Raw genomic sequence first — 55,167 nt, 5'->3', positions numbered from 1 at the left:
GAAGCCGTCGGCAATCTTGGTCTGCACGCCGTGCATTTCGGCACAGTAATCGGCGACATCCTTACCAGCTTTTGCAGCGGCCAATTCGGCGGGAGTGCCGTGTTCGTCAGTGGCGCAGAGGAACAGCACTTCGTTGCCGCGCGCACGCATGTAGCGGGCGAACAGATCGGCTGGCAGCTGGCTGCCAACAAGGTTGCCGAGGTGTTTGATGCCGTTGATATACGGCAAGGCCGAGGTGATCAGATGGCGCGCCATGTGGGTGTCCCTTAACTGTTTCAAACCCCATTAGCCCAAAGATAAGTCCAGTTCCACAGGCGAATTTCCACGTCGGTATTGCGTCTGTATTGCGGCTGTATCGCGGAGGTGCAAATTTGAGGTCTATTTGTCGTCTTTTTGGGGTGTTTCTTCGGTTCGGTTGGGCTTCTCACGCTGACGCTTTGTGATGCGACCGACGGTGAAAGACGTACGCGGTGCGTAGACATATCGCGTGCGGCGCTCGGCAGTGGGCCGTGCCAACATACGGGTCAGGCCAAAGACAATCAGAAGCGCATGTCCTGCGGCAATCATGATGAAGAGGGCGGAGGGACCAAACCGCTCGATTAGACCAGAAGCAAAAAGCGGGGTGCCAATGGCGCCCACGGCAAAGAAGAACATCAGTGCGGCGGAGAGTTCGACCCGTTCCTCAGACGTGGCAAAATCATTCGCGTGGGCGGCAGAGACCGAATAGATCGGGAAAGAGGTGAAGCCAAAGAAGGTTGCATTGAGCATAATCATGGCCGTGCTGCTGGCGCCCATGGTGACAGTGGTGGCGCAGGACAACACCGCAGCGGCAGACAGCCAGATCAGCACCCAACGACGGTCAAATTTGTCGGCCAGCCAACCGACGGGATATTGGGCAATGGCGCCGCCCAGAACAAAGGCTGCAAGGAACCATGCAATTTGTCCAATTTGCAGCCCCACTTCGGTGCCGTAAACAGGTCCAACCATGCGGAAAGAGGCGGAGCTCAGCGCGGCGACAATCACGCCGGCAACCGCCAGTGGGGAGCGTTCATACGCCAGTTTCGGGCGCAGGCGCGGGGCTTTGGGGGTTTTGGGTTGTGGAGATGTTGTCAGCGTGATGGGCAAAAGCGCGGCGCAGCAGATCAGAGCAAGCAGGTTGTAAGACACATAAGAGGCTGGCTCCAAAACACTGATCACCAGTTGCGCACCAAGAGAGGCGACCATGTCGACCACGCGGTAGGTGCCCATGGCGCGGCCTCTGTTTTCGTTGGTGACTTTGGATTGCAGCCACGCCTCGACCACGGTGAAACAGCCCGCCACGCAGAGGCCGGAGGCCACGCGCATGAGTGCCCAGGCGTAGGGATCCACGACAATGAAGTGACCGAGAAGACCGATAGCCCCCATCGCGGTGAAGGTGGCAAAGGCGCGGGAGTGGCCGACGCTGCCCATCAAACGCGGTGACCACCAACAGCCGATGAAGAACCCCAGAAAATGCGCCGAGCCCAAGAGGCCAATCTGTTCTGTGGTGAAATTCAGCGCGATGCCGGACAGCGCATCCAGAGGCCCCACGCCGCCGGAGCTGAGTTGCAAAAGGATGACCGAGAGGAACAGGGCCGAGAAGGTGATGATCATGCGCATGGGGGCAGCATGGCGGTTTGCGACGCGATGACTAGAGGGAATTCGACTTGGACGTGTCGTTTTTGCGCGTGACTATCGCAAAATGCGTGCCGCCAAAGAGGGGCTGATCCTATTGATGCCGCGCAGCAGACGGGCTTTGCCAATCCAGGTTTCTGATTTCTGATCAACAAGCCCACGTAGGATTTGTGTGGCCACTTTGTCCGGGCTGTCTTTGCCGGTGCCGCGCCCGGCGGTCATGGGGGTGTCCACCAGTGCGGGCAGAACTTCGTTCACCAGCAGCTGCGGAATGGCATCGGCACATTGATAGCGCAGAGCGCGCAAGTAGTGGCGCAGGCCTGCTTTGGTGGCGCAGTAAGTGGGGGCGTCACGTTTGGGGGCAAGGGCCAGTGACGAGGTGATGGCGGAGACAAAGGGTTTGGGGTGCTGTGCCAGAGTGGGGAGCAGGGCGCTGGTCAGATGGATTGGAGCTTGCAGGTTGAGGGCCAGTTCCAGCTCGGATTGGCGTGGATGTTTGGTGAGGCCTTCAGGGATGTTTTGGGCAAACTGCACGCCCGCTGCGTGGATGATGCCGGAGACATGGTAGCCTTGAATTTGTGCCAGCAGGGCGTCACGTCCCTCGGCATTGGAGAGATCCGCCTGAATTTTCTTCAGTGCTTCCGGTGAGGCACCTGTCAGACGGTCCAAAGCTTGCGCGCTGCGGCCCGTGGCGATGACCAATGCCCCGGCCTCTGTGAGGGCGCGGGTGAGCGCGCGGCCAATGCCGCCGGTGGCGCCAGTGATCAGAATACTGTGGTGGGCGAAGTGTGGCATAGGTAAGCCTTGTGTTGCTGCGTGTTTCAGTCAATATGTGAGTTATTGCTCACGTTTTGGACTCGCTTTGCTATGCCTGTGAAGATTTCTGTGCAACCTCCTGCAAAACCACGCAAAAAGCCGCGTCAGGCGCGTGCGCAAGCAACAGTGGATGCCATCACGCAAGCCTCGGCTCACATTCTGGTGGCGCAGGGCTTTGAAGGGTTTAACACCAATGCGGTGGCGGAGCGGGCGGGTGTGTCCGTGGGATCGCTCTATCAGTATTTCCCCAACAAGGAATCGATCGTTGCGGAGATGGTGCGGGCTAAGCGGGCGCGGCTGTTGAGCGGGTTGCAAGCGGCGGAGGTGGTGCATCAGGAGGAAGAGTTGCCGGAGGCTTTGGCAGCTTTGGTGGCGGCGACCATTGCACATCAGAAGGGTTGGCCGCAGTTGTCGCAAGCTTTGGATCGCGCGGCGGCTTTGGTGCCGTTGTCGGAAGAGGGCGCGGCCCTGACGGCGGCAATTTTGGACGTGTTGCAGCGGGTGTTGCGGCGGCATGCGGTGACAGATGTGGAGGTGGCGGCGCTGGATCTGTTGTCGCTGTGTCGTGGTATGATTGATGGTGCTTTGCTGCGTGGGGAGACTGATACAGCCGCGTTGCAGGCACGGGTGATGCGGGCGGCGTCAGGCTATCTCGGCATCGCTGCCGCGTGAGGTCAGCTTGGGAGCATGGGGCAACCCGGTGAGTTGCCAGCTTTGTGGGGGCGCGTTGCGGGCGCGCAGGCGGGTGAGGGACCAGGCGTCTGTGTTGGCGCGGTGATCCTGCGCCATGTGCCAGCGGCTTTCGATGCCTTGCGCGCCACCTTCGCCGGGGGTCAGGATCAATCCCAGAGGGGCCATGCCGCTGGCCTTTGCGCCGGTTTCGGCGGCCAGATGCAGACGGCGCACGGGGGTAAGTGCAGGCGGGCCGGGCAGGTCGGCCACCACCAGAGGCACGGTGCCGGCGCGCAGAACCTCTTCCATGGTCCAGAGCACTTCTTCCGGACGACGGGGGCTGACAAAGGTCACACTGCCAGGGTTGAGAAAAGGCGCCATGCCCGCCGGATGGAGCGGGGCGGCGCCCCAATCCGGGGCAATCCAGAACAGCGGGCCTTTGGCCTGATGTGCCAGCCACAAAGCAAAGCTGTACCGCGCCGGGCCGCAGGCTTCGTGTAGGCGTGCCAAGATCAGCGCCACCTCGGGCAAGGGAGAAAGGGCATCTGCCGGGCGGGACGGTGCGCGTTTGAGGAGGTGGGTGGCCATGATGGCAATGTAGCATGTTCCGCTTTCGTTCTCAATATAGCACGTGCTTTACGGCGGGGTAAAAATCCGTCACCGTCGTTGCAAACAGGGAGATGACAATGGCTGGACATGGCTATGAAGGTGGGCGGCTGGATTTGCCGTTTGTGGGAATTTCAACCTTTGGAAAGCGGGCTTATCAGCCGGATTGGGAGGCGATCGAGGCTGATGTGGCCGTGATGGGTGCCCCTTATGATTTTGGCACGCAATGGCGCAGTGGGGCGCGGTTTGGGCCGCGAGCGGTGCGCGAGGCCTCAACCTTGTTCAGCTTTGGCCATGCTGGCGCATATGATCATGAGGATGACGCCACCTATCTGCCGGGCTCGGTTCGGATTGTGGACATTGGAGACGCGGATATCGTGCATACCGACACGATGAAAAGTCATGCCAATATCGAGGCTGGGGTACGGGCGATGCTGAAGGCGGGGGCTTTGCCGGTCACCATTGGCGGCGATCATTCGATCAACATCCCTTGTATCAATGCGTTTGATGACCAGGGGCCCATCCACATTTTACAGATCGACGCGCATCTGGATTTTGTGGATGAGCGCCACGGAGTGCGCTTTGGTCATGGCAACCCAATGCGAAGGGCAGCGGAAAAGGACTATGTCACCGGTCTCACGCAGGTGGGCATTCGCAATGTCAGCTCCACCGCCAAAGAGGGCTACGCAGATGCGCGGGTGATGGGCAGCGACATCCTCAGCGTGCGGCAAGCGCGCAAGCTTGGGGCAGAGGCGTTGATCAATCGTATTCCCGAAGGGGCACGGGTTTATGTAACCGTGGACATTGACGCCTTTTGCCCGTCCATTGCGCCCGGCACCGGCACGCCCAGTCATGGTGGCTTTCTCTATTATGACGTGCTGGAGATGATGCAGGCGTTATCAATGCGCCATGATGTGGTCGGCATTGATCTGGTTGAAGTGGCGCCGGACTATGATCCCACAGGCTCCACGGCAATTCTGGCGGCGCAGCTGTTGCTCAACACATTGGGGTTCATTTTCCACGCCCGCGGCACGCGCTAATCCACTACATTCATATTCCCTAAATATCTCGGGGGTGAATTGGCGCACCCAAGCGGGGAGCTGGCCCCCGTGACCCCGCTTGCGATCAACGCCATACGCCCTAAGTTAAGCGCAAACAGTTGTGACAGGATGATCTTCCATGAAAATGAACCCTTTGGGCCAAACGGGCATCGAGGTGTCCGAGTTTTGCCTTGGCACCATGACCTTTGGCACACAAACCGACGTGGTCGCGGCACATCAGCAGATTGATATGTCGCTAGAGGCGGGCATCAACTTTGTTGATGCGGCGGAGATGTATCCGGTGAACCCGATCAGCCCGGAAACCCAGGGACGCACCGAGGAAATCATCGGCACCTGGTTTGCCAAGACCGAGCGACGCAGCGATATGATCCTGGCAACCAAACACTCCGGTGCGGGTTTGGCACATGTTCGGGACGGGGCGATGATTTCGGCCAAGACCATTCCGGAAGCAATCGAAGGCTCGCTCAAGCGGCTTCAGACCGACTACATCGATCTGTATCAGTTCCACTGGCCCAACCGTGGGTCTTACATGTTCCGTCAAAACTGGGACTATGATCCATCAGGCCAAAACAAACAGAACACGCTGGCACATATGGAAGAGGCACTTGAGGCCTTACAAAACGAGGTCGACAAGGGGCGTATCCGTGCATTTGGCCTGTCCAATGAAAGCACCTGGGGGACGGCACAGTGGTTGCGCATGTCCGAGGAAAAAGGCGGACCACGGGTGGCGTCGATACAGAATGAATACTCGCTACTCTGTCGCATGGGCGATACTGATCTGGCGGAGCTTTGTGTAAATGAGCATGTGGGATGGCTGGCATTTTCGCCGTTGGCCACTGGGCTGCTGACTGGGAAGTATCAAGGTGGGGCAACGCCAGATGGGTCCCGTAAGGTGATCAATGGCGATCTGGGCGGACGGGTGAGCCCACGGGTGTTTGACGCGGTTCAAGCCTATCTCGACATCGCAGCGAAACATGGTTTGGACCCGGTACATATGGCAATGGCTTTCACAGTGCAGCGGCCATTTATGTGCTCGTCGATCTTTGGGGCCACAACCGTCGAGCAACTCAAGCACATTTTGGCAGGCGCTGATTTGCGGCTGAGCGCAGAAGTGCTTAAAGACATCAGCGACGCGCACCGCGCGCATCCGATGCCGTATTAACTCCGTCAGGACAAACATGACCACGCAAGATACTTCGGACCTCCCAGAGGTTCTGGCCACCATCACCGCTTCCCCAATGCGCCGCCTGTTTGGCCTCGCAACCCTGTTTGTCTTGGGCGGGGTGTTGATCTACGTCGCTCTGACCACCGCGCCAGCTCTGCATTGGCGGGTGTTTCTGCTGGTCTTTGGCGGGTTGGTGCTTTGGTTGGCAGATGCCACCCGTCGGGCGACGGAGCACCGTATCGAGCTTACTCATCAGGGTATTCGCAGCACGTCAGGTGAGATGATTGTGCCGTTGAACAATATTGCCGCGATCAAAGTTGGCATGTTTGATCTCAAACCCTCCAACGGCTTTACCGTACACCTAAAAAAACCCCGGTTGCGCAAGTGGCAACCGGGGCTTTGGTGGGCGTTTGGCCGACGGGTGGGCATTGGCGGCGTAACACCCGGATCTGAGGCCAAATCCATGGCCCAGATCATTGAAGCACTGCTGGCGGAACGGAGCCAAACCGAGGGGTAAAAGCTCCGCGCCGCAACAGCGCCGTCTTAGCTGTTGCTCCAGGCCAATTGTGGCGCAAAGCGCGGGCGGGTGAACACAAATGTGTCGATATCCATGTTCAGCGCGCTTTCTTCACCGTAGGGGCGTTGACCGTTCCAGCCTGCCAGAATTGGCGGCGCGTATTGAGCCGACGTTTCCACAACGATCAGACTTTCACCGTCCACCAGAACTGGCAACTTGCCCTTCATCGCTTCGAACTCTGACGCGGTGATACCGCTGCCACTGCCGTTGCTGCGAGACCAAGACAGTTCATAGTCGCCGGAAACAGGGCTCCAAAACACGTGGCTCACGGTGAGCTTGTGTTCGCTTCGAACTGTGGAGATTTCCTCTAGTACGGCGTGTATACCATTTAGGTACTCCGCGTTTACGGCGGTGGTTTCGCGCGACAACATGTCGGAAACGGCAAAGGCGGCTTTCTCCGTGGTCGACTTTGCGCGGTAGGCGTCAAAGATGTTCATCATGACAAACAGACAAAACAGCAGGGTCGGGAAAATGATCGCAGATTCGACTGCGACAGAGCCCGAGGCGTCCTTGCGGAACGTCGCAAGCGATTTGCGTAGGTTCAATACAGACATGGATCAACGAGGCTCCTGAACAAAGGTGTTTTCAACAACCAAGGCGTACTCACCCTCGCTGTTGCGGACGGCGACCGGCACAAACAAGGCGCCGGGGAAGATGGCCCGAACCGAGGCACAGGCCCGTAGGAACATCATTTCATTGGCTGCGCCATCGTCAAAGCGCACAACCGGATCAACAGTTGCGTTGTCCTCGTGCAGGGTGCCACAGGTGCTGGCCTCTGGCACTTCAGTCCAATTGCGAGGGTCGCGTTGGAACATCTGCAGAGACAGATTGTTGGTGCAGTCTGGAATGACACTGGCCTGATCGCAAATTTGCTGAACCAGTTCATCATGCGACGGCGTATGGCCTGTGGAGAGGCGAATGTCGCGCACCGCCACATCAAGTGACCTTTCCAGATAAGCGTAACGCAAGGACATCAGGCCAAGTTCGGCGGACGCCAGGAAAACGCTTAGGTAGAAGGGCACCATGATGACAAAGTCAACCGTGACAGCGCCGTCTTCCTTGCGCAGGATTGAGCGGGCTTTTTTGAGAACCGAATGGATCATTGGATCAACCTCAGCTGACGGATGGATGTTGCGATGGCGGCAAAGGCATCCCGGATTTCGAGACCTTGCACATCGAAGTAGTGGCTGTCGGAACTTGCGCAGTCTTTAAGAACAACGCGCGCTGCGTCAGGTGCTTCGAAACCAATTGCGTAGACAATGACGCCTTGTTCTTTGGCGGCCTCACAAACGCTGCGGGTGCGGGCGTCTTTGGTGCCGTAGCCTACATCGTCGACCACAGGGTAATACCATTCGTTCCGTGCAGCGCTTTCGCCCATAAGTGGACCGTAGATATTATCCGCCACGTATTTCGGTGTCGTGTAAGCCCACAGGTCTGCATAAGACAGAACTTTGGCTTCGCCTGGTTCGTTCACCGTCACGGTTTTTTTGATCTTGTAGTACCGCTTGCAGCTGCCGTTGCGACGGTAAGACCGACACACGTCCGAGTTCACAGTTTCTGTGGTCTCGTAGCTGCCTTCGCCATAGGCGTGGTCTTTGTATTTGTACTGCGACGGCCAGAAGTAAATCGGCTCATTGTAGATGCCGTCATTGTCGTCGTCCCATTCGTCTTCGCCGAGATAGATCGAATAGAAGTCCTCTTGCGCGTTGTACCAAACGTTAGAGTCATCGTAGCGGTAGTTTTCGGTCACAAAGTGCTGACGCGTGTTTTGACCATCCGACATCAGGACCACAATTTTCAGAGATTCATTGCTGCCGTAGTCATATGGACGGCCCTCAAACACATTGGAGATGGTGCCTGTGTCTCCATCGGTGCTGTCGATCATGCTGGAGACCACCGGTTGAAATGACGGATCAAGCAGGGCGGTACCCCATTTCATGCCGGTGTCGATGGAGGTGTTGCCTTTGGCAAAAAAGCTGTCGATGTAGGTTTTCAGCGCCTGTGTGTCATTCTGCATCAGCGCCAATTCACGAGAGCTCTCTTGTCGGCAATCGATGTAGCTATCGTTGACCACAGAATTGTTGGAGCGATTGTCGTACTCGCTGCTGCTCCAAGTAAAGTGAAGCGTGCGATCGTAGGTTTGAGTTGGGGAGATAGAGTTGGTGTTGTAATCTGCGGCATCAAAATTCAGGCAATTGGCAACCGGGTTTTCGCCCTGGGTTTGCAGCGCAGCCATAACTTCGTCAGGGGTCGACACCTGCGCAGAGTAGGGGACAATCGAGATCGACATGGTGTCGTCCTCGGTGGTGTCGTCCATTGTTTGCACAAACTCTTTCGCAGCAACCTTCAGATTGCTCAAGCGACTATTGTTGCCCATTGAGCCGGACACGTCGAGCACCATTGAAATTTCGATATTGCCGATGCGCTCTTCTGCGGTGCCGCTTGCGCCAATTGTCAGGCTGGTGCGCGCGGGTAGCCTGGCTTCCAGTTCCTGAACTTCTGCGCTGGTGTAAATCCCGCTGGAAGGTTGTTCCGGGCTTTCGCGCAGTGTTTTGAGGTCGCGGCCAACCGTGCTGTAAACGAGATTGGATTCAATCTCAGCGGTCGCGCTGACGCTGCGATGATTGAGCGATTGCGACACCGTTACTTCGTTGAGAGTGTGGGCGACCCCGGCTTTGTCAAAGTAATCCGCAACAACGGTTTCCGCGGGGCGCGTTTGGTCCAGATCCGCGGCGGCCAAAATGGCGCGATCCAAAGTGTGCTGCAGCTGTGTGCGCCGCATTTCTGCAAGCATGATGTCGGCGCCAATGCCGCCAATCATGATCATCATAATGATGAGAAAAACGCTAAAGCCGACCATGACACCGTCTTCTTCCTTGCGGAAGCGGTGTGTGCCCAACCGCCAAAGGGCCTTTGGCAGGGGCGTAACAGGTGGCCTTTTCGGTGCCTGAAACTGTTTCATTTTACATACCTCTCTGCGACACACCCGACATGGGACTCCCCGTCTCCAGACGGTCTGCGTCGCAAATTCTTATTTCAATGGATTGGGGCGTAATTGGGGCGAAAGCTGGCAGTTCGTTAGGCGATGATTAAGATTTTTGTCAATTATTGCAGGTGGTTGGATACAGTTGTTGTGGATTGAGGGCTTCTGTTTCCAAGATGGAGACAGAGACAAGTCATGGTGTTGCGAATTTTCAACTGTTATCTTTGCGGCTGTTATGACCTTACTCATACCTAAGTCGGTAAATGTGGCAGTGAGTCGCAGTGTGTTGCTTGTCGGGAGGATAATGATGAGCGCTATTAAAGAACCGAGTTTTCGGGAAAGTGTTGACCTAATGTTCAATCGCGCGGTTGCGCTGATGGACTTGCCACCGGGCTTGGAAGAGAAAATTCGCGTGTGTAACGCGACCTATACCGTGCGATTTGGCGTGCGCTTGCGGGGGCAGATTCAAACGTTCACGGGCTATCGGTCTGTGCACTCTGAGCACATGGAGCCCGTAAAAGGTGGTATCCGTTTCGCCCCGAGTGTGAATCAGAACGAAGTTGAGGCGCTGGCTGCGCTGATGACATACAAATGTGCGCTTGTGGAAGCGCCGTTTGGGGGGTCCAAAGGCGGGCTGTGCATTGATCCACGTAAATACGACGAACATGAGTTGGAACGCATCACGCGCAGGTTTGCTTATGAGCTGGCCAAGCGTGACCTGATCCATCCTTCGCAAAACGTGCCGGCGCCTGATATGGGCACCGGGGAGCGTGAGATGGCCTGGATTGCAGACCAATATGCGCGCATGAACACCACAGATATTAACGCGCGCGCCTGTGTCACCGGCAAACCGCTCAACGCGGGGGGGATTTCTGGCCGCGTCGAAGCGACCGGCCGTGGCGTGCAATATGCGCTGCAGGAGTTTTTTCGGGATGAGCGCGGTGTTGCAAAAGCTGGCTTGGACGGCACGCTTGATGGTAAGCGCGTCATTGTGCAGGGTCTCGGCAATGTGGGGTTTCACGCTGCTAAGTTCCTGTCGGATGAAGATGGGTCCAAGATTGTTGGTGTCATTGAGCGCGATGGTGCGCTGTACAATGAAGACGGCATTGATGTTGACGCGGTGCAGCAGTGGTTGGCCAAACACGGTGGTGTGTCCGGGTACCCAGATGCAACCTACACCCGCGAAGGCGGCAAAGTGTTGGAAGAAGCCTGTGACATCCTCATTCCGGCGGCGCTGGAAGGGGTGATCAACATGGAGAATGCCGCGCGCATTCAGGCCCCGTTGATCATTGAAGCTGCGAACGGTCCGGTGACCGCTGGGGCGGACGACATCCTGCGCAAAAAAGGCACCGTGATCATTCCGGACATGTATGCCAATGCCGGTGGTGTGACCGTGTCCTACTTTGAGTGGGTCAAAAACCTGAGCCACATCCGCTTTGGTCGGATGCAGCGTCGCCAAGAAGAGGCGCGTCACCAGTTGGTGGTGGATGAGCTTGAGCAGATCAGTCAGGCGCTGGGCAATCAGTATAGTTTGACCGACAGATTTAAGCAGAAGTACCTGCGCGGTGCGGATGAACTGGAGCTTGTGCGCTCTGGCCTTGATGACACCATGCGCATTGCCTATCAATCTATGCGAGATGTATGGCACGACCGTGCCGATGTAGAGGATTTGCGTACAGCGGCCTACCTCGTGTCGATTGACAAAGTGGCAGCCAGCTATCGCGCAAAAGGACTTTGATGGTTGATTTGGCAATCAGCTGCCGATGTGGGCAGTTTGGTGCAAAACTAAAAAATGTGAGCCCGAAAACGGGCTCACATGTACAATGCTACTGTAAAGATTGTCAGGCTGGCGCAAAGGCGCTGGGTGCGGAAGAGACGCTTTTGCCGCGTGGCGGCTCTGACATCTATCAGACCATTCCCGCGAATTTGGAACTTACCAAAGGGCAGGAGCATCTGGCTTGCCTGCGTTTGTCCCCGAAGGGGCTTATGCGGTGGTACGCAAGCTGTTGTGACACGCCGGTGTTCAACACGCTTGGGGGCACGAAGCTGGCGTTTATTGGTGTGTCGGTTCCAGCCATGCAAGGCGACGGGGTTGGCAAGGCTATTGGTAAGGTGATTGCGGTGGTACATACCAAAGACGCGCCGTTTGGCACGGAACCGCTTAAAGACTATGGTTTCAACAAAGCTGGTTTTAACGTGCTGGCGCGCCACTTCGGAGCGTTGATGCGTGGACAAGTGAAAGACAATCCCTTGTTCAAGGGGGGCGAACCTGTGGTGGAACCGCGTGTGTTAAGTAAGGCAGAGCGCAAAGCCGCGACGCCTTAGCAGGGGCCTTATCGAGCTTCATTCCTTGTTTCCCAGAGCCTGATTGCAATTGAGCGTTTAGCGACGCATTCTGTCGCTAAGCGACCATCCTCACGCGTGATTTCTGCGCCTGATGTCAGGAGGTCGTGTCGAATTTGATGACACGCCTTAGAGGGCATTCAGAGGGCAAAGAGATGCGGTTTTCCGGCCTCAAGGTTTTGGCAGAAGGACTGACCGGCAACAAAGGCTGGGCCGCGCATTGGCGCGATGCGCAGCCGAAGCCGGAATATGACATGGTGATCATTGGTGGCGGAGGGCATGGGTTGTCGACCGCCTATTACCTCGCCAAGAACCACGGCATGACCAATATTGCAGTGCTGGAAAAAGGCTATCTGGGTGGCGGCAATGTGGGGCGTAACACCACCATTGTGCGGGCCAATTACTTTTTGCAGGGCAACAGCGAATTCTATTCGCATTCGCTGAAGTTGTGGGAAGGGCTGGAGCAGGACCTCAATTACAATGTGATGCACTCTCAGCGAGGTCTCATCAACCTGTTCCACAGCGACGGGCAACGTGACGCCTTTGCGCGGCGCGGTAATATGATGATCAATCAGGGGGATGATGCGGAGCTGCTGGATCGGGAAGGGGTGCGCAAGAAGTTGCCCTACCTTGACTTTGAGCAGGGGCGCTTTCCGATCTATGGCGGGCTCTATCATCCGCGTGGCGGCACGGCGCGGCATGATGCGGTGGCTTGGGGCTATGCCCGTGGCGCGTCAGACCGTGGTGTGGATCTGGTGCAAAACTGCGAAGTGACGGGGATCGACATCGAAGGCGGTTTCGTGAAAGGCGTGCAGACTAGCAAAGGCGTGATCCGGGCCAAGAAGGTGGCGATTGTTGTGGCTGGGCGATCCGGGCTTGTGGCTGGGATGGCCGGGCGGCGACTGCCAATTGAGAGCCATGTGTTGCAGGCCTTTGTGACCGAGGGGCTGAAGCCGGTGATCGATCATGTGATCAGCTTTGGCATGGGGCACTTCTATATCAGCCAGTCGGACAAAGGTGGCTTGGTCTTTGGCGGGGATCTGGATTTTTATGCGTCTTATGCGCAGCGCGGTAACCTGCCGATGAAAGAGCATGTCATGGAGGCAGGGATGACGCTGATGCCGATGATTGGCAAAGCCAAGGTTCTGCGCTCTTGGGGAGGGATCATGGATATGACGCCGGATGGCAGCCCGATCATCGACAAGATGGAAGGCATCGACGGGCTCTACATCGATTGCGGCTGGAACTACGGCGGCTTCAAAGCGGTGCCAGCTTCGGGCTGGTGTATGGCGCATTTGATGGCGACGGATCAGCACCACGACTATGCCGCGAAGTTCAGGATGGATCGGTTCCGCACGGGTGTCGGTATCATGGATGAAGAGGGCACCGGCTCTCAGCACAACTTGCATTGAGGAGGCGGCAGTGAAGACAACGTTGAAACTCATAGCGGTGACTGGTGCTTTGTTGGCCGGTCCTGCATTGGCGGAAGGGCCGGATGCGGGCTGTTATGTGCGTGACTACTCAGATGCGCATTTGGCGCAATCTCCAGCGCAGGTGGTCGATTGGATGCAATTGTGGGTTTACGAAGACGAGAACAGCAACAAGTTGGCCAACATGCTGGTTGGGTTTTCCACGCAAGGCCATGTGGCGGGGACCAAGCATTCGGGGCAGGTGTTAGACCAGTTCCTGCTGTGTTTTGACTACGAAGGCCGTGCAGGTTGCGCGGTGGAATGTGATGGCGGCAATTTCTATGTGACCCGTGACAACGGTGACGCCATGACCATTGAGACCGAAAATTTGTGGGTGGGAGAGACCGACAGCTGTGGCGGGGCGGTGGATTTGGCGGAAGTGCCGGGCAAGGCTGTGAAGTACAAGCTTAACCGGGTGGCGGCGCATCAATGTGAGGCTGCGCGCACTGTATATAACTCTGATCACACCGATATCTCGGAAGGTGTCCCAAGTGGTGATGGGGAGAACAAATGAGACTGACCTGTCCGCATTGTGGCGAACGTGATCTGCGTGAGTTTTATTATCAAGGGGATGCCGTGGCGCTGAACCGTCCCGACCCCGACGCAACTGATGTTGAGTGGGACGACTATGTGCACAATCGCGACAATCCCGCGGGGGAGACGCGGGACCTCTGGTATCATGAAGGGGGCTGTGGGGCTTGGATTGTGGTCACGCGTAACACAGTGACCCACGACGTTCTGTGCACCGAGCTGGCGTCAGACCTGAAGGAGGCCAGTGCATGAGGGTTGCGGGCAAGGGCTGTGTGGATCGGAGCAAGCCGGTCAGTTTTACTTTTGACGGTCGTCGCGTGCAGGGCTTTGCGGGGGACACAGTGGCCTCTGCGTTGCTGGCCAATGACATCAAACTGGTGGCGCGCTCCTTTAAGTATCACCGTCCACGCGGTGTGATGGGCGCGGGCTCAGAAGAGGCCAACGCGCTGGTGACTGTGGGGCGGGGGGCACATCAGGAACCCAATGTGCGCGCCACGATGCAAGAAATCTATGACGGGCTGGAGGTCCGCAGCCAGAACCGCTGGCCAAGTCTGGATGTAGACCTTTTGGCAGTCAATGATCTGGCAGCCCCGTTTCTGGGGGCTGGGTTTTATTATAAGACGTTCATGTGGCCCAAGGCGTTCTGGGAGCGGGTGTATGAGCCGGTCATTCGCCGGTCTGCAGGGTTGGGCTCTCTATCTCGGGAACATAACGCAGACCTCTATGAGAAGGCTTTTGCGTTTTGTGATGTGCTGGTGATTGGTGCCGGGCCTGCGGGGCTGATGGCGGCCTTGACCGCTGCGCGGGCCGGGGCTGATGTGTTGCTCGCTGATGAAGACAGCACATTGGGCGGGCGTCTGAACGGAGAGTGTGAGGACATAGACGGTATCGCAGCGGCGGAATGGGCCGCTGATATGGTGGCAGAGTTGGCGTCGTTGCCCAACGTGCGGCTGATGCCGCGCACCACAGTGACCGGAGCCTATGACCATGGCACCTATGGGGCGCTTGAGCGCATTAGTCATCATTTGAGTGACGCCAGTGGGCGTCCATTGGAGTGTTTCTGGCGCATCGTGGCGAAGCGTACGATTTTGTGCGCAGGCGCAATTGAACGGCCTATCGCGTTTCGCAACAATGATCGGCCTGGCATAATGAGTGCGGCGGCGGTGCGGACCTACGTGAACCGTTACGGGGTTGCACCGGGACGGGCGGTGACAGTGTTCACCAACAATGATGACGGCCATCGCACGGCCCGAGATTTGAAAGCGTGTGGTGTGCATGTCACTGCGGTTCTGGACAGCCGGAATGACGGGCCTTCGGGACAAGGCTATCCTGTGATCTATGGGGCTGAGGTCTGTGATGCAGGAGGGCGCAAGGCGCTTGAAAGCGTCACTTACCGAACGGTCAGCGGAGAAGAGAAGCTTGGGACGGATTGCCTAGCGGTGTCTGGTGGTTGGAATCCAGCCGTTCACTTGACCTGTCATATGAATGGACGTCCAGAGTGGCGCGATGACATTCAGAGCTTTGGTCCCGTTGAGGGCATGGTGCCAGGCCTGACCACGGCGGGGGCTTGCAACGGAACCTTCTCAACGCTTGGCGCGTTGCAGGAAGGGGCAGACAAAGCCAATGACGCGGTTCAGGCTCTGGGTTTCAAGTCGATAGACGCGGAAGTGCCAGCGGCAGAGGATGCGCCTTACAACATGGCGCCGCTTTGGGCGGTGGCCGGTCGCGGTCGCGCGTGGCTGGATTTTCAGAATGACGTGACAGTAAAGGACGTGAAACAGGCGGCGAAGGAGAATTTCCGCTCTGTGGAACATATGAAACGCTACACCACACAGGGCATGGCGCCGGATCAAGGTAAAACATCCAGCATGGGTGCGCTGGCGGTGCTTGCAGATGCTACAGGACGGGGCATCCCGGAAACGGGCACCACCACCTTCCGCCCGCCGTTTGTTCCGGTGAGCATTGCGGCGCTGGGCGCGGGGGCGCAGGGCATTGGTTTTGCGCCGGAACGCTTGACCACCAGCCATGAGGCCAGTGTCACCAATGGCGCGCCGATGATTGAGGCGGGGCTTTGGTATCGTCCGAGCTATTACCCTAAAGCTGACGAAACCAAGTGGCGGCAGAGCTGTGATCGCGAGGTACAGATGGTGCGCAATGCGGTTGGGGTGTGTGATGTGTCCACGCTGGGCAAGATCGACATACAGGGACCGGATGCAGCGGTGTTGCTGGATTTTGTCTACACCAACACCTTCAGTACGCTGAAGGTTGGCAAGGTGCGCTATGGTCTGATGCTGCGTGAAGATGGCACGGTGATGGATGACGGCACCACTGCGCGACTGGGTGAAGATCATTTTGTCATGACCACCACAACGGCGGCGGCGGGGCCGGTGATGCGACATCTGGAGTATGTGCATCAATGCCTGCGTCCGGAGTTGGACGTGTCGATGGTTTCGGTGACAGAACAGTGGGCGCAGTTTGCGGTGGCAGGGCCTGAGTCACGCGAGATGTTAGCTGGAATTGTGGGCGAGGAGATAGACACCGAGACCTTCCCATTCATGGGCTGCGGCGAGATTACAGTTGGCGGCGTACGCGGGCGGTTGTTCCGAATTTCGTTCAGTGGGGAGCACGCGTATGAAATTGCTGTGCCCGCGCGTTACGGTAAGAGCCTGTATCAGGCGCTGGTGCAGAGAGCTGAGGCTCTGGGCGGTGGGGCCTATGGGATGGAAGCACTCAACGTGTTGCGCATTGAGAAAGGCTTCATCACCCATTCCGAAATCCACGGACGCACCACGGCTTTTGACATTGGCCTGGAACGTATGGTGAGCGCGAAGAAGGATTGCATCGGCAAGACCATGAGCGAGCGGCCTGGGCTGTATGGTGACGAGCGAGAGCAACTGGTGGGCTTGAAGCCTGTGGGGCCGGTGAAACAACTGACCGCCGGGGCGCATTTGTTTGAGGTGGATGCCGAGCCTGTGCGCGAGAATGAGCAGGGATATACCACCTCAGTTGGCTTCTCGCCGACATTTGAGAGTTTCCTTGGGCTGGCGTTTCTACGAAATGGACGGGCGCGGCATGGAGAGCAGGTGATGATGGTGGACCATCTTCGGGGCGTGACGACGCGGTGTGAAGTTTGTGATCCGGTGTTCTTTGATTCAGACGGAGGGCGGATGCGTGGTTGAGTTGAGAGCCAAGACGCCGTGTGAGGGCTTGCTGCCGCTGAGTGTTGGCGAGGTGTCGTTGACCGAAGAGCTGCCAGTGAGCCTGTCTATGGTGACTGCAAGGGCAGGCCGCGTAGAGGCCTGTTCCGACTTGTTGAAGTCCGCGCATGGCATGGCAATGCCAAAACCCAATCGGGCAACTGGCACGACGGAGGCTCGGGCGGTTTGGTTTGGGCGTGATCAAGTGATGTTGGTTGGTCCGGCTCCAAGTTGGAGTCTTAAGAACGAGGCAACCTTGGTAGATCAGAGTGATGCCTGGGCGGTGGTGAAGCTCGAAGGTGCAGGCGCGGAAGAGGTGTTGGCACGGCTTGTGCCTATAGATTTGCGCGGTGCCACATTTAAACGGGGCCACACAGCGCGCACCATGCTGGGGCATATGACTGTGTCTATCACGCGGGTTGGGGAGCAGGCATTTCAGATCATGGCGTTCCGCTCAATGGCCAAAACACTTGTTCACGATTTGCAAAGGGCCATGGAAAGCCTTGCCGCACGGGGGTAGTCTCGTTGGGTCTAAAGTGATTCAGGAGGCCTTGATGGTCCGTTATACTCTCGTGGCGCTGATGCTGAGCAGTGCAGCCCATGCCGCCGATGGCAAAGAAGACACCTGCAAATACCAGGGGCAAGTGATCAAAGCGATTCAGGAGGCCCGTCTGGAGAGGGTGAAGGCCAAAGACCTGGAAGAGTATCTGCTGGCCAATGAGCCAACCTGGCCGGAAAACTACAACGCGGCAATCCTGCATTTTGCGCCGGTGGTCTATGGTGCCAAAAAGCGAGACCTGAAAAAGATCGATCTGGGCGCACAAGTTGAGCAACAGTGTCTGGACAATTGGGACCAAATTCAGGAAATGCAGAAGTCCGCTTCAAACTGACCTAATCGGATCAACATGTCCTTACCGCCCGGATTCTTAGATGAGCTTCGCAGTCGCACTTCCATCGTTCAGGTGGTGGGGCGTAAAGTCATGTGGGAAGCGCGCAAGTCCAATCAGGGCAAGGGTGATATGTGGGCACCGTGTCCGTTTCACCATGAGAAAACCGCCTCTTTTCATGTGGATGATCGCAAAGGCTATTACTATTGCTTTGGCTGTCAGGCCAAAGGGGACGCGATCAAATTTGTGACCGAAACCGAGAATGTCGGTTTTATGGAAGCGGTGGAAATTCTGGCAGAAGAAGCCGGGATGACCATGCCCAAGCGTGATCCTCAGGCGCAGCAGAAAGCCGACCGTCGCACGCAGCTGTCGGATGTCATGGAGATGGCTGTGCAGCATTTCCGGCTGATGTTGAACGCGGGGGCAGGGAGCGAGGCGCGGGCCTATCTCGATCGGCGCGGCATGGCGCAGGAGACACGTGATCGGTTTGACATCGGCTTTGCGCCGGACGGGTGGCAGGGTCTTTGGGATGCTTTGACCGGCAAAGGCGTGGACCCGGATTTGATCATTGGCGCTGGGCTGGCCAAACCGTCCAACAAAGGCGGCAAGCCTTACGACACGTTCCGCAATCGCATTATGTTTCCTATTCGCGATGCGCGCGGCAAGTGCATCGCCTTTGGTGGTCGTGCGATGGATCCGAATGACAACGCCAAATACCTCAATAGTCCTGAGACGGAACTGTTTGATAAGGGACGCAGCCTTTACAACCACGGTCCGGCAAGGGAGGCGGCAGGGAAAGGCCAGCCTTTGATCGTGGCTGAAGGCTACATGGATGTGATTGCCTTGTGTGACGCCGGTTTTGGTGCGTCGGTGGCGCCGCTGGGCACAGCGGTTACCGAAAACCAGTTGCAGTTGCTGTGGCGGATTTCTGACGAACCAATCATTGCGCTGGACGGTGATAAAGCTGGTATTCGCGCGGCCATGCGGGTGGTGGATTTGGCACTGCCGTTGCTCGAAGCAGGCAAATCCCTGCGATTTGCTGTTATGCCGGAGGGGCAAGACCCCGACGATCTTATCAAGGCCAAAGGCGCAAGCGCGGTACAGAAGGTGCTCGACGCGGCAATGCCAATGGTCAAGCTGCTGTGGCAACGCGAAATCGAGGGCAAAGTGTTTGACAGCCCCGAGCGACGGGCTGCGCTCGACAAGTTGCTCAAACAGAAGATCAAATTGATCCAAGACCCGTCAATTCGGAGCCACTATGGCGAAGCAATCAAGGAATTGCGGTTCCAATTGTTCCGCCCGCAACGGGGCGTCGGAAAAGGCACTTTCAAAAAAGGCAAATGGAACGCAGAGCCGACGGTGCAAGCCCACACCAAAACGTCGATGTTGGCGGCCAGTGAAGGGCCAGTTGAGAGGCGTGTGCGTGAGGCGGTGGTTTTAGCTGTGGCCTTGGTCAATCCAGAATTGCTGGATGATTTTGAGTATGAAATTGAAAGCATGAACTGTTTGGATCAGGACAACGCGCATTTGCGTGATGTTTTGCTGCGCTATGCGAACACGCCGGATCCACGTAGCAATGTAGAAATGGCTTTGGGGCTGGAGATGGTTGAAAACCTGCTGCGCCAACCCCATGTCGCCATCACCCCCGCGGTACGCAAACCCGGTGACATGGCGCTGGCGCGCATGACGCTGACCGAGGAGCTCGCGAAGCTCAAAACCGAGCGGGGATTGAGCGAAGAAATCGCTGAAGCCGAAGAAGATCTCCTAAGCATTGCTGATGAGGCAATGACGTGGCGGTTGGGACAGGCGGCTGAGGCACGAAACAAGGCAATGCAAAGCGGTCTCGACGAAGAAGGCGGGGGCGATTTTGCTGTTGGCGACAATGGGGCGCCAATTGACAAGGATGAACGCGCGGCGTTGGATGCGCTGCGGGAAATGATCGATTTTACAAGGGGTGGGAAGCCACCACGCAAGGGATAATTCCCTTACGGCGCAGCCTTGTAAGCAACACATGAAGAAAACGGACGCGGTGGGGTTGCGAATCACCCTATTGCGGGGTTGATTCGGAGCCAGCGAATCACCTTAGCCCGAACTTGCAGGAGCATTGAATGGCCGCCAAGGACACCGACGACCAGAAGCCCGCCGATCAGGACGCCGAAATCTCGCTCGATATGAGCCAGACTGCCGTCAAGAAAATGATCGCTGAGGCCCGGGAGAAGGGCTACATCACTTACGATCAGCTGAACCAAGTTCTGCCACCTGATCAAGTGAGCTCCGAACAAATTGAAGACGTGATGTCGATGCTGTCTGAAATGGGCATCAACATCATCGAAGACGAAGAAGAAGAAGAAGAGGCAAAATCCACTGCTGTAGTGGACACCTCGTCTGCGGCGCGTGGCGTGGCTGTTTCAAGTGGCGGTAGCGAGAAGTTGGATCGCACCGATGACCCGGTGCGCATGTATCTGCGCGAAATGGGCTCGGTTGAGTTGCTGAGCCGTGAAGGTGAGATCGCGATTGCCAAGCGCATCGAGGCTGGCCGCAACACAATGATCGCCGGACTGTGCGAAAGTCCACTGACCTTCCAAGCGATCACAATCTGGCGTGACGAACTTCTGTCTGAAGATATTTTGCTGCGCGACGTGATTGATCTGGAAACCACCTTTGGCAACCAGATGGGTGAAGATGAAGAGGAGGGCGGGGCAACGCCTGTGGCCGCAGAAGCAGCCAATGTGACCTCAGCGCCGAAATCGGAAGACGGGCAACAGGAACTGGACGCCGACGGCAATCCAATTGCCAAAGACGACGATGACGATGATGAAGACGAGCAGGCCAACATGTCGCTTGCCGCGATGGAGGCCGCGCTTAAGCCGCGTGTGCTGGAAACATTGGATGTCATCGCCCGCGACTTTGCGATGCTCTCGGATATGCAGGATGCTCGGATTTCTGCGACCTTGAATGAAGACGGGTCTTTTTCCAAAAAAGACGAAGGCATTTATCAAAAATTGCGGTCCGAGATTGTGGAACTGGTGAACGAGCTTCACTTGCACAACAACCGTATCGACGCGCTGATCGATCAGTTGTACGGCATCAACCGTCGTGTGATGCAGATCGACAGCTCAATGGTGAAGCTGGCGGACCAAGCGCGCATCAACCGCCGTGAATTTATTGAAGCTTACCGTGGCCGCGAGTTGGACCCAAACTGGCTGGACGACATGTCATCAAAGTCAGGTCGTGGCTGGCAGATGTTCATGGAGCGCTCGGTCGACAAAGTGACCGAACTGCGCAACGACATGGCGCAAGTGGGCCAATATGTTGGCCTGGATATCCCGGAATTCCGCCGCATCGTGCAGCAGGTTCAGAAGGGTGAGAAAGAAGCCCGTCAGGCCAAGAAAGAAATGGTTGAGGCCAATCTGCGACTGGTGATCTCGATTGCCAAGAAATACACCAACCGTGGCCTGCAGTTCCTTGATCTCATTCAAGAAGGTAACATTGGCCTGATGAAGGCGGTGGACAAGTTTGAATACCGTCGTGGGTACAAATTCTCCACTTATGCGACCTGGTGGATCCGTCAAGCAATCACCCGTTCGATTGCCGACCAAGCCCGCACCATCCGTATTCCGGTGCATATGATCGAGACGATCAACAAACTGGTGCGGACCTCCCGTCAGATGCTGCATGAGATTGGTCGCGAGCCAACGCCGGAAGAACTGGCCGAGAAGCTGCAGATGCCACTGGAGAAAGTGCGCAAGGTGATGAAAATCGCCAAGGAGCCAATCTCACTGGAAACCCCAATTGGGGACGAGGAAGACAGCCAGTTGGGTGATTTCATTGAGGACAAGAATGCTGTGCTGCCACTGGACAGTGCCATTCAGGAAAACCTCAAAGAAACCACTACGCGGGTTCTGGCAAGCCTCACGCCACGTGAGGAACGTGTGCTGCGGATGCGTTTTGGCATTGGCATGAACACTGACCACACGCTTGAGGAAGTTGGTCAGCAGTTCAGCGTGACCCGTGAGCGTATCCGTCAGATTGAAGCCAAGGCGCTGCGTAAGTTGAAGCATCCAAGTCGCTCGCGCAAGCTGCGCAGCTTCCTGGATCAGTAAACGATGTCGTTGTTCAAGAAGCTTTTCGGTGGTGGTGAAAGCAAGGATGCTGCCTCCGAAAAGTCCACACAGCCGGTGGACTATAAGGGGTTCCAAATCACCCCTTGTCCAATTTCGGAAAGTGGTCAGTTTCGCATCTCGGCGCGTATTGACGGCGTTGTGAACGGTGAAGCCAAAAGCCACACCCTGATCCGTGCGGATGTGATCCGCGATCATGGCGAGGCTGTTGAGGCCTCTATTGGCAAAGCAAAACAGATGATTGATCAGATGGGTGATCAAATTTTCTGAGTGTATCTAGGGCGATGGCCCGGACATATGCAGTAAACGTGACCGGGCCAGCAGCTATGCTGGCCTTTTCTCTTAGCGCGAATGCAGGTAAGTTGATCACGTCCGCCACGTTGGGTGGACGACAACTCCAGAGATTTTTGATGAAACGACTTTCCGCTTTAGCGATTTTTCTAGCAGCCGGCTGCTCTGAGGCAGGTGGTCTGGGTAGCAGCAATTTTACAACCGTTGGCAATATTCGAGTAAACCAAGTGTCCGCGGATGTTTTTGAAGTGGCTCCAAGACCTGGTGGTAATCCGAATGCGCAACTGTGGTGCGGCGCCGGCAATTATGCTGCACAAGTGCTCGGTGCACCTGCGGGCGCGCGAATCTATGTGGTTGGTGAAGCAGGGCCTGGCGTGACCAGTAACGCACGTGACACAGCACAGTTTTCTCTGAAGCCCGCCGGGCAAGCCGCGGGTGCGACAGGGCGCAAAGGGACGTTTGGCCCACGCATTGGCGAAGATGAATTTGTGGCTGATGCACGTCGGTATTGTCGCATTATTGGTGATCCTTTTGCGGTTTTCTAAATGCGCCGCGCAGTTTTCCGGACTTTAGACTGACTGCCGCGGCACACGTCGCGGCAATGGAGAAAAAGAATGAAGACACTCTCAGTATGTATGATGGTTGGTTCCCTGGCGCTGAGCGCCTGTATGGATGCGAGCAGCGGCGGTGGATTTGTCTCCCGTGGCGGCGTGCAAGTGACACCCGTGAATGCTGACGTATTTGAGGTGGGCGTGCGCCCCAATGCCATCGAAGCCAATTTTTGGTGTGCGGCAGGTGACTATGCGAGCCGCAGGCTGGGTGCACCTAACAATGCGCGGGTTTATGTCGTCGGCGGCACCGGGCCAGGCACAGTCACGTCGAATCCTGAGACGGCACAGTTTTCTTTGAAACCTCCACAGGTTGCACAGGGCGCAACAGGTCGATCGGGCCGTTGGGGGCCTCGACTGGGATCCAGCAAATCGGTTGGATCCACGCGGCAGGACTGCAACATCGACCAGAACAGTTTCTGGTCCTAATCTTTGGTTGTGGAGGGCATTATGAAACATGAAGTTCTAGTGGGAATTTCTGCAGTGTCGCTCCTGTCAATGGTCGCGTGCCAGACCGGAGGCAGCGCGGCGTTTACAGCGCGCAATGGGGTACGCGTGAATCCGGTGAACGCCGATGTGTTTGAAGTGATTGCACGGCCAAATGGGCGGAAATCTGATTTTTGGTGCGGTGCCGGGTCCTTTGCCAGTAGCGCGCTTGGGGCGCCGGACAATGCTCTGGTCTACACTGTTGGTGGGGCGGGGCAGGGGGTGACCATGAAAAGCCCGGATGCCGCACAGTTTTCTCTTAAGCCACCGGAGCAGGTTTCAGGCGCCACAGGGCGGGCCGGTAACTGGGGGCCAAGTGTCGGTCAGGCAAACAGCGTTGGTCGTGCACGCAACAGCTGCGCACCGCCGCGCAACAGCGACGCCAGCTAACAGGCAATTGCCATTGCAGACAGAGTTTCAGATATCCACCCGGGGGGCCGGGCTCTACGAGTTTACACAGGATGTTGCGCGTTGGGTGGCTCACAGTGAACGTTCCGGATTATTGACGCTGTTTGTGCGGCACACCTCCTGTAGCTTGCTCATTCAGGAAAACGCAGATCCCGAAGTTCAGACGGATTTGCAGAACTTCTTTCATCGGCTTGTACCGCCAACAACTGACCACTCTATGCGCTATCTCACACACACGTATGAAGGACCGGATGATATGCCGGCGCATATCAAAGCGGCGATGATGCCGGTGTCGCTGTCTATCCCAGTCACAAATGGGCGTTTGGCGCTGGGAACCTGGCAGGGAATTTACCTGTTTGAACACAGGAATGCGCCGCACACGAGGAGTGTGACAGCGCATTTAGGTGCATGATTGGAAGACCGTCGGGTCTATGAAAATGATATAGAGACGTGGTGAAAAATCATCAGGGGGAAAACAAAGCGTGGCTTCCCAGTATCGCCTATCTTGGGGTGGCTTTTTGCCTCTACCCAAAGAGTTGTAGCTCTCCTATAGTGCCTGTGGATAACTTGGGAAAATACCCAACCCATGCCGTAACCTATTGCGGCACAGGCAAAGAGCAGTTGGAACAAGGGGAAGTCTATGCGCTGTCCGTTTTGCGGAAACATCGACACTCAGGTGAAAGATTCACGGCCTGCGGAGGATCATGTTTCGATCCGTCGCCGGCGGTTTTGTCCAGCATGTGGCGGACGGTTCACAACCTATGAACGTGTGCAACTGCGTGATCTTGTTGTGGTGAAAACAAATGGTCGCCGCGAAGACTTTGACCGTGACAAGCTTGAACGCTCGATCCGCATTTCCATGCAGAAGCGCCCAGTTGAGCCAGAGCGCATTGATCAGATGATCAGTGGCATCGTACGACGCCTGGAAAGCATGGGCGAGACGGATATTCCGTCTAAAACCATTGGTGAGATTGTCATGGAAGCCTTGGCGCGGATTGATACCGTGGCCTATGTGCGCTTTGCCAGCGTCTACAAAAACTTCCAAGCAGCCGATGATTTTGATAAATTTGTAAGCGAACTACGTCCCGACCAATCTCCTGAGGAGTAAACGTGACTGATCGTCGTTACATGGCGTTGGCCCTCTCGATGGGCCGACGCGGTCAGGGTGTCTGCTGGCCAAACCCCGCTGTGGGCTGTGTTATTGTGAAAGATGGACGCGTTGTTGGGCGCGGTTGGACCCAACCGGGTGGGCGCCCGCACGCCGAGCCTGTGGCGCTTGCACAGGCCGGTAAAGCTGCGCAGGGGGCCACTGTTTATGTAACGCTTGAACCCTGCGCACATCATGGTCAAACGCCGCCGTGTGCAGAGGCGTTGATCGCGGCCAAAGTGGCGCGGGTTGTTGTCGCCGTCCAGGACAGTGATGCACGGGTGTCTGGTCGTGGGCTGGCGATGCTACGTGACGCGGGCATTGAGGTGACCACCGGTGTACTGGCTGATGAGGCCGCGCGAGACTTGCAGGGGTTCTTCCTAAAAACCGATCTCGGTCGCCCGTTTTTGACTCTGAAACTCGCCACAACCTTGGATGGGCGGATTGCCACAGCAACGGGTGAAAGCCGCTGGATCACCGGACCAGGATCTCGTCGGGCGGTTCATGGCATGCGTCTGCGCCATGATGCGGTGATAGTTGGCGGTGGCACCGCGCGTGCGGATGATCCGTCGCTGACGGTGCGCGAGTTTGGCGACGTGGCGCAGCCTGTACGCGTCGTCGTTTCGCGACGGCTGGACCTGCCGTTGATGAGTGTTTTGGCGCAAACCGCACAGGACATCCCGCTGTGGCTTGTGCACGGCGCAGACGCGGATGTGTCATTGCAGAAAACCTGGCGCGACCTTGGGGCTGAGTTGTTGCCCTGTCCGCTGGATGGCGTTCATTTGTCTGCAAAAGGCGTGCTGGAAGCGCTTGGTAAGAAAGGGCTTACGCGGGTTTTCTGCGAGGGAGGCGGAGCGCTGGCCGCATCGCTTTTGGCCGCAGACATGGTGGATGAGTTGATCACCTTCTCCGCGGGCGTGGTAATTGGGGCGGAGGGTCATCCGGCGATTGGTGCAATGGGCCTGGCCCGATTGGGTGAAGCGCCCCGATTTGATCTGGTGTCACATCAGCGCATGGGGCAGGACATCATGAGTGTTTGGCACCGCATTGAAGCGCAGCGCCATCCACGCTGAGGCTCAGCGCCAGAGTGATTGATAACTGGCAAAGCGGCCCTGTAGTTTGGACAGCAAGCGATTGCGCCAACCAGGATGTGGGATCTCGCCAGAGGCGAGGCGGTCCAGTGCAACTTCGACAGAGCAGGGTAGGCCAGATACCGGATCCCGGTAACGCGGGTAGTCAATGAGTGCCGCATGCACGAGGCCTTCGAGAGTGGGTTGAGCTGCGCGGCGTGTGGGTACTTCTCCGAGATCGTCAGTGAGGCCCCAGCCGGCGTAAAACGGTGCACCCAATGTGGTGACCTTGCCGCCATGAACCAAAGCTTCAAAGCCGGTGAGGGAGGTCATTGTCCAGACCTCGTCTACCTGTTCTAGCAGGGACGCCATATCGGCTTGATCCAGCACCATGTCCGCCAAAGCTTCTGCCTCTTCGCGTGCGATACGTCCTTTGCGCAGGCCGGCCTCAACGTCGGGGTGGGGCTTGTAGAGGATGCGCGCGGTTGGGTTGGCGGCGCGGGTGGCCTTCAACAGGTCGAGATTGGTTGTGATCTCCGTGGTGCCGGTGAGGATAGAAGCGTCGTCTTCGACCTGGCCGGGCACCAGAATGCAGTGGCCTTTGGGCAGGTCAAAAGTGGTGCCGCCCAGATTGTACTTGGTAACGCGTTGTTTCTTCAAAGACTTAATGATGCGTTCCGCGCGTATCAGTTGATCCGGGCGCAGGTTTGTGCGCTGTGTGATCAACCTTTCCAAGCGGCTTTCCCGCGTGGGATCGTAGTAGATGCCCAGGTCGTCGCAGACTAGAGACAACGGGGGCACCAGTTCCGCGCCAAGGCCGCGGGAGCGTAAGAACCCGTCTTCAACACGGGTGGCGCCTTCTGGGCCTTGCTTGTTGGCCCAGACCATCGCAGGGCGGGGCGACTTGCGTTTGTCAAAGGTGAGCGCTTTGTGTTGGCCAAAGAAACCTTGCAAAGGTTTGCGTTTCCACAGACGCATGCCAAAGGCGTTCCAGCCGTTGCGGTCCTCGCGCCAAGATCGGGACAAAGCGGCAAGTTGTTCTAGGCTGTCCTCAAGTTCACAGAGCCCGTCACGGCAGGGGTCGTACCATGTGGGGTAGAGGATCATCGCAGCGGCAAAGAGCTGCGCACGGGTCAGGCGGCGTTGGCGGCGGTAGAGGGGAAATTCGTCTTGGGTGAGCTCCCATCCGGCGTAAAATGGTTGCCCAAAAATGCGGGGCTTGTGACCCGCAAGAATGGCTTCGAAACCAAGCTGCGACGAAACGGTGTAAACGGAGATGGCGCCTTCCAACAGCACCCAAGGACTGATCGGATCCGTGTAGAGCTGCACGTTGTCGCGGGTGTCGCTCGCACTGTAGTAGCCAGCACGCGCACCATGTTGTGTTTCTGGATGGGTCTTGATCAGAACACGTGCGCCGGGGTTTTCTTCCTGCGCCATCACCAGCATTTCCTGGAAGCGCAACTTGTCTGCGCCGCTGGCTGTCACGGCGGCGTCGTCGCGGGTTTGATCGATGACCAGCACATAGCCTGGGTCAGGGGGCTGAAGGTGAGGATCCACGGCCGCGTATTTAGTGAGGTGACCTTGCTTAAGGCGCTCAATCGCGCCGCGCGCGCGATTTAGGAGTGCCGTATCATCCAGCGGTTCATGTTTGAGAAGCTTCTCCAAATCAGAGGGTTGGCTGGGATCAAAATGCGGGCAGGTGGTGTCGATCATCAGGCCGATTGGAGGCTCTTTGCCAATACGACCAGGGAAGAGGGAGCGCAGGAAGGCATCTTCGACGTAGAGCTGAGATGCGCCGGTTTTCTGAGCCATAGCGTGGCCGCGATGGGCGGTTGGGCTGTTGCCCCAGATGGCGATTAGGTCCTCTGGAGAAGGGCGGCCAAAACGGAGTTCATAACCAGCAAGAGATAGGATGCGGCGCAGGCGTTTTTGAAAAAAGAAACCGCCGTTGAATGCAAAAAGCCGCCGGGGGTCGTCGCCCCCGGCGGCTTGATTTTCAGAATAGCTCTGCACGCTTAGAGACCGCCGAGGCTGCTCAATGTGTCAGCAGATGTCAGAGTACCCGTGACCGCCGAGATGGTTTTGTCCCATGTGGTGATTGGGGCTTCGGTCACATAAAGTGTGTCGCCGTCGCGGATGATAAAGTCGCGCGCCATGAACATGCCGTTGGGCTTGGTCAGGTCGAGCACATAGACCATGCGCTGTGCACCGGTGAGGTCTTTGCGACCCAGTACATTGTTGGCAACTTTGTCTGCTTCGTTGCGAAAGATGAACACGCCGGTCGGGTCAGAGCTGGTCGGGGTCAAACCGCCAACTTGCGCCAAAGCTTCAATGGCCGACAGATCTTTGGTGAAGAAGTTAACCCGGCTTTGGGTGCCAGTTGCACCAAGGGCTGTAAAGGCGCGGGTGTCTTCTTCGACCAGAATGCGATCCCCGCCGCGCAGAGCGATGTCGAGCTTCGGGTCGTCGTAAAGATCCTGGAACCAGATGTGACCGGTTTCTTTGCCGCGCAACACGGTGATCTGAGCGATCTCCGGTACAATGGTCACACCACCGGCCTGCGCCAGCATGGTGGACAGTGTACGAGTAGGGCGCTCGATGGGATAGACACCTTGCGCACCAACGGCTCCCACCAAAGACACAGTGGCACCGTCGCCTGCAGCGCGGCGGACTTCGACCTGTGGATCGGGGGTTTGCTCTTCGAGTTTGGAAGAGATGATGCGGCGGATGCCTTCTGGCGTGTTGCCAGCGGCGCGGATGCGGCCGGCATAGGGCACAAAGATAAAGCCAGCGCCGTCGACCTGAACTTCTTCAAGCACAGCAGCCACTTGGCCTTCTGGTCCCAAAAGAGGTTTGTCGACGTTTTCCCAAATTGTCAGCGCCAGAATATCGCCGGGGCGAATCGTATCAGAGCCAAGTTGGCCTGCGTTCTGGAAGCCGTCGGAGAAGCCAAGGGCGGGTACCACAGCGGTGGCGCGAGAGACGCGGTCGTTTACGGCAACAATGAAGGCGTCGCCTTCACGCTGCACAGAGCCTGCGTAGATTTCGCGTTTGTTAGGGCCGGAGCGCGGCACCAAACTACACGACGCCAAAACGGTCGCCATAGTCAGTACGACGGCGCACTTCCCCAATCGGGATGCAAAGGATTTCACTGCTCGGTCTCCTCGACCTGATTATTCTGCCTCAGTTTTTTGAGACAACTTACAGAAATCCTAACCAAAAATCCAGCGCTAGACCTTGTGGGGGTCACTTCACAAGCCGCAACTGTTGCCGTGGTGCCGCTGTGCCGGCAGCGAGCGCCTGATAGGGATCGTCATCAGACAGCATCATGTCGACCACCTGACGCAACAGACGGCGGCGGCCGCGGGCGGAGTAAAACCCGCCGGGAACCTGGCTGGTTTCAAGCAGATAGCGGCGATAGGTCTTGTAGGCGCGGCTGTCTGGTCGGGTTGCGGCTGAGAAAAAACCCGCCAAGGATTGCGTACTGACAAACTCCGGCTGGTTATAAACGGCGTCGCCAAAAGCTTTGATCGGGATGCCGCGCCAGAGCACCTGTTGCGCGGCAGTAGAATTCACAGTGACAGCGGTGCGGGTGTCGTTCAAAAGCTGTGCCAGCTTGCCGCCACGCACATAGTGCACACGGTTTTCGATGTTGTGAGACTTGGCCAGGTTTCGAATTTCTTTGCGCAGAGGCACGCGGCCATCTTCGAGCGGGTGTGCTTTGAACACCAGATGATGATGTTTTGGGGCGTTTTCTGCGAAGTTCTCGATCACCAATGACAGAAAGTCAGTCATTGTGGAAAACGGGGAATGCTTTTGAAAGCTGCTGTCATGTTCAAGTTGCAGCAATGCAAGGTGATACGGAAAACCGCCGTAGCGAATGCGCAAAGTGGCGATGCGGCGTTGTATGGCAAGAAAAGGCATCAGCAGAAGGCGCTGTAAGTACAGCTGAAATTCGCGCGTGACCGAGAGCGCTCGGTGCGGGCGAAAATTGCGGAACTTGCGGTTTGTGAACATCACAAACCAATGGTACAGCGCGCCGTAAAACACGTGATGGCGCATGTCGCCCCAGTGCCCCGGTGGCATAGGGGTTTCCATATCGGATCCTTCCAGCGCCTTCTCCATCTGCGCAAGGTCCATGTCCATCAAGCGCGAGTTGCCGTTGGATCCGCCGCGCTCGTACGTCACCCAGTAAGGGCGTAGATAGCCTTCTTCAAAGACATGCACGCGGATGCCCGCATCTTTGGCGATCTCCACAGCTTGGGCATGGATTGGACGGACGTCACCGTAGAGGACAATGTCAGTAACCTGTTTCTCTGAAACGATGTTTTGGAAGGCGTTTGGCCAATCTTCAGGCGTATCGAGGTAGGGTATGAAACTCTTTTGATGTGGCCAAAAAGCGCGGTCGCCCGCGTTAAAGCCAACTCGCCAAACCGTGGCGCCAGAGCGGCGCAACATACGTGCCAGCGCTGCAAAAAATGGCCCATGCGGGCCTTGCAGGAAAAGGAACACTTTGTTGTCGCCGGTCGGAATTGTCATAACGCTCAACCCTATACGCCTTCTGTTAAGGGAATGTTAGCCTAACGCCGTGGCAAAAATGTGGTCGCTGATTGCCGCAGTCTGGACAGCTTGTCTTGAGGCGGTTCGGCCTGTAGGTCTTTGGCAGATCACAGCTATGGAGCGCGGCCCGTGTTTACTGGAATTATCACTGACGTTGGCGAAATTGTTGCACTGGAACAGCGCGGCGACCTGAAGGCGCGTATCAAGACGGCGTATGACACATCGGGAATTGAGCTTGGCGCATCTATTGCCAGTGAGGGGGTTTGCCTGACCGTTATCGCTTTGGGTGAAGATTGGTATGATGTTGAAATTTCGGCAGAAACCGTCTCCAAAACCAACCTTGGGGACTGGACCGAAGGCCGCTCTGTGAACCTTGAACGGGCATTGAAGGTTGGCGACGAGCTGGGCGGGCATATAGTCTCGGGGCACGTCGATGGCGTGGCCGAGATTGTGGCGATGAAAGATGAAGGCGACAGCACGCGGTTCACCTTTAAGGCCCCAAAAGAATTGGCAAAATTCATTGCCCCGAAAGGCTCTGTGGCCTTGAACGGTACGTCGCTCACGGTGAATGAGGTGGATGGCTGTGACTTTGGCGTAAACATCATTCCGCACACCAAAGAGGTCACCACCTGGGGCACTGCTAAGGTGGGGGACAAGATCAACCTCGAGATCGACACGCTGGCACGCTATGTGGCGCGACTGGCAGAGATGTCGTCTTAAGCCGCCGAACGGCGGAGGCAACACGTCGGTATAGCGTCTGTATCACGGCTGTATTGCGGAGGTGCAAATTTTGCGCCCGTTGCATGGGCTGTGGGTGTTAAGAAATGCAAGGCTGGGGGCCAGCCCCCAGGCCCCCGGGATATTTGTGGAATGAGAAAGCTTGGGGCGTGAAATTGACGCCCCTTGCAGTTTGATCTCCAGCCTCCCAGTTTTGGGCTAGACACGCACAGGGCAGGTGAGATGCATCTGGATCAGATTTGGCGAGAGTATGGCGGCGCGCTTCGGGGCTTTCTGCGCAAGCGGGTGGCCAATGAAGCGGATGTGGATGACCTGCTGCAGGACATCCTGATTAAAACGCATGCGCATTTGTCCGAAGTGCGGGACCCGGCGGCACTTAGGGCGTGGCTGTTTCAGGTGGCGCGCAACGCAACCGTGGATTTTTACCGCGCGCGTGCCAAGGCACAGCCGGTGAATGCGGATGACTTGTGGTATGGCGCAGAGGAAGAGGCTGGTGCTTTAAAAGACTTGGAAGGTTGTGTGGCATCTTTCTTGGCGGCGTTGTCTGATGAGGACGCAGCATTGCTACGCGCCATTGATCTGAACGGACAAAGCCAGAAACAAGTGGCCGCAAATATGGGGCTGGCTTACAGCACGCTTAAGTCCCGCGTGCAGGCCGCGCGGGGAAAAATGGCTGAACAGTATCGGGCCTGTTGTGCGATGGAATTAGGTGCAAACGGCGAGATCATTGCGGCAACACGGAAAGAGGCGGCTTGCCCCAAGTGTTGAGCGCGGGGGGCTGCATCAAATTCTGTTTGCCTGAGAGGTAACCGCTCAAAAGAAAATGGCCCGGAGTTAAAGCTCCGGGCCGTTTCAATTTGTCAGGTCAATTGTCCGACTGGTTCTTCAGGATTTCCTGATTTTTCTCACGCAGACGCCAGGCTGCCCCCATGCTGTCCCTCAGGTTGTCGGGGAGCTGGTCGATGGGCACCACCAAATCGCCGTCCACCGGCCATTCGGTGAGCAGCTCGGGGTGGTAGCCTTCTGGGTAGTAGAGCTTGGGATCGATTTCCATCTCACGCACGTAAGGTTCCTGGATGTCTTCGCGGGCGTGAGGTGGGTGTGGCACCACCAACTGGCCATGGCTGAAGTCGAACTGCGGCGCGCGCGAGTTGGGGAACCGGGGTAGGATGCCATCTCGCACCCAGATTTGATCCTTGGTGACGTTTACTACAATCCCGTCGGGCGCCCCAAAGTGGTAGGGGCCTTTCCAGTGCTCGCGGATTTCTGCCACGGTTTCTTCGATCTGGTAGGGGTCATAACTCATGTGGGTGTTCATCAAGAGCCGTGGTTGCACCAGATTGGCAATGTAGCCTGCCGCGTAGCTTGGCGTGTGGTGGGTGTCCACGGTGTAGCGACCAAGGAATGGTGGTACCCCTTGAACACCAGAGGAAATTTCCAGAATTTCCTGCTGCTGTTCGGTGACAAACACGTCGCAGCCTTCGGCAAAAGGAATGTCGATCATGTTGGGGCGGCCGTCGCCGGTCCAGATGAAACACAAGTCGTTCCAGTCCAGCCGATAACCGGAGGCACCGTCTTTGGCGTGGCTGCGCTGCCAGTGGGTGACTTTCACGCCGTCTTCGTCATAGACACGCCACCGTTGTCGCGAAAATCAAACTCGTTGACCTCGATGTCAAAACCTTTGCCAACCGGGAAGACGCTGAAGGCGTCGCGATGCCAACCGGTCATCATCTTCATGCCCTCCACCATCGTGGCGGTGCCATATTCCTCCGTACGTCCGGAAGGGCCGTGCACGGTCAGGTTTTCATGCCACCCGCCAGCCCAAGTGCCAAACATCCACAGATAGGGCAGTCCGCCAAAATGGTCGACGTGCAGGTGGGTTATGAACACATCGCTGATCTGGTTGAGCGCATAGCCACCCGCGATGATGTTGGCGGGAGAGCCTTCGCCGATGTCGAACATGAAAATTTTACCGTTTCCAAGCTCTACCAGAATAGCGGTGTTCATTTGGCCCGGTCGAATGAAAGGCGCGGAGCCCATAAAAATGATGCGCATCTCGTTGGGCTGCACATCTTCGGTGCCGGGGAACCAGTTCGCGGCACTCCGGAGCCAAGGTTGAGGCGAGATACCTTCAAAGGTCAGCCCCTCTTTCCAACGCCCCATAGGCACACCACCGGTGAGGGCGGCTTGGATGTCTTCGGGGGTGGACGGCTCTTGAATTGGAGGGGGCTCTGCAAGTGCTGCGTCAAACAGAAGGGAGCTGGCCAATGTTGCGGCGCTTACGCCAGCAAGGGCGCGTTTCAACAAATTGGATGGTTTCACTATGAGTTCCTTTCAAAAATTTCGACCGGATATCGCCGGTTGACTTAGGTTCGGAATGGTGAGGCTACTTTGGTCCAATTGTGCACCAGGTGCTTGGCTGCGGTACCTGGCCCGCTTGTTGTCGTGTTTTGCTAGCTTTGGTTGAAAGAACGCGAGTTTTGCTGAGCGCATTCGCCATTTCTAGCGGTTGAAGAATTTGCCCTCAAGCTCCTGACGCAGACGCAGGCGTTCCGGGTATTCCTGCAAGAACTGCTCCGGTGGTTTGCCTTCCCAGACCTGCGCAAAGACGCGCATTTTGTTGCCGCCGTAGATTTTGGCGAGGTCCTCGTTGGAATAGCCACGTGCCCAGAGATCATCGGTGATGGCAGCCAGAATTCTGGCAAGCTCCCCACTGCCAGTGGCGCCTTTGTTAAACGCGTCAATCATGTAACCACCGTCGTTGTACATGTCCGCATTGGCGGTGGCGAAAGCGACGACAAGTTCGGTGGAGAACATGTCGTCAGAGGCAATGCCCACATGGTCCACGCCAACCAGTTTCACATAGTAGTCAATCATGTCGGCGGCTTGTTTGGGGGAAATGTCATCCGGCCAAATGCCATCCAGCATCCATTCTGTGAAGGTGGGCGAGATATAGCCGCCGGATTTGGCCGCGCGCAGGGCCTCGTTATCGGGGATATTGCGGTAGCAGCCTTGTGGTGTGGCGTTGGGCTCACTTTTGTAGAGGCCCGCCGGCACCGAGTGGGTGTAAACATAGGGCACACCGGGGTAGGTTTCATCCATGTAGTCCATCGCGTCATTGGCTGTTTTGGAACCGGTGTGGCTGAGATCAAGCAGGATGCCAAAGCGCACCATCTCGTCGATCACCTTTTTGCCCCAAGGGGTCAGCCCAATGTCGCGGCCGTTTTGGGCGGCCAATTGGCCAGAGCCGGTGCGAAAGATGTCGTTATAAGCGAGGATCATCGACTTCACGCCAATGTCCTTGAGCGTCGCCATTTTCTTGAGGTCGCCATTGAGGATGGTCGCGGTCTGGCTGTTCCAGATCACGGCGGTTTTGCCCTGTAGGTGCGCGGCCTCAATATCGCGGGTCTCGTTCACGATCAGGTAGTTTTCAGGCTGCTGCGCCATGGCTGCACGGAAGTGGTAGTGCTGCTCGAGAAAGGTTTCCCAGGACATGTCAGCGGCGGCCAAGGTCATTTCATGACCGGTGATGCCGTTGTCTCGCGCGCGTTGAAAATAGGTGTGGAGCTGCTCATAGTCTGTCCAGCCGGTGCCATAAGGGCTGGCCAACATGCCAAGCACGATGGTGTCTTTCACAAACTGCGTGGCTTCTGGGCTTGCCTCCCAGGTCTTGCTTTCTTCGCTGCCAAAGGCGGGCAGGGCCAGACATGCGGCGGTCAGGGCTGCAAAAGACACGGTGCGCAAAGACATAGGGCTCTCCAAATAAATCTGTGAAATTTGAAAGCAGTATGTGGCGGGTTTGGCCAAACACAAAGCGCGTTTGAAAAAAGGTTGCGAAAACTGTCGTCTTTTTCCGGTCCCGCGCGTCTTCACGTCAGAGAGATCAAAAGGACACAGACAATGATCAAAATTGTGAGCTTCAAAATCTGCCCGTTTGTGCAACGGGTGACCGCGCTGCTGGAGGCCAAAGGGCTGGAGTATCAGGTGGAGTATATTTCGCTGTCGGACAAGCCGCAGTGGTTTTTGGACATTTCGCCCAACGGGCAGGTGCCGGTGATGGTCACTGAGGGCGGCGTGGCGTTGTTTGAGAGTGAGGCCATCATTGAATATATTGAGGAGGCTTATGCCCCTCTGGAGGCGGATGTCTCGCTAGAACAGAAGGCATTGAACCGCGCGTGGAGCTATTTGGCGGCCAAAAACTACCTTGTGCAATGTGGCACCATGCGCAGCCGGGACGCGGAGACCTTGGCGGAGAAGTCGGCCAAGTTGGGCACGGCCTTTGACAAGATCGAAAAGGTGCTTGGCGACGGGCCGTTTTTTGGAGGGGCGCAGATTGGGTTGGTTGATATCGCTTGGTTGGTGCTGTTGCATCGGGCGCAGATCATCAAAGACCACACCGGGTTTGATTTCCTTGAGGGACGCCCCAAAGTTCAGGCGTGGCAGCGAGCGATCATGGCGACGGGGCTGGCACAGAAGGCTGGCGCAGCGGACTTCGAGGAGGCCTTTACCACTTTCTATCTTGCGGATGTGACGTACTTGGGGCGCGGTATGACCGATGCCGGATCGCAGCAGATTGCGGCGTCCGGTGGTTGTGGCACTGCCACCAGCGGATGTTGCTGAGCATTCACTTCCCCCAATATCCCGGGGATGAGTTGGCTTTGACTAGAAGGGGCAGCGCCCCTTGGCAGGCTTAGCGTGTGCTGAGCCTGCTTTCTGATCAAAGCGCGAGCGCTAACATCCTGAAAGCTCCGCATTGGCGCACAGTGTCGTTGCGTTTTTGAATGCCGGGGCGTCGTGGCTGCACTTTTATTTGTTGTCCGCATGGGCTATCTCAGCCGCAACCAAGCGGAGACAGCTATGTCCTTTGAAAATCCCGGACCCGTCGAGCAAAGCCTGCGTGACGCGATCAGCCCCATTGAAGAGATCATCGAAGAGGCTCGTCAGGGCCGCATTTATATTCTTGTGGATCATGAGGATCGCGAGAACGAAGGGGATTTTATCATCCCGGCTGAATTTGCTGATGCGACGGCGATCAACTTTATGGCCACACATGGCCGGGGATTGATTTGTCTGCCGATGACCGCTGAACGCATTGACCATCTGGACCTGCCGATGATGGCGGTGAACAATTCGTCGCGCCATGAGACTGCGTTTACCGTGTCGATTGAGGCGCGCGAAGGCGTGAGCACCGGGATTTCCGCGGGTGACCGGGCATTGACCATTGCCACCGCAATCAACGAGCAGAACACGATGGCGTCATTGGCTACGCCGGGGCATGTGTTCCCGCTGCGTGCCAAACGCGGTGGCGTGTTGGTGCGGGCCGGGCATACCGAAGCCTCCGTGGACATTTCGCGTCTTGCGGGCTGTCACCCAAGTGCGGTGATCTGTGAGATCATGAACGACGACGGCACCATGGCGCGCCTGCCGGAGCTGGTTGAGGTGGCCAAGAAACACGGTCTCAAAATCGGCACCATCAGTGATTTGATTGCCTACCGCTCGCGTGTGGACAACGAGGTTGTCGAAACGTCGCGGGAAACGGTGGCGTCGGAATATGGCGGTGATTGGGACATGCGCATTTTCACCGATCAGATCCACGGCATTGAGCATGTGGTGATGATCAAAGGTGACATCACAACGCCTGAACCGGTGCTGACACGGACCCATGCGTTGCATGAGGCAAGTGATGTTCTGGGGCTGGGGCCGAAGTCCGTGAATGAGCTGCCTGCGGCGATGCGCAAAATTGCTGATGAGGGCCGGGGCGTTGTGTGCCTGTTCCGCGAAGTGCGTCACAGCCTTTATGCCGAAGAGGATGAAGGCCCTCGCACGGTGAAGCGCACAGGCTTGGGCGCGCAAATTCTGTCCAATCTGGGCTGCAAAGAGTTGATCCTGCTGACAGACAGCCCGCAAACAAAGTATCTTGGTCTGGACGCTTACGGGCTGTCCATTGTGGGCACCCGCCCAATCCTGACGGAGGAATAAGTCATGGCTGGCGCAGAAAAACACTACATCATGCCACGTGCGGAATTTGATAAGCCGGTGAAGCTCGCGATTGTGATTTCGCCTTATTACAAAGATATCGCGGACAATATGCTGGCCGGTGCTGTGGCTGAGATCGAGGCTGCGGGCGGCACCTATGACGTGGTGCAGGTGCCTGGCGCGCTGGAAATCCCCACGGCGATTGGCATTGCTGAGCGCATGAGCAACTTTGATGGCTATGTCGCTTTGGGCTGTGTCATTCGTGGCGAGACCACGCATTATGAAACCGTGTGCAACGACAGCAGTCGCGCCATTCAGATGTTAGGCCTGCAAGGTCTGTGCATCGGCAACGGCATCCTGACCGTGGAAAATCGCACACAGGCCGAAGTTCGGGCAGATCCAGAAGATCAAAACAAAGGTGGTGGGGCGGCAGCTGCGGCCTTGCATCTTGTGGCATTGGGCCGTAAGTGGGGCGCTCAGCGCAAAAGCGTTGGGTTTTTGCCCGATGCTGAGGAATACAAGCTGGCAGGCGAACTCAAGGACAACCCAACGGCATGACCCTATCCGGTAACCAGAAACGTAAGATGAAATCCGCTTCCCGCCTTTATGCGGTGCAGGCGCTCTTTCAGATGGAAAGCTCTGGCCAGACGGTGGATCAGGTGCGGGTGGAGTTTTTGGATCACCGGTTTGGGGCCGAAGTGGATGATGCTACCGATATGATTGAGGGCGATGTGGATCATTTCCGCAAAACGCTTGAGGATGCGGTGAACTATCAGGCGCCAATCGACCAAATGACCGACCGTGCGTTGGTGGCAGCTTGGCCAATTGACCGGATCGATCCGACAATACGGGCGTTGTTCCGTGCTGCTGGCGCTGAACTGTTGCAGAGTGATGTCCCTGCCAAAGTGGCGATCACGGAATATGTGGCCATTGCCAATGCGTTTTTCCCCGAAGGGAAAGAGGGCAAGTTTGTGAACGCTGTGCTGGATCACATGGCGCGCGAAGCCAAGCCGGAAGACTTTTAAGGTCGCCCAATCAGGCCGGCGGTTTTGCGCCAGCCTCTGCCGCTTGTTGCGGTGTCATTTCCATAAAATAGGCCGGCGGGGTCCAGGTGTGCGACAAATGCACATTGGACCAGCGTGTAAGGCTTTGCACCAGTGGCAATAAGTCTGCGCCTTTTGGGGTGAGGTGGTAGCTGTAGCGCTTTGGATTCGTTTGATATTCACGTCTTGAAACAAGTCCGTTCTCTTCCATCTGCGAAAGCCGTGACGCCAGAATATTTGTGGTGATCTTTTCGGGACTGTCGAGAAAGTCGGCATATTTGGATTTGCCGGTGAGCATGTCCCGCAGGATCACCAACGTCCAACGATCCCCAACAATTTCAAGGCCAGAGGCAATCGGGCATCCTGATCTGTTTTTCTTAGTCATTTGGAGGCTCGCAATGCCTGTTTGAGAAGTCACTTGCATTTTGCAAGCGACTCACTCTAGGGTCAAGCATATTCAGTGAGGAGAGATGGTATGACTGTAGGATTTTCGGGAAGCTGCCTGTGTGGTGCGGTGACATTTGAGAGCGAAATGGAGCCGATGGCGGTGGGCCATTGCCATTGTGAAGATTGCCGCAAGTCCAGCGGTACGGGGCATTGCACCCATGTGGCGGTGCGTGAAGATGCGCTGTCATTGAATGGCTCAGTCACGGCGTTTGAGAAACCGGCGGACAGTGGTAATTTGGTGAGCCGGCATTTCTGCGGCACCTGTGGATCACCGGTGTACTCCACTAACGCCGCGCGGCCGGGGAACATTTTCCTGCGGGCGTCGGTTGTGGATCAGCCGGAGAAATTGGAAGCCCAGCTCGTGGTGTGGACCAAACGCGCCACGGCCTTTGATCCGGTCGACAAAAAGCTGATGGGGTTTGAGGCTGAGATTCCGCCAGAGGTTATGGCAGAGATGATGGCGGCGGAGTGAAGCTGTTTTAAACAGTTGTTAAGGACGGTGGGGCAGGGTGGCCCGCAAAGCGGGCTGCCCTGTGTCATTGTGGCGCGTGTCGCGCAGCTGTGACTTGCCGTTTTGATGGGGCTGCCGTTTAATGGTGTTTGAGGAGGCACTGCCATGCCAAAGCTGATTTCGCTCTATATTCGCCAAGTGGCTATCGGATTTGCCATTTCCGCCGCTTTTGTGACGATGCTGCTCTACTTCAACATTGCCAATCTCTGGCATCTGGTGAGCGGTAGTTCGGAAGGCATTCTGGCGGTTGTCGTGATGTGGGTGCTCAACGGGATTGTGTTTGCCGGCGTGCAATTTGGCATCGCAATCATGCGTATGAAAGAGGATGACCATCCGGGTGGTGGCAAGCGCAGCGCGCTGCCGGTGATGCTGGCGGAGCCCGTGCCGGTCAAGATTGACCGCAAGCCGCAGTCGCGCCAGATCCGTCGCTAACTCCTTCAACAAGTTTAAAAAGCGCCCCGCATTTGGGGCGCTTTTGTTTTGGTCACTGCATGTCGTGCAGGTTGGCCAAAAAGCCGTGCCAGCCTTTGTCGAGCGCCATGACCAAACCAAAGCCATCGACATTGGTGGGTAGGCCGGAATGGATCAACGTCAACCGTGTGCCGCCGGGGGCGTCCGCGAGTTCCCATTCCACCGAAGACATTTGGCCATTCATTGGCCCCACAGTGAAATCCCACTTCATGTAGTCATGCGGGGTGGCGTCCACCACTTTGCCCCAGCACATGCGATCGCCATCTTTCTGCGACCTCAGCGTGTAGTCTTCACCCTTTGCGAGGTCTTTTTCAGCTGGATGGAACCACTCGTTGAGCAAGTCAGCTTTGGTCAGGAAGTCCCAGACGCGGGCCTTTGGTGCGGCCAGAAAGACCGATTTGCGAATGGTGGTGTCTTGGGAGAGTTCAGCCATTGTTGTGTCCAGTGTCATCAGTCGTTTCCTTTTCAATTGCGGTTTTCAAGGCGTCGAGACGCGCGTCCCAGAACTGGTCAAACCAACCTATCCATTCCAGTGCAGGTTTGAGCGCCAAGGCGTTGAGAGAATTGACCTTTTCTCGGCCGCGTGGGGCAACCTCGATCAGGCCGCCGTCGCTGAGCACCACGAGGTGCTTTTTCACAGCTGCGCGGGTCATGTCGAAGTTGTCCGCCACTTCGGCGATGGTCATCGGTTCCTGGCCCAATAGACGCAGGATGTCGCGGCGGGTGGGGTCGCCTAGGGCGCGGAACACGGGTTGCAGGTGGTCGGGCATAGCTGTCTCGCATAAGTGATACCATTTGGTATCTCAATATATATGATACCATTTGGTATTGAGTCAAGCGTCAATTATGATGTACCGGGCGTGATGCGGGCTCCCTGTGGAAGGGGTGTTTGAGCAGAGCTGCAAAGGAAAAGTGGCGGGCCCGCAAACGCAGCCGTAGGGTTATCTCATTCCCGAGGACCTGTATGTACAGGTGGGCGCCAGGTAATCAGGCCAGGACCAGAACAGAGCCAGCTCCCTCGGAATTGCTTAAGGCCACCGGAATGCAACCGAATTACGAGAAGGGCAGAACCCGCCGCCTTTCTATCTATGCCTGCCATCGGCGTGGCGCAAGGGGCTGGACCAAAATTGCGACTTGCATTTTGTTCTCTAAATGTTCACGTTGGGTGTATGGATGATACACCACCACAGACCTTACAGGCGGGACAGCTTCTTGCGCGTGGTGTGAGCCGCCATCTGCGCAGCCATGGCTATGTGTCCATTGAGGAATTTGTGCCCGCGCGGGGGCTGCGCGTGGATGTGATGGCGCTTGGCCCCAAAGGTGAGCTTTGGGTGATTGAGTGCAAATCCAGCCGGGCAGATTTTCAGTCTGACAGTAAATGGCAGGGCTATCTGGAGTGGTGTGACCGGTATTTCTGGGCGGTGGACACGGAGTTCCCCACAGATTTGCTGCCAGAGGGCACGGGGTTGATCTTTGCTGATGCTTATGATGCGGAAATCATCCGTATGGCACCGGAGGAGAAACTGGCCCCCGCGCGGCGCAAAAAGATGATCCAGAAGTTTGCTACGGACGCGGCACGACGTCTGCAGCGATTCCGAGATCCCAAACTGGCACCAATGCCGGATGAGACCCCCTAACATTCATATTCCCCAAATACCCCGGGGAGGTGGCACAGCGGGCTGTGCCGGAGGGGCTGGCCCCTCCACTGCGTTTACTTGGCCATCTGGCGTGCCGTGGCGGCAGCCGCACGGATTTCCTCGGCAATTTCTTCGGCTTCTTCAGGGTCAAAATCCATCGGAATTTCAATGCCCTCGCCTTCGATGAAAATACGCACAAACCCCTGATCGGTTGGGCCGATCTGCAGGTTGGCTTCGATGTCGCTTTCGGTGTTGATGCCCATGGTGATCTCCTGGCGGATTTGGGGCCCCGAAGGGCTGCGTTCTCATATGTTGCCAAATCGGGTATCCTGATCGTGACCCAAAGGCAAGAATGCGGGCCGTCCCGTGTAGGGCGGGGAGGGGAAAATGCTTGGCAGTATCGCTGTTCGTCCATTTGAAGAGATTGATCTGGATTGGCTGGTGGAGGCCCATGCCACGCTCTATGCGCGCGACGAAGGCTTTGACGACAGCTTTGGACCGCTGGTGGAAACCATCCTGAAGCGGTTTCTCTTGGATCACGATCCTACGCGGGAGCAGGGCTGGGTCGCGGATCGGGATGGCCACAGGCTGGGCAGCATTTTTTGCGTACAAGGCCCGCAAACAAACTGGGCCAAATTACGGTTGTTTCTGGTGATGCCACAGGCGCGGGGATTCGGTCTTGGGCAACATTTGCTGGACACCTGTTTGGGGTATGCGCGCGGCGTAGGCTATGATGGTTTGACGCTTTGGACGCACAAAAGCCACGTGGCAGCTTGTGCGCTCTATGAAAAAAACGGCTTTGCGCTTGAGGCGGAGAAGCCGGCGCAAAGCTTTGGTTGCGATCTGATCGAACAAACCTACAAAATTGTGTTTTAGATGCTTGCAATCCCCGAACGGGGGCGGTAAATCGCCCTTGTTGCCGCCTTAGCTCAGTTGGTTAGAGCACTGGTTTGTGGAACCAGGGGTCCCCCGTTCGAGCCGGGGAGGCGGTACCACCCCCCCCCCCATCCATTTGAAGACAATTTGCCTGCGCATGTGGTGTCGTGGGCTATTTGCGTCCCAAAATATTTGGGGCGGTTGCGGGGGGACAGACCCGGCAACCGCCCCGGATGTCGAAACACCAATGGGGATGTAAGTGTTTCAACAGCAGTTGATGGGGGGATGACCCATCAACAGGGAGGAACGTGGCGTTTGTGTGCTTTGCCGCGCTTGGTTTCTAAGGTGCTTTGCCCTGTGCCAGCCATTGTTCAAACAGCGCGATGTCGCTAGCGGGCCAAGGGCCGTCGCTGGGCATGCTGCCATCTTTCAGGCGCGATAAAATCAACGCTCCGTGTTGGCTCACGGCTTCATAAGACCCGAGGTCCAAATCGCGCACCATGATCATCATGGCAATGTCATAGGGGCGAAACAGCGGGCGAATATCCCGGGAAAACTGGGGGCAAAAATCCTCTGACATGGTGATCTTGGGGATCAGGGTGACTTCTGGAATGCCAAGTTTGGGTTGCAGAAGCGCCAATTTGGTGTTGCTTTGTGCATGACAGCGCACCCCAACTAGCGGCTGGTCCGGGCCCCAATAGTTGGCAAGGTCCACATCAGGCAAAACTGTGTCAGCGCAGGTATGAGTGAGCACAGGCAGCGTGGTGCTAAGTGAATCCGGTGCGGTACCGATCAAATCAAAGGACAAAATACCGTCCTCTGGCGGCTGCCGGTAACGGTGCAATGCCAAGGTTGGCGCGCGCCAGCCGGAGGAGACAGCTCTGGCCTGCACCTGAACCAACAGGTTGGGTGATTGGCCCTCTTGCTGGGTTAGCGTCACCGTGTCGATGGCGTAAATACGTTGGCTCATGCGGGCGGAATCCTCTGGCAAATCAGCGAGCTGCGGCCTAGGCGGTGATGCAATAGCCACGGGCGCGATACGCCTCTGCAATGCGGAAACACACGCCACGGAAGGTCACCTCTTTGGTCAGCACGTCGATGTCGGGTACTGCGCCGTCGCGCAGGAATTCTGCGGAGGCGAGGATGATTGTGTGCAGCGCTTCGCCGGAAGTGCCGTAGCCAAAGTAGTCAGCCACGGCGTCCTCGATGTCGAACGGCACCTGAGAAAATTCCGGATGTTGTGTCAGCATGGTGCGCAGGAACTCGGCCCAAATGTTGCCTTGCACACTGAACACCCGCTGTGGATCCGAGATGCTCTGAGGGGCAAAGGAATGCGTAGGGCGCATCATCATATGCAGGGGAGGCGCGATTTTTGGGAGGCCGGTTGCACCGTCCGAGATCGTCTGTTTGGGCAGGTCACACAGGGTTGCCAATCGCAGATCCAGCCGCTCCAGCACGCTGTCCATGTGGCAGGCCAAGGCACAGTCGCCACCAGGCCAGTCATCACCTTCTCCGGCCATATGCAGACCGACGGCAGCGCCCGTGTCCGGGTCTACCCAGCAGGCGCCACTGTCACCGGGCAGGGACAGGGCTGCCATCGGGGCCGAAATGTCTTGTGGAACAAGACGGAATCCGTCGACCTCGACAGTTTTACGGCGGCCATCAGCATGGCTGTGCACAACTTTGTATGTGCCAATGCCATCCACGCGGGCATGGGTCAGGCCGGTGGTGCGGCCATATTTGTATAGATTACGCCCCAAGGCCGCCGGTGCCACGCCGGTCAAGGTCAGATTGAGGTGTTTCAATGTGGGCTGCCACGGGGTTGCGCCGGTCAAAGGCGCAAAAGCGGCATCGCCATGGCGCGACAACATGGATTTGCTCAAACGGGCAATGGGCAGATCGGTTGTCTTGCCGCCATAAACCAGATCGCTGTCGGCGCCTTCTGGCGAGGACAGCACATGCCAGTTGGACAGAATCCCGGCAGAGCCAGTGGACCGGTCAATGGCAATCGCGCCAATGGTGCCGCCATGGGCCCCGCGACGTTGGCAGGGGCTTCCAGAGAGTAAAGTGGTGGTATAGCTGCCTTGCCCATCCCCTTGGTCGCGATGCACTTTGTAGGTGCTGGCAACCACATCGACAGGAAAGCCATTGATTCGGCGCACGATGTGGTTGCCCGGATCAAGTTCGTCTTCGGGCAATTTGGAATGTACATGCACACGTAAGCATAGCTTGTTGGTCGCCAGCCCACCCACACGTTTGAAGCCAATGTCATAGCCGGTCACGTCAGTACGATCACAATACATGTCGCGCAGCGCTTCCAACGCCTCTTTGTGGGCGTCGTTGGTGGCGGTTTGGGCTGCTGTTGTGGTCTCTGTTGGGCGGGGGCGGGACATTGGATCCTCCAGTTTGGTCGTCTTTGAGACAAATGTGCCAGAGCCACCGTTATTCTTGCGTGATTTGCGGGAATTACCTTGTATCCTTGGGGCTGGAGCGGGTGATTGACGGTGTGTTTTGGCGTGTTGTGAGGGGAATCGGGGCGGGATGTTCACGGAACTGCGGGAGTACGAGCGGTCTGCGTCTGGCGAGATGGTGTTGCCAAAAGCAACGCCAGGGTTTTGCGCGCCGGTTCTAAGGCGGTTGGACTATGTTTTTGTCGGGCGTCCTTCTTGTGTGCCTGCGCTGGTGATTGCCGGGGGTGTTTTGCCGGATGGCACGCCGGTTTCAGGCGCAGGAGACGCTGTTGATGCGGCATTGGTACGATTGGCCGGAGAAGCCGCCGAGCAAGTTGGGCTTCGCACCTATTTGGGCAAGTTGCCGGAGCGGGCGCCTGTTCTGGCTTGCGACTGGCAGGGACTGAACGCAACGCCTGTGGCGCGATCGGTTTTGCCTACGTCAGAGGCTGAGACAGCTGGGTTTTCCGAAGGCTTGGCGGTGCACACGGACGTCGATGCGGCGCAAAGGCACGGCGTGTTGGAGCTGTTTGAACGGGACGCGGCGGCGCATTGGTGGGCTGGAGCTACAGAGGCTGTGGAGCTGTTGGGTGTTGAGGCGCTCGTGGCCGAGGGGATTGGGCATCGGGCAAAGCGTCAGACACGGGTGTTGGATGTGACCTGTGACACGAAGGTGCCTGCGGTTGTTGCGGCCTCGTTTGATCAGAGTGGCGGCGGCTTTTGTTTTGGAGCTGCTGCGGGCGCGCATTTAAGGGATGCAGTGGTGTCTGCGGTGCGCGAACTGGGAGCGGCGGAGTTTGGGCGCCAGTTGGACGTCTCTCGGAACGTCTTGCCTAAGGACGGGGGGGCAACTCTGACCGTCAACACACTTACATTGGACCAGTTTAACGCTGCATTTGTGACGCAGAAAACCGCGCTTGAGGCGCAGGTTCAAATGCGGGGTGTGATCGCGAAAGAGGAATGGGGTGCGGTTTGTGCCAAAAGCGATGTCGGTATTGTCGATCTGGGTTGTGTTGAGGGGGTATTTCAGGTCATCAAAGCGACGAGCACAGCTTTGCAGAGTGGCCGGGAAATTCACGTATGCCCACGGTTGCAGGCGGCGCTTTTTGGGAAAAAACGACGGACGCAGGGGCCTCTTTACTAATGGAGCGGGACCAGACCAATTTTGCAGCGCCTGACACAGCGTCGGAGCGGCTTCGGATTGACGTAGTCGGCGGGTTTCAGGCCCGTTGTGACGGCGGGCGTGTTGAGATCAAAAAGAAAAAAGCCGCCGCCATTTTGGTGCTGTTGTCCTTGTCACCTGATTTGCGCATGACGCGGGAAAAACTGCGCGGTGTTCTGTGGCCGGACAGCTCAGAGACGGCGGCGCAGACCAGCCTGCGCAACGCAGTTTGGGCGCTAAAAGCTGCCCTGCATGATGCAGGATTTGACGGCATTTTTAGCGATCGCAGCGATGTGTGGCTCGCGCAAGAGCGGGTTGATGTGGATCTGGATGTGCTGCTTGATGCGGCGGATCGCGGAGACATGGCTCCGATTTTGCGGATAGATCCCCAAAAGCTGGCGCAATTTGATCGCGACCAAGTCGAGATCAACGACATGTTTTCGGTGCGGGTGAAGGACTCGGTTCAGCATGTTTGCGGGGTGATGCGGCACCGACTAAACGCGACGGCAGATGCAGCGGCCTCGCCGGAAGAGCGCCTGGACGTCCTGCGGTTTGTGGCCAGCATGGACCCAGCCGACGAAGGCGCCGCGCGGCGGTTGATCAAAGCGTATTGGCAGAGTGGTCAAATGGCGAATGCACTGACCGTGTACCAGTCGCTGTGGAGCCTGTTGGATCAGGAGTATGGCGAGGAGCCTTCTGAGGAAACTCAGCAACTTGTGGTCGACATCAAGTCGCCAATGAGTGCGCCGGTGTCCAAGACCTTACGGCCGGTGATTGTTGTGGCACAGCCGAGCTACGGCCATTTGTCGGCGGAGCGGACGGGTGAGGCCGAAGCATTGCGCCAAGCGCTTTGTGCCAATCTCTCCAGATTCCGTGAATGGCAGATTTTTGATGCGTCATTGATGGCGGAAAATGCCCCTGTAGGTGAGTCGGGCGCCGCGAGCTATTCGTTGGTGTTGCAACCGCAGGTCCGTGGCAACAATTTGACCTGCCGCGCGGTCCTGTCTGATCGCAGTACGGGCGAGCTGTTGTGGTCTGAGGCGCTGAGCGACGCAGGACAGATGGCTTTGGCTGAAGGGCCGGGGGCGGCGGAACGACTGGCGGTGGCGTTGAACCTGCATCTGTCGGCTTTCAAAGGACCGCTGAATGCCACCAACAAGACCGCACCAAGTGCGTACGAGCGTTGGGTTGAGGCGCAGGGGTATATTCTGCAGTTTACGCTTGAGGGATGGAAGACCGCGGAGGGGTTGCTTGACGCGCTGATCCGCGACTACCCGGAGTTCAGCCGGGCCTATTCGAGCCGCGCATCGATTGAGAATATGCGTCAGATTTCCTTTCCCGGGCTCTACAGTTCGCCTGATCTACATGTCGAAGGGCTGCGGCTGGCACGACGGGCGATTGAGTTGGACCCGATGGATAGCCGAGGGCAGTTGGCCATGGGGTGGTCAGCGGCGATGTCGCGGCAGTTTGAGCAGGCGGAATTGGCCTTTGATCTGGCGTTTCAGTACAATGAAAATGACCCTTGGACGATGACGTCCTCCGCGGTGGGGCTGGCCTTTTGTGATCAACTTGACGCCTCAAACCGCCTGCTCGATCTGCTGTTTAAGCTGAATTTCCGCCTGCAGCCGTCGCATTGGAGCTATGTCGCGGCCTCCCGGTTTATGGCAGGGGATTATGAGGGCTGTATCGCGGCGTCTGAGAAATCAGATGAGATTTCTCACGACGTGCCCGCCTGGCACGCCTCCGCATTGGGATTGGTCGGGCGCTTGCCTGAGGCGGCTTCGGTGGCGCGGCGGTTTGAAAGCATTGCGCGGTCCAATTGGGTGGCCGAAGCACCGCCTGAGCGGGCCGAAATCACACGTTGGTTGGTGTCCGGCTTCCCGATCCGCAATCGCAAGGTCTGGCTTGCATTGCGGGACGGGTTGCGATTGGCGGATATGCCGGTGCCAGATTTGATTCAAAGCGACAAAATTGCTCTTGGATATCAATTGGATCCCGGCAAATCCTAATGTACTAAGCGCCCGTCACACGCATTTGCGCAAGGCGTAATCTGCGATGCGTTTGGACCGGAAGTTATGTTCCTCTTCCGATGGTGTGACCAATGTCGCGTCGTAGGCTTCGTCGTAAAAATCCGGCAGTGTATAAGGGCTGGGCGGTGGCAGATCGAGGTCGTCGGGATGTGGCAACATGATGCTCACCACTTTCTGATCCGGCGCATTGAAGATTTTAAGCGGATCTTCGCTGGCAAATTCCTCGGCCAGTTCTGCAACGTTGCTGGGCACTTGGTCTCGGAAGTCGCCGACGGTTTGTGGCACCGTGTCCGCATTGCGCGCCCAACCCTGCAAGATTTCACCCATCTTCAGGTAGTTTTTGATTTTGATTTCATAGGGATCCATTGTTCGTCCTCCTTGTTTGAACAGTGTTTTCAGGTAATGGGGGTGGCCGCGACCAGCGTGGGCATGTCGCGGATTGGCGTGCTGCCATAGGCGGCAATTTCGAGGGCTTGGGCGAAGTGAGCGTCTGTGCTGGACGGCGTGTCATCGCCAAAGACCGGGGCAAAGGCCGCGCCGAGGATAAGACCGCCAAGCGGGCCGTAGGTGGCGCCATTGTTGCCATCGATTTGCGCTTCCAACGCTAGGAATGTGACCAGCGGCAAGTTGGCGGTGATGGTTGCCTTGTCCGCATCTGACATGGGCGGTTTGTGGCCCGGACGCACAGCGGCCTCGAGGGCAGCCATGCCGGTAGTGGCGATGCGGTTGTAATGTGTGGCCGCGTCAAAAGGCACGGCGACGCCCTGTGCCGTGAGCGCGGCGGCGGCCGATTGGATCAGGTCTTGCACCCGGCCCAAACCAATCCATTTTTCGCGCAAAAGATCCCGCATCGCGGTGCCCGCGGGGTAGCTGCCTTTGGTGGGCTTGCCAGCGGTGGCAAGCGTCATGCCATCTGCTGTATGTGGCCCAAAGCGGATCGCCCAGTTGAAGTTGTTTGGCAACTGCGCGCCGGGGGCGGTGAAGAACAGAGCCCAGTCGATCTTCCAGTCAATTGGGGTGGGCACCATACCGGGCTCATGCAGCGACGAATGGTTGATGATTTTTCGCAGATCGACCTCGCCAAGATCATGACCATCGACGCCATTGTTCAGCATATACTCCGGGCGCACCATGCTGTGCGCCATGCGGGCAATGCCATAGGCGAAGAGGTCATTTGTCTCAGAGGGCGTGCGTCCAAGGGGGTCCAGACCGGCGTTGGCGTCAAACAGGGCCAAGACGTTCGCAGGCATGATGCGCGGCAACAGGTCGTGGCGTAGGACGCGACGGTAGAGGCGTGCCGTGGCCAGTCGCGCGACGCGGGCGCGGTGATGTGGCGGGATAGGGCCCCCGGTGCCAGGCATCTGAGCCGTCGCTGTATGCGCCACAAGTGTGTTGTAGACCGCATGGAAAAACGCGGTGAGCTGGGCGAGGATATTGTTGTCATCGTTGCGCGAGTCCGGGATCAGCACGTCGGTAAAGGGCCCGTCAGCGTCTGGACTATCAGCGCTGTAGCGATTGCGGGGCAGATCTGCTGACGGGGACAAACGGTCATCAGACATGCGCCCGGCGGGGCGGAATTTGCCCAGACGTAACCGGTGCGTGCCGTCCTGATGTTGCATGTCGAAAGCGTGCGGGCAGACAATCGGGCCACCTCCAAACAGAGTTTCCAGCGCGAGTTTCTCCTGGCGCAGGTTTTGGGACCGTCCGCCGATATCGTCAAAGGCGCGGGGCACCAGAGAGCTGAACACCAGATCATGGCCCGCGAGTTGGAACAGATAGGAATAGCCAGCGGGCACGCCGAGATGGGCGCCCTGTGCTTGGTTGAGGAAGCCTTTGGAAGCGTTGGTTGTGCTGTTGTTGTTGTTGAGCAATGTCGCCAGATAGACCGTCATCTCTTCGGTGAGAGGTGACGGCTGTGATGTGTCACCGGTTGCGGCGAAGACATCATCGATTTCGAGGTCACGGTGCGACATGGCTCAGTCCTTTTGGTTGCTGACACCACTTTATCGGGAATTTCGAATTTGAGATAAAATCAATCAAACTCGCGCAAACACGCGTGTTTACGAACAAAATAAGGGGAAAACTGGCCGAACTGCGTCACATGTGATGCGGAGAAATTAACGGAATCACGATTTGTTAACGGCCAAAAGACTCAAAGCGCGGTTGCCGAGACTGATGTTTCTAGCAGGGCGACTGGCCTCCAATTGCAGGGAAGCAATTGGAGGGGCGTGTGGAAGTGCGAAATCTGTTTCTGTTTGTGGGATAATGCTAGGTCTGTTGCGATTTTGTTTCCAAAGCCGGTGAGGGCTAAACCCCAGCCTATTCGCTCACAGACACTCCAAACGCCTCGGGAGACAGAACCACTTCCTGGCGCAATGCGCCGGTAATGCGATCGTGAATCAGAATGCGGTTGTCATCCGTAACAACGGCCACCCAGCCGTCCCCCATGGTCACAGCTTGGGCCATCACTCCGTCTTGCAAAGCAAGGTTTTCTGGTAAGATGGGACCGTCATCACGGAAGCGCATGACAATCAGTGCAACCACGGTTACAAGCCCGACCATCATCACCACCGTCAGCCCTGTCACCAGCAGGCGCAGAAAGCGGAGGTTGGCGGGTTCAATTGGTTCCGGAGACTCATCCATGGCAGAGGCCCTTGTAGAATTTGTGATTGCGGAAAATCCGCCCAAGCGCCTTGATAAGGCGCTTTCGCGGGATGTGCCAGTGGAAGCGAGCTTGAGCCGCACCCGGCTTGCCAAGCTGATCGCAGGGGGCAGCGTCACTTTGGATGGCGTTGTTGTGAATGATCCCAAACACAAGGTGGCTGGCGGTGAGGCGGTTGCGATCACCGTGCCGGTTGCCGAAGACAGTCACATTGGGCCAGAAGACATCCCGCTGGATGTGATCTGGGAAGATGACGATCTGATTGTGATCAACAAGCCCGCTGGCATGGTGGTGCATCCGGCCCCTGGGACGCCCAATGGCACGCTTGTGAATGCGCTCTTGCATCACTGTGGCGACACACTGTCTGGTGTGGGGGGGATGAAGCGGCCTGGGATTGTGCATCGGATCGATAAAGAAACCAGCGGCTTGCTGGTTGTGGCGAAGACCGATGCGGCCCATCAAGGCCTGGCGGCGCAGTTTGAAGCGCACACCGTAGAGCGCTATTACCGCGCGGTGTGTTACGGGGTGCCAGATGCCAATGACCCACGCCTGCGCGGGGTGCGTGGCGTGAATTTTGAGCCAGGCAACATCATGAAAGTCACCACTCATTTGGCGCGGCATAAGACCGACCGCCAGAGACAGGCGGTGTTGTTTGAAGGCGGACGGCATGCGGTGACCCGTGTGCGGATTGTGGAACCGCTTGGTGACCCGGCCGTGGCCTGTTTGGTGGAGTGCTGGCTGGAAACCGGACGTACACACCAAATTCGCGTGCATATGACCCATGCAGGGCACGGGTTGATTGGCGATCCGGTATACGGCGGGCGACGCAAGCTGGCGGAGAAGGCCATTGGACCCAAAGGGGTGATGGCAGCAAAGTCTTTTGAACGGCAAGCGTTGCACGCGGCGGTGTTGGGCTTTGAGCATCCCGTGACCGGCGAAGATTTGCGGTTTGAAGCCCCGTTGCCGGAGGATATGACGCAGTTGATTGCCGATCTTGGCGGCGCGTGACTGGCGGATTTGCGGCTGCAACAAAACGCACATGCACGTGAAGTACAGCGACTGTCATAGTATGGATCTGCAAAAAACCTTACTCTAGGAGTCAGAAATTTGCGCGTGCTGGTTGAAACGGTCTGTGAGCGTCCTACATTGATGTTAACGACATAAACATACGCCCAAGACAATCAGCGTAAGACAGACAAGGGAGGCATTCGCCATGAGCAATTACAAAAATCTGCCGGCACCCACACCAGAAGGTGGTCTCAACCGGTATCTTCAGGAAATCCGCAAATTCCCGCTTTTGGAGCCGGAAGAAGAATACATGCTGGCCAAACGCTGGGTCGAAGAGCAGGACGCTGATTCCGCCCATAAAATGGTCACCTCGCACCTGCGTCTCGCGGCCAAAATTGCCATGGGCTATCGCGGCTACGGCCTGCCACAGGCTGAGGTGATTTCCGAGGCCAACGTTGGTCTGATGCAAGCTGTGAAGAAGTTTGATCCGGAAAAAGGCTTCCGTCTGGCGACGTATGCGATGTGGTGGATCCGCGCGAGTATTCAGGAATATGTGCTGCGCAGCTGGTCCATGGTGAAACTTGGCACCACGTCGGCGCAGAAGAAGCTGTTCTTCAACCTGCGGAAAGCCAAAGCGCGGATTGGTGCTTTGGAAGATGGCGATATGCGCCCGGAAAACGTGCAGCGGATTGCCACCGATCTTGGTGTGACGGAGAAAGAAGTGATCTCGATGAACCGGCGCATGTCCGGCGGAGATGCTTCGTTGAACGCACAGGTTGGCTCCGAAGGTGAAGGCACTATGGAGTGGATGGATTGGCTGGAGGATGAAACCGCCAACCAAGCGCGCGACTACGAGGCCAAAGACGAGCTGGATGCCCGCCGTGAGCTTCTGACGGAGGCCATGGATGTGCTGAACGATCGGGAGAAAGACATCCTGACCCAACGCCGTTTGACGGAGAAGGCGGTCACATTGGAAGACCTGAGCGGTCAATATGATGTGAGCCGTGAGCGGATCCGTCAGATTGAAGTGCGGGCCTTTGAAAAGCTGCAGAAACGCATGCGGGAATTGGCCGCCACACGCGGGATGTTGACGGCGCACTGACGCTTCTAAATGAAAGATATAGAAACCGGCCCAATTTCGGGTCGGTTTTTTTGTGCGCTTGGGGGCTTTGTTCCGCAACTAGACGTGGTGCGCGTGGGGTGCCATGAAGGGGCATGACGCGCTTTGTTATTCATTTACCAGCCCACCAACTCCCCGGTGTCCGCAACGGGCCTGCCGCGTTTTACCGGCAACTGGGGGCTGCACTGAGCAATGCAGGTGGTGAAGTGGAGCTGCGCGAGCGGATGTATTTGCGGGCGCATGCCGGGTTTGAGCCGGAGGCGTTCCATTTTGTGCATCAAGGCCTGGTTGAGATGTCCAATGTGCTCAACACTGGGCCAAGTTATTTGCAAGATTTCTGGTACGCCGACCCCAACGGCGTGTTTGGGTTGAGTTCGATTTATGACTTGGAGTTTGATCCTGAAACTGTGCGGCCCGAACGCGCGGCCAAGTTCAGTGGGTGGTTGCGTGAGCGGCTATTGGAGCCGCGCCTGTCCAAGCATGGGCAGCCTGCAGAGGCGACTGAGTATCCATCGGGTGCAATCGCAGTGTTCTTGCAAGGCGAGTCGCTGCCGGTAAAGCGGGCGGCGTATACCGATGAAGCCAGCATGGTGGCGGCGTTGATTGCCGCACGTGGGGGACGTGAAGTGTTGATTAAGCGCCATCCCCGCAACAAGGCTGAGGAAAGCTGGCCCCAAATTGAAGCGCTGGCGGCGCAGTCAGATGGCGTGCAAATTGTGGATGGCAATCTGCATGACATTTTGAAGAACGCGGCGCTCTGTGCATCGATCAGTTCCAGCGTAGCTGTGGAAGCGATGTTGCACAGGGTGCCGTCGCTGACCTTTGGGCGGGTGGATTTCCATCATTGCACGCAAACGGTGCAAGACTTGTTGCAGGTGCCTGACGCGATAGAGGCTGCGTGGACGCGCGATTGGCCATTTGAACCCTTCCTGTTTTGGTTTTTCCGCCATCACTGTCTGGATATGAAGGCCAAGACATGGCGCGACAAGTTGAACAAACGCATGGGAGTGTTCGCTTTGAAAGGGCTGAACTAAACCTTTGGGCCGATTGTGCTGTTGCACGCCGAGAGTCTGCGGCATAGCCTCCCAACATCAAATGGGAGCGCTATCATGACCACCTCACCCGTCCGTTGGGGCATCCTCGGGGCCGCCAATTTTGCCAAAACAACCATGGGGCCAGCGATCCATGCAGCAACAAGTGCAGAGCTTGCGGCGGTGGCCTCGTCCAGTGCAGAGAAAGTCGCTGGGTTTGCGGCTTTTGCGCCAGGCGTGCGGCATCATGAGAGCTATGAGGGCATGCTCAACGATCCAGACATTGACGCAATTTACGTCCCACTGCCCAACCATCTGCATGTGGAATGGGGCATCAAGGCGCTTGAGGCGGGCAAATCGGTGCTGATTGAGAAGCCTGTGGGCATGGATGTGGCCGAGATTGATCGCCTGATAGCGGCGCGGGACGCAGCCGGGCTGTTGGCGGCGGAAGCTTACATGATTGTGCATCACCCACAGTGGCAGCGGGCCAAGGCGTTGTTGGCGGACGGCACTATTGGCAAGTTGGTGCATGTGAACGGGGCGTTTTCGTTTTTTAACAATGATACCGGCAATATCCGCAATCAGGCGGCGTCCGGTGGTGGTGGACTGCGTGATATTGGCGTTTATGTGCTGGGCGGCGTGCGGTTTGTCACTGGACAGGAGCCGGTGCAGCTCGATTACGCGCGGGTGCAGTGGGAGCATGGGGTGGATACGTTTGCTGACATGGGGTTTGCCTTTGAGGGGTTCACCTATCAGGCCTATACCTCGATCCGGTCGGCACCTCGTCAGGAAATGCATTTTCATGGCGAAAAGGGCCTGATGACGCTGACATGCCCGTTTAATGCAGGCAAGTTTGATCAGGCGGAATTACATCTGTCGATGCCGGATCAAACCGTGCGCATTGAGCGGTTCCCAGTGGTGAACCAATATGTGCAACAGGTGGAGGCCTTTGGCCGGGCGATCCGCACGGGCGAAACTTATGCTTGGCCGTTGGAGCAGGCACAGGGCACGCAGATGATGATGGATCAGGTTCTGGCGCAAGGATAAGCGGCTGGCCAAAAGAAAACCCCTCGCCGGTATAAGCCGGCGAGGGGTTTTTTGTGTCTAGCAGCGCGAGATCACTCCGCGGCTTTGCTGTCCTCAGCCGGAGCCGCTGCAGGTTCTGCGGGGGCTTCTGTTTTCTTTGGTGCCCGGCGCGGCTTCTTTTCGGTTTTCTCGCCGGATGCCTCTGCCTTGTCCTCGGGCTTTTTGCGCGGGGCGCGTTTGCGCGGGGGCTTTTTGGCTGCTGGCGCTTCCGCCTCTGGTGTGTCCACCACAAGACTGCTTTCAGCCACGTCGACGATCAGGTCAGGTT

Annotated in this window: 59 protein-coding genes, 1 tRNA gene and 1 pseudogene (2 of these 61 running past the window's edge); 38 read left to right on the top strand and 23 right to left on the bottom strand. The window is 57.1% G+C overall.

What is annotated here, in order from left to right; translation table 11 throughout:
- The 3 genes from metG to QOL67_RS07245 form a co-directional block, all read right to left on the bottom strand.
- Positions 1-255, bottom strand: partial view of a methionine--tRNA ligase gene (metG, locus tag QOL67_RS07255; RefSeq protein WP_283425293.1) — the 5' end (the start) only. It extends 1,461 nt beyond the left edge of the window; the window shows 255 of its 1,716 coding nt (coding positions 1-255); its start codon is at positions 253-255; its stop codon lies off the left edge, out of view.
- A gap of 123 nt (positions 256-378) precedes the next feature.
- Complete coding sequence (locus tag QOL67_RS07250; protein ID WP_283425292.1) at positions 379-1,638, bottom strand: MFS transporter; 1,260 nt, start codon at positions 1,636-1,638, stop codon at positions 379-381.
- A gap of 72 nt (positions 1,639-1,710) precedes the next feature.
- Complete coding sequence (locus tag QOL67_RS07245; RefSeq protein WP_283425291.1) at positions 1,711-2,448, bottom strand: SDR family NAD(P)-dependent oxidoreductase; 738 nt, start codon at positions 2,446-2,448, stop codon at positions 1,711-1,713.
- 72 nt (positions 2,449-2,520) lie between these two features.
- Here QOL67_RS07245 and QOL67_RS07240 point away from each other — a divergent pair, with 72 nt between their 5' ends.
- A complete protein-coding gene (locus QOL67_RS07240; protein WP_283425290.1) occupies positions 2,521-3,141 on the top strand; it encodes a TetR/AcrR family transcriptional regulator in 621 nt (206 codons plus the stop codon).
- Here QOL67_RS07240 and QOL67_RS07235 read toward each other — a convergent pair.
- Entirely contained in the window at positions 3,112-3,729 is a 618-nt protein-coding gene (locus QOL67_RS07235; protein WP_283425289.1) for an ImuA family protein, read from the bottom strand. The genes QOL67_RS07240 and QOL67_RS07235 overlap by 30 nt on opposite strands.
- A gap of 98 nt (positions 3,730-3,827) precedes the next feature.
- On the opposite strand from QOL67_RS07235, the gene speB reads away from it, so the two are divergent.
- The 3 genes from speB (at position 3,828) to QOL67_RS07220 (ending at position 6,490) form a co-directional block, all read left to right on the top strand.
- Positions 3,828-4,787, top strand: coding sequence for an agmatinase (gene speB, locus QOL67_RS07230; protein WP_283425288.1), 960 nt, complete (start codon positions 3,828-3,830; stop codon positions 4,785-4,787).
- A 139-nt stretch (positions 4,788-4,926) separates the two neighbouring features.
- Entirely contained in the window at positions 4,927-5,970 is a 1,044-nt protein-coding gene (locus QOL67_RS07225) for an aldo/keto reductase (RefSeq protein WP_283425287.1), read from the top strand.
- A gap of 16 nt (positions 5,971-5,986) precedes the next feature.
- Positions 5,987-6,490, top strand: a complete 504-nt coding sequence (locus QOL67_RS07220) for a hypothetical protein (protein ID WP_283425286.1) — start codon at positions 5,987-5,989, stop codon at positions 6,488-6,490.
- 26 nt (positions 6,491-6,516) lie between these two features.
- On the opposite strand, the gene QOL67_RS07215 is transcribed toward QOL67_RS07220, so the two are convergent.
- The 3 genes from QOL67_RS07215 to QOL67_RS07205 are packed head-to-tail and all read right to left on the bottom strand — an operon-like array spanning position 6,517 to position 9,512.
- On the bottom strand, positions 6,517-7,104 hold the full coding sequence (locus QOL67_RS07215) for a TadE/TadG family type IV pilus assembly protein (RefSeq protein ID WP_283425285.1): 588 nt from the start codon (positions 7,102-7,104) through the stop codon (positions 6,517-6,519).
- A gap of 3 nt (positions 7,105-7,107) precedes the next feature.
- Positions 7,108-7,653: a TadE/TadG family type IV pilus assembly protein gene (locus tag QOL67_RS07210; RefSeq protein ID WP_283425284.1), complete on the bottom strand. Its 546-nt coding sequence runs from the start codon at positions 7,651-7,653 to the stop codon at positions 7,108-7,110.
- On the bottom strand, positions 7,650-9,512 hold the full coding sequence (locus QOL67_RS07205) for a pilus assembly protein TadG-related protein (protein WP_283425283.1): 1,863 nt from the start codon (positions 9,510-9,512) through the stop codon (positions 7,650-7,652). The genes QOL67_RS07210 and QOL67_RS07205 overlap by 4 nt, the downstream gene beginning before the upstream one ends.
- A 328-nt stretch (positions 9,513-9,840) precedes the next feature.
- On the opposite strand from QOL67_RS07205, the gene QOL67_RS07200 reads away from it, so the two are divergent.
- The 17 genes from QOL67_RS07200 (at position 9,841) to ribD (ending at position 26,094) form a co-directional block, all read left to right on the top strand.
- The gene (locus QOL67_RS07200; protein WP_283425282.1) at positions 9,841-11,271 is read left to right on the top strand and encodes a Glu/Leu/Phe/Val family dehydrogenase; all 1,431 of its coding nucleotides are present in this window, start codon (positions 9,841-9,843) and stop codon (positions 11,269-11,271) included.
- Entirely contained in the window at positions 11,271-11,858 is a 588-nt protein-coding gene (locus QOL67_RS07195) for a DUF6151 family protein (RefSeq protein WP_283425281.1), read from the top strand. The genes QOL67_RS07200 and QOL67_RS07195 overlap by 1 nt, the downstream gene beginning before the upstream one ends.
- Positions 11,859-12,031: 173 nt before the next feature.
- Entirely contained in the window at positions 12,032-13,288 is a 1,257-nt protein-coding gene (locus tag QOL67_RS07190; protein WP_283425474.1) for a sarcosine oxidase subunit beta family protein, read from the top strand.
- Positions 13,289-13,298: 10 nt separating this feature from the next.
- Positions 13,299-13,859, top strand: coding sequence for a hypothetical protein (locus QOL67_RS07185; protein WP_283425280.1), 561 nt, complete (start codon positions 13,299-13,301; stop codon positions 13,857-13,859).
- Positions 13,856-14,128, top strand: coding sequence for a sarcosine oxidase subunit delta (locus tag QOL67_RS07180; protein ID WP_283425279.1), 273 nt, complete (start codon positions 13,856-13,858; stop codon positions 14,126-14,128). Before QOL67_RS07185 ends, QOL67_RS07180 begins: the two co-directional genes overlap by 4 nt.
- The gene (locus tag QOL67_RS07175) at positions 14,125-17,055 is read left to right on the top strand and encodes a sarcosine oxidase subunit alpha family protein (RefSeq protein WP_283425278.1); all 2,931 of its coding nucleotides are present in this window, start codon (positions 14,125-14,127) and stop codon (positions 17,053-17,055) included. The genes QOL67_RS07180 and QOL67_RS07175 overlap by 4 nt, the downstream gene beginning before the upstream one ends.
- The gene (locus tag QOL67_RS07170; RefSeq protein ID WP_283425277.1) at positions 17,048-17,593 is read left to right on the top strand and encodes a sarcosine oxidase subunit gamma; all 546 of its coding nucleotides are present in this window, start codon (positions 17,048-17,050) and stop codon (positions 17,591-17,593) included. The genes QOL67_RS07175 and QOL67_RS07170 overlap by 8 nt, the downstream gene beginning before the upstream one ends.
- A 34-nt stretch (positions 17,594-17,627) precedes the next feature.
- The gene (locus QOL67_RS07165) at positions 17,628-17,963 is read left to right on the top strand and encodes a hypothetical protein (protein WP_283425276.1); all 336 of its coding nucleotides are present in this window, start codon (positions 17,628-17,630) and stop codon (positions 17,961-17,963) included.
- Between the two features lie 15 nt (positions 17,964-17,978).
- Positions 17,979-19,940 carry a DNA primase gene (gene dnaG, locus QOL67_RS07160; RefSeq protein WP_283425275.1) on the top strand — a complete coding sequence of 654 codons (1,962 nt, stop codon included), beginning with the start codon at positions 17,979-17,981 and terminating at the stop codon, positions 19,938-19,940.
- A 128-nt stretch (positions 19,941-20,068) separates the two neighbouring features.
- Entirely contained in the window at positions 20,069-22,063 is a 1,995-nt protein-coding gene (gene rpoD / locus QOL67_RS07155; RefSeq protein ID WP_283425274.1) for an RNA polymerase sigma factor RpoD, read from the top strand.
- A 3-nt stretch (positions 22,064-22,066) separates the two neighbouring features.
- Positions 22,067-22,351: an HlyU family transcriptional regulator gene (locus QOL67_RS07150; RefSeq protein WP_283425273.1), complete on the top strand. Its 285-nt coding sequence runs from the start codon at positions 22,067-22,069 to the stop codon at positions 22,349-22,351.
- A gap of 140 nt (positions 22,352-22,491) precedes the next feature.
- A complete protein-coding gene (locus QOL67_RS07145) occupies positions 22,492-22,917 on the top strand; it encodes a hypothetical protein (RefSeq protein WP_283425272.1) in 426 nt (141 codons plus the stop codon).
- A 69-nt stretch (positions 22,918-22,986) separates the two neighbouring features.
- Positions 22,987-23,409, top strand: coding sequence for a hypothetical protein (locus tag QOL67_RS07140; protein ID WP_283425271.1), 423 nt, complete (start codon positions 22,987-22,989; stop codon positions 23,407-23,409).
- A gap of 21 nt (positions 23,410-23,430) precedes the next feature.
- Entirely contained in the window at positions 23,431-23,856 is a 426-nt protein-coding gene (locus tag QOL67_RS07135) for a hypothetical protein (protein ID WP_283425270.1), read from the top strand.
- A gap of 13 nt (positions 23,857-23,869) precedes the next feature.
- Complete coding sequence (locus QOL67_RS07130) at positions 23,870-24,286, top strand: secondary thiamine-phosphate synthase enzyme YjbQ (protein WP_283425269.1); 417 nt, start codon at positions 23,870-23,872, stop codon at positions 24,284-24,286.
- A 228-nt stretch (positions 24,287-24,514) separates the two neighbouring features.
- A complete protein-coding gene (gene nrdR, locus QOL67_RS07125) occupies positions 24,515-24,982 on the top strand; it encodes a transcriptional regulator NrdR (protein ID WP_283425268.1) in 468 nt (155 codons plus the stop codon).
- 2 nt (positions 24,983-24,984) lie between these two features.
- Positions 24,985-26,094 carry a bifunctional diaminohydroxyphosphoribosylaminopyrimidine deaminase/5-amino-6-(5-phosphoribosylamino)uracil reductase RibD gene (gene ribD, locus QOL67_RS07120; RefSeq protein WP_346770601.1) on the top strand — a complete coding sequence of 370 codons (1,110 nt, stop codon included), beginning with the start codon at positions 24,985-24,987 and terminating at the stop codon, positions 26,092-26,094.
- Between the two features lie 3 nt (positions 26,095-26,097).
- Here the strand turns inward: ribD and QOL67_RS07115 are convergent, their stop codons facing one another.
- From QOL67_RS07115 to QOL67_RS07105, 3 genes are all read right to left on the bottom strand, one after another.
- The gene (locus tag QOL67_RS07115) at positions 26,098-28,104 is read right to left on the bottom strand and encodes a capsule polysaccharide biogenesis protein (RefSeq protein ID WP_283425267.1); all 2,007 of its coding nucleotides are present in this window, start codon (positions 28,102-28,104) and stop codon (positions 26,098-26,100) included.
- Between the two features lie 2 nt (positions 28,105-28,106).
- On the bottom strand, positions 28,107-29,243 hold the full coding sequence (locus QOL67_RS07110; RefSeq protein ID WP_488153900.1) for a polysaccharide biosynthesis/export family protein: 1,137 nt from the start codon (positions 29,241-29,243) through the stop codon (positions 28,107-28,109).
- Positions 29,244-29,337: 94 nt separating this feature from the next.
- Entirely contained in the window at positions 29,338-30,630 is a 1,293-nt protein-coding gene (locus QOL67_RS07105; RefSeq protein WP_283425266.1) for a capsule polysaccharide biogenesis protein, read from the bottom strand.
- A gap of 150 nt (positions 30,631-30,780) precedes the next feature.
- Here QOL67_RS07105 and QOL67_RS07100 point away from each other — a divergent pair, with 150 nt between their 5' ends.
- Together QOL67_RS07100 and sigZ are read left to right on the top strand one after the other, a co-directional pair.
- The gene (locus QOL67_RS07100) at positions 30,781-31,371 is read left to right on the top strand and encodes a riboflavin synthase (protein ID WP_283425265.1); all 591 of its coding nucleotides are present in this window, start codon (positions 30,781-30,783) and stop codon (positions 31,369-31,371) included.
- 240 nt (positions 31,372-31,611) lie between these two features.
- Positions 31,612-32,157: an RNA polymerase sigma factor SigZ gene (gene sigZ / locus QOL67_RS07095; RefSeq protein ID WP_283425264.1), complete on the top strand. Its 546-nt coding sequence runs from the start codon at positions 31,612-31,614 to the stop codon at positions 32,155-32,157.
- 97 nt (positions 32,158-32,254) lie between these two features.
- Here the strand turns inward: sigZ and QOL67_RS07090 are convergent, their stop codons facing one another.
- From QOL67_RS07090 to QOL67_RS07080, 3 genes are all read right to left on the bottom strand, one after another.
- Positions 32,255-33,001 (bottom strand): MBL fold metallo-hydrolase, encoded by a 747-nt coding sequence (locus QOL67_RS07090; RefSeq protein ID WP_283425263.1) that lies wholly within the window; start codon positions 32,999-33,001, stop codon positions 32,255-32,257.
- The gene (locus QOL67_RS07085) at positions 32,998-33,711 is read right to left on the bottom strand and encodes an MBL fold metallo-hydrolase (RefSeq protein ID WP_283425262.1); all 714 of its coding nucleotides are present in this window, start codon (positions 33,709-33,711) and stop codon (positions 32,998-33,000) included. The genes QOL67_RS07090 and QOL67_RS07085 overlap by 4 nt, the downstream gene beginning before the upstream one ends.
- Positions 33,712-33,891: 180 nt before the next feature.
- The gene (locus QOL67_RS07080) at positions 33,892-35,139 is read right to left on the bottom strand and encodes a membrane dipeptidase (protein WP_283425261.1); all 1,248 of its coding nucleotides are present in this window, start codon (positions 35,137-35,139) and stop codon (positions 33,892-33,894) included.
- A gap of 150 nt (positions 35,140-35,289) precedes the next feature.
- On the opposite strand from QOL67_RS07080, the gene QOL67_RS07075 reads away from it, so the two are divergent.
- From QOL67_RS07075 to nusB, 4 genes are all read left to right on the top strand, one after another.
- The gene (locus QOL67_RS07075; RefSeq protein ID WP_283425260.1) at positions 35,290-36,009 is read left to right on the top strand and encodes a glutathione S-transferase family protein; all 720 of its coding nucleotides are present in this window, start codon (positions 35,290-35,292) and stop codon (positions 36,007-36,009) included.
- Between the two features lie 237 nt (positions 36,010-36,246).
- Positions 36,247-37,368 (top strand): 3,4-dihydroxy-2-butanone-4-phosphate synthase, encoded by a 1,122-nt coding sequence (gene ribB / locus QOL67_RS07070; protein WP_283425471.1) that lies wholly within the window; start codon positions 36,247-36,249, stop codon positions 37,366-37,368.
- Between the two features lie 3 nt (positions 37,369-37,371).
- Positions 37,372-37,923 (top strand): 6,7-dimethyl-8-ribityllumazine synthase, encoded by a 552-nt coding sequence (locus QOL67_RS07065; protein WP_283425259.1) that lies wholly within the window; start codon positions 37,372-37,374, stop codon positions 37,921-37,923.
- The gene (gene nusB / locus QOL67_RS07060) at positions 37,920-38,390 is read left to right on the top strand and encodes a transcription antitermination factor NusB (RefSeq protein ID WP_283425258.1); all 471 of its coding nucleotides are present in this window, start codon (positions 37,920-37,922) and stop codon (positions 38,388-38,390) included. The genes QOL67_RS07065 and nusB overlap by 4 nt, the downstream gene beginning before the upstream one ends.
- A gap of 10 nt (positions 38,391-38,400) precedes the next feature.
- On the opposite strand, the gene QOL67_RS07055 is transcribed toward nusB, so the two are convergent.
- The gene (locus tag QOL67_RS07055) at positions 38,401-38,793 is read right to left on the bottom strand and encodes a winged helix-turn-helix transcriptional regulator (RefSeq protein ID WP_283425257.1); all 393 of its coding nucleotides are present in this window, start codon (positions 38,791-38,793) and stop codon (positions 38,401-38,403) included.
- A 90-nt stretch (positions 38,794-38,883) separates the two neighbouring features.
- On the opposite strand from QOL67_RS07055, the gene QOL67_RS07050 reads away from it, so the two are divergent.
- Together QOL67_RS07050 and QOL67_RS07045 are read left to right on the top strand one after the other, a co-directional pair.
- Positions 38,884-39,327: a GFA family protein gene (locus QOL67_RS07050; RefSeq protein ID WP_283425256.1), complete on the top strand. Its 444-nt coding sequence runs from the start codon at positions 38,884-38,886 to the stop codon at positions 39,325-39,327.
- A gap of 144 nt (positions 39,328-39,471) precedes the next feature.
- Positions 39,472-39,798: a hypothetical protein gene (locus tag QOL67_RS07045; protein WP_283425255.1), complete on the top strand. Its 327-nt coding sequence runs from the start codon at positions 39,472-39,474 to the stop codon at positions 39,796-39,798.
- A gap of 52 nt (positions 39,799-39,850) precedes the next feature.
- Here QOL67_RS07045 and QOL67_RS07040 read toward each other — a convergent pair whose 3' ends face one another.
- Positions 39,851-40,288, bottom strand: coding sequence for an SRPBCC family protein (locus tag QOL67_RS07040; protein ID WP_283425254.1), 438 nt, complete (start codon positions 40,286-40,288; stop codon positions 39,851-39,853).
- Positions 40,263-40,607: an ArsR/SmtB family transcription factor gene (locus QOL67_RS07035; RefSeq protein ID WP_283425253.1), complete on the bottom strand. Its 345-nt coding sequence runs from the start codon at positions 40,605-40,607 to the stop codon at positions 40,263-40,265. The genes QOL67_RS07040 and QOL67_RS07035 overlap by 26 nt, the downstream gene beginning before the upstream one ends.
- Before the next feature lie 399 nt (positions 40,608-41,006).
- Here QOL67_RS07035 and QOL67_RS07030 point away from each other — a divergent pair, with 399 nt between their 5' ends.
- The gene (locus QOL67_RS07030) at positions 41,007-41,474 is read left to right on the top strand and encodes an MmcB family DNA repair protein (protein WP_283425252.1); all 468 of its coding nucleotides are present in this window, start codon (positions 41,007-41,009) and stop codon (positions 41,472-41,474) included.
- Positions 41,475-41,548: 74 nt separating this feature from the next.
- Here QOL67_RS07030 and QOL67_RS07025 read toward each other — a convergent pair whose 3' ends face one another.
- On the bottom strand, positions 41,549-41,737 hold the full coding sequence (locus QOL67_RS07025; protein ID WP_283425251.1) for a DUF6324 family protein: 189 nt from the start codon (positions 41,735-41,737) through the stop codon (positions 41,549-41,551).
- 124 nt (positions 41,738-41,861) lie between these two features.
- On the opposite strand from QOL67_RS07025, the gene QOL67_RS07020 reads away from it, so the two are divergent.
- The gene (locus tag QOL67_RS07020) at positions 41,862-42,350 is read left to right on the top strand and encodes a GNAT family N-acetyltransferase (protein WP_283425250.1); all 489 of its coding nucleotides are present in this window, start codon (positions 41,862-41,864) and stop codon (positions 42,348-42,350) included.
- 42 nt (positions 42,351-42,392) lie between these two features.
- Positions 42,393-42,469: transfer RNA gene (locus tag QOL67_RS07015), tRNA-His, on the top strand.
- 221 nt (positions 42,470-42,690) lie between these two features.
- Here the strand turns inward: QOL67_RS07015 and QOL67_RS07010 are convergent.
- Positions 42,691-43,320, bottom strand: a complete 630-nt coding sequence (locus QOL67_RS07010; protein ID WP_283425249.1) for a hypothetical protein — start codon at positions 43,318-43,320, stop codon at positions 42,691-42,693.
- Positions 43,321-43,357: 37 nt separating this feature from the next.
- Positions 43,358-44,743 (bottom strand): hypothetical protein, encoded by a 1,386-nt coding sequence (locus tag QOL67_RS07005; protein WP_283425248.1) that lies wholly within the window; start codon positions 44,741-44,743, stop codon positions 43,358-43,360.
- Positions 44,744-44,891: 148 nt separating this feature from the next.
- Between QOL67_RS07005 and QOL67_RS07000 the strand changes: the two genes are divergently transcribed.
- Positions 44,892-45,944, top strand: coding sequence for a YcaO-like family protein (locus QOL67_RS07000; RefSeq protein WP_283425247.1), 1,053 nt, complete (start codon positions 44,892-44,894; stop codon positions 45,942-45,944).
- Positions 45,881-46,669 (top strand): annotated as a pseudogene (locus tag QOL67_RS22040) (AfsR/SARP family transcriptional regulator); the annotation flags it as partial. The gene QOL67_RS07000 and the pseudogene QOL67_RS22040, both read left to right, overlap by 64 nt.
- Positions 46,670-47,986: 1,317 nt before the next feature.
- Here QOL67_RS22040 and QOL67_RS06990 read toward each other — a convergent pair.
- The 3 genes from QOL67_RS06990 to QOL67_RS06980 all read right to left on the bottom strand — a co-directional run bounded on the left by QOL67_RS06990 (position 47,987) and on the right by QOL67_RS06980 (position 50,635).
- Complete coding sequence (locus QOL67_RS06990; RefSeq protein WP_283425245.1) at positions 47,987-48,358, bottom strand: hypothetical protein; 372 nt, start codon at positions 48,356-48,358, stop codon at positions 47,987-47,989.
- Between the two features lie 29 nt (positions 48,359-48,387).
- Positions 48,388-49,965: a peroxidase family protein gene (locus tag QOL67_RS06985; protein ID WP_283425244.1), complete on the bottom strand. Its 1,578-nt coding sequence runs from the start codon at positions 49,963-49,965 to the stop codon at positions 48,388-48,390.
- A 346-nt stretch (positions 49,966-50,311) separates the two neighbouring features.
- The gene (locus QOL67_RS06980) at positions 50,312-50,635 is read right to left on the bottom strand and encodes a DUF6476 family protein (protein WP_283425243.1); all 324 of its coding nucleotides are present in this window, start codon (positions 50,633-50,635) and stop codon (positions 50,312-50,314) included.
- Between QOL67_RS06980 and QOL67_RS06975 the strand changes: the two genes are divergently transcribed.
- The 4 genes from QOL67_RS06975 to QOL67_RS06960 all read left to right on the top strand — a co-directional run bounded on the left by QOL67_RS06975 (position 50,634) and on the right by QOL67_RS06960 (position 54,860).
- Positions 50,634-51,662 carry an RluA family pseudouridine synthase gene (locus tag QOL67_RS06975; RefSeq protein WP_283425242.1) on the top strand — a complete coding sequence of 343 codons (1,029 nt, stop codon included), beginning with the start codon at positions 50,634-50,636 and terminating at the stop codon, positions 51,660-51,662. The two genes, QOL67_RS06980 and QOL67_RS06975, sit on opposite strands and share 2 nt — an antisense overlap.
- A 205-nt stretch (positions 51,663-51,867) precedes the next feature.
- Positions 51,868-52,764 (top strand): RNA polymerase sigma factor RpoH, encoded by an 897-nt coding sequence (rpoH, locus tag QOL67_RS06970; protein WP_283425241.1) that lies wholly within the window; start codon positions 51,868-51,870, stop codon positions 52,762-52,764.
- 113 nt (positions 52,765-52,877) lie between these two features.
- A complete protein-coding gene (locus QOL67_RS06965) occupies positions 52,878-53,816 on the top strand; it encodes a hypothetical protein (protein ID WP_283425240.1) in 939 nt (312 codons plus the stop codon).
- 75 nt (positions 53,817-53,891) lie between these two features.
- Complete coding sequence (locus tag QOL67_RS06960; protein WP_283425239.1) at positions 53,892-54,860, top strand: Gfo/Idh/MocA family protein; 969 nt, start codon at positions 53,892-53,894, stop codon at positions 54,858-54,860.
- Between the two features lie 71 nt (positions 54,861-54,931).
- Here the strand turns inward: QOL67_RS06960 and QOL67_RS06955 are convergent, their stop codons facing one another.
- A protein-coding gene (locus tag QOL67_RS06955; RefSeq protein WP_283425238.1) for a DUF4167 domain-containing protein crosses the window boundary here: on the bottom strand, positions 54,932-55,167 show its 3' portion. It continues 433 nt past the right edge of the window; the window shows 236 of its 669 coding nt (coding positions 434-669); its start codon lies beyond the right edge, outside the window; it ends in the stop codon at positions 54,932-54,934.

It is taken from the genome of Shimia sagamensis (genome assembly GCF_900182745.1).
Classification (GTDB): domain Bacteria; phylum Pseudomonadota; class Alphaproteobacteria; order Rhodobacterales; family Rhodobacteraceae; genus Shimia; species Shimia sagamensis.
The sequence above is the reverse complement of the archived record's forward strand: the minus strand, read 5'-3'. Positions and strand labels throughout refer to the sequence as shown.

Excerpts from the sequence above, each read along its gene's own strand:
- QOL67_RS07250 (WP_283425292.1), bottom strand. The coding sequence starts at position 1,638 with ATGCGCATGATCATCACCTTCTCGGCCCTGTTCCTCTCGGTCATCCTT.
- QOL67_RS07245 (WP_283425291.1), bottom strand. The coding sequence starts at position 2,448 with ATGCCACACTTCGCCCACCACAGTATTCTGATCACTGGCGCCACCGGC.
- QOL67_RS07240 (WP_283425290.1), top strand. The coding sequence starts at position 2,521 with ATGCCTGTGAAGATTTCTGTGCAACCTCCTGCAAAACCACGCAAAAAG.
- QOL67_RS07235 (WP_283425289.1), bottom strand. The coding sequence starts at position 3,729 with ATGGCCACCCACCTCCTCAAACGCGCACCGTCCCGCCCGGCAGATGCC.
- speB (WP_283425288.1), top strand. The coding sequence starts at position 3,828 with ATGGCTGGACATGGCTATGAAGGTGGGCGGCTGGATTTGCCGTTTGTG.
- QOL67_RS07225 (WP_283425287.1), top strand. The coding sequence starts at position 4,927 with ATGAAAATGAACCCTTTGGGCCAAACGGGCATCGAGGTGTCCGAGTTT.
- QOL67_RS07220 (WP_283425286.1), top strand. The coding sequence starts at position 5,987 with ATGACCACGCAAGATACTTCGGACCTCCCAGAGGTTCTGGCCACCATC.
- QOL67_RS07215 (WP_283425285.1), bottom strand. The coding sequence starts at position 7,104 with ATGTCTGTATTGAACCTACGCAAATCGCTTGCGACGTTCCGCAAGGAC.
- QOL67_RS07210 (WP_283425284.1), bottom strand. The coding sequence starts at position 7,653 with ATGATCCATTCGGTTCTCAAAAAAGCCCGCTCAATCCTGCGCAAGGAA.
- QOL67_RS07205 (WP_283425283.1), bottom strand. The coding sequence starts at position 9,512 with ATGAAACAGTTTCAGGCACCGAAAAGGCCACCTGTTACGCCCCTGCCA.
- QOL67_RS07200 (WP_283425282.1), top strand. The coding sequence starts at position 9,841 with ATGAGCGCTATTAAAGAACCGAGTTTTCGGGAAAGTGTTGACCTAATG.
- QOL67_RS07195 (WP_283425281.1), top strand. The coding sequence starts at position 11,271 with ATGGTTGATTTGGCAATCAGCTGCCGATGTGGGCAGTTTGGTGCAAAA.
- QOL67_RS07190 (WP_283425474.1), top strand. The coding sequence starts at position 12,032 with ATGCGGTTTTCCGGCCTCAAGGTTTTGGCAGAAGGACTGACCGGCAAC.
- QOL67_RS07180 (WP_283425279.1), top strand. The coding sequence starts at position 13,856 with ATGAGACTGACCTGTCCGCATTGTGGCGAACGTGATCTGCGTGAGTTT.
- QOL67_RS07175 (WP_283425278.1), top strand. The coding sequence starts at position 14,125 with ATGAGGGTTGCGGGCAAGGGCTGTGTGGATCGGAGCAAGCCGGTCAGT.
- QOL67_RS07165 (WP_283425276.1), top strand. The coding sequence starts at position 17,628 with ATGGTCCGTTATACTCTCGTGGCGCTGATGCTGAGCAGTGCAGCCCAT.
- dnaG (WP_283425275.1), top strand. The coding sequence starts at position 17,979 with ATGTCCTTACCGCCCGGATTCTTAGATGAGCTTCGCAGTCGCACTTCC.
- rpoD (WP_283425274.1), top strand. The coding sequence starts at position 20,069 with ATGGCCGCCAAGGACACCGACGACCAGAAGCCCGCCGATCAGGACGCC.
- QOL67_RS07150 (WP_283425273.1), top strand. The coding sequence starts at position 22,067 with ATGTCGTTGTTCAAGAAGCTTTTCGGTGGTGGTGAAAGCAAGGATGCT.
- QOL67_RS07145 (WP_283425272.1), top strand. The coding sequence starts at position 22,492 with ATGAAACGACTTTCCGCTTTAGCGATTTTTCTAGCAGCCGGCTGCTCT.
- QOL67_RS07140 (WP_283425271.1), top strand. The coding sequence starts at position 22,987 with ATGAAGACACTCTCAGTATGTATGATGGTTGGTTCCCTGGCGCTGAGC.
- QOL67_RS07135 (WP_283425270.1), top strand. The coding sequence starts at position 23,431 with ATGAAACATGAAGTTCTAGTGGGAATTTCTGCAGTGTCGCTCCTGTCA.
- nrdR (WP_283425268.1), top strand. The coding sequence starts at position 24,515 with ATGCGCTGTCCGTTTTGCGGAAACATCGACACTCAGGTGAAAGATTCA.
- QOL67_RS07105 (WP_283425266.1), bottom strand. The coding sequence starts at position 30,630 with ATGACAATTCCGACCGGCGACAACAAAGTGTTCCTTTTCCTGCAAGGC.
- sigZ (WP_283425264.1), top strand. The coding sequence starts at position 31,612 with ATGCATCTGGATCAGATTTGGCGAGAGTATGGCGGCGCGCTTCGGGGC.
- QOL67_RS07080 (WP_283425261.1), bottom strand. The coding sequence starts at position 35,139 with ATGTCTTTGCGCACCGTGTCTTTTGCAGCCCTGACCGCCGCATGTCTG.
- QOL67_RS07075 (WP_283425260.1), top strand. The coding sequence starts at position 35,290 with ATGATCAAAATTGTGAGCTTCAAAATCTGCCCGTTTGTGCAACGGGTG.
- ribB (WP_283425471.1), top strand. The coding sequence starts at position 36,247 with ATGTCCTTTGAAAATCCCGGACCCGTCGAGCAAAGCCTGCGTGACGCG.
- QOL67_RS07065 (WP_283425259.1), top strand. The coding sequence starts at position 37,372 with ATGGCTGGCGCAGAAAAACACTACATCATGCCACGTGCGGAATTTGAT.
- nusB (WP_283425258.1), top strand. The coding sequence starts at position 37,920 with ATGACCCTATCCGGTAACCAGAAACGTAAGATGAAATCCGCTTCCCGC.
- QOL67_RS07055 (WP_283425257.1), bottom strand. The coding sequence starts at position 38,793 with ATGACTAAGAAAAACAGATCAGGATGCCCGATTGCCTCTGGCCTTGAA.
- QOL67_RS07050 (WP_283425256.1), top strand. The coding sequence starts at position 38,884 with ATGACTGTAGGATTTTCGGGAAGCTGCCTGTGTGGTGCGGTGACATTT.
- QOL67_RS07045 (WP_283425255.1), top strand. The coding sequence starts at position 39,472 with ATGCCAAAGCTGATTTCGCTCTATATTCGCCAAGTGGCTATCGGATTT.
- QOL67_RS07040 (WP_283425254.1), bottom strand. The coding sequence starts at position 40,288 with ATGACACTGGACACAACAATGGCTGAACTCTCCCAAGACACCACCATT.
- QOL67_RS07035 (WP_283425253.1), bottom strand. The coding sequence starts at position 40,607 with ATGCCCGACCACCTGCAACCCGTGTTCCGCGCCCTAGGCGACCCCACC.
- QOL67_RS07030 (WP_283425252.1), top strand. The coding sequence starts at position 41,007 with ATGGATGATACACCACCACAGACCTTACAGGCGGGACAGCTTCTTGCG.
- QOL67_RS07025 (WP_283425251.1), bottom strand. The coding sequence starts at position 41,737 with ATGGGCATCAACACCGAAAGCGACATCGAAGCCAACCTGCAGATCGGC.
- QOL67_RS07020 (WP_283425250.1), top strand. The coding sequence starts at position 41,862 with ATGCTTGGCAGTATCGCTGTTCGTCCATTTGAAGAGATTGATCTGGAT.
- QOL67_RS07010 (WP_283425249.1), bottom strand. The coding sequence starts at position 43,320 with ATGAGCCAACGTATTTACGCCATCGACACGGTGACGCTAACCCAGCAA.
- QOL67_RS07005 (WP_283425248.1), bottom strand. The coding sequence starts at position 44,743 with ATGTCCCGCCCCCGCCCAACAGAGACCACAACAGCAGCCCAAACCGCC.
- QOL67_RS07000 (WP_283425247.1), top strand. The coding sequence starts at position 44,892 with ATGTTCACGGAACTGCGGGAGTACGAGCGGTCTGCGTCTGGCGAGATG.
- QOL67_RS06990 (WP_283425245.1), bottom strand. The coding sequence starts at position 48,358 with ATGGATCCCTATGAAATCAAAATCAAAAACTACCTGAAGATGGGTGAA.
- QOL67_RS06985 (WP_283425244.1), bottom strand. The coding sequence starts at position 49,965 with ATGTCGCACCGTGACCTCGAAATCGATGATGTCTTCGCCGCAACCGGT.
- QOL67_RS06975 (WP_283425242.1), top strand. The coding sequence starts at position 50,634 with ATGGCAGAGGCCCTTGTAGAATTTGTGATTGCGGAAAATCCGCCCAAG.
- QOL67_RS06980 (WP_283425243.1), bottom strand. The coding sequence starts at position 50,635 with ATGGATGAGTCTCCGGAACCAATTGAACCCGCCAACCTCCGCTTTCTG.
- rpoH (WP_283425241.1), top strand. The coding sequence starts at position 51,868 with ATGAGCAATTACAAAAATCTGCCGGCACCCACACCAGAAGGTGGTCTC.
- QOL67_RS06965 (WP_283425240.1), top strand. The coding sequence starts at position 52,878 with ATGACGCGCTTTGTTATTCATTTACCAGCCCACCAACTCCCCGGTGTC.
- QOL67_RS06960 (WP_283425239.1), top strand. The coding sequence starts at position 53,892 with ATGACCACCTCACCCGTCCGTTGGGGCATCCTCGGGGCCGCCAATTTT.